The organism is Accumulibacter sp. (assembly GCF_023806565.1).
Classification (GTDB): Bacteria; Pseudomonadota; Gammaproteobacteria; order Burkholderiales; family Rhodocyclaceae; genus Accumulibacter.
On record NZ_JAMTDV010000086.1, the window covers coordinates 1 to 56,761 of the forward strand.

Consider the following 56,761-nt stretch of genomic DNA (forward strand, 5'->3'; position numbering starts at 1 on the left):
GGAAGCAGTCGCCAGCAAGGCCGTGAAGGACGCGCAGAAGGCACTCGATGCCAAGGCCGCCCAATACGCCAAGCTCACCGAGGCCGAGATCAAGACCTTGGTGGTGGAAGACAAATGGCTGACCGCGCTGGCTACCAGCGTAGAGGGCGAACTGGATCGCGTCAGTCAGGCGCTTACCGGCCGCATCCGGCAATTGGCCGAACGCTACGCCACCCCGCTGCCGCGCTTGGCCGAAGAAGTGGAGACGCTCGCTGCACGTGTCGATGAGCACCTGAAGAAGATGGGGTTCGTATGGCAGTGAGGCACGTCAACGCCGTACCGCTGGCACGGATTTTCTGGGGGAGTGCGCTGCGATGAGCGCGATTCCGGCGGGCTTCAAGCAGACCGAGGTTGGGGTAATACCGCAGGATTGGGAGGTGAAGCTGTTGCCCGATGTGTGCCGCTTCCGTGGGGGAAAAGCTCATGAGCAGCACATCTCGGATACTGGCAAATATGTTTGTGTGAACTCAAAATTCATTTCGACGGATGGCAAAATCCGCAAGTATTCCAGCGCGAACTTCTGTGGAGCGAAGCGAAACGACGTCCTCATGGTGATGAGCGACCTTCCAAACGGGCGTGCGCTCGCGAAAGCTTATCTGGTCGAGCAGGACGATCTATATGCCGTTAACCAACGGGTCTGTGCGCTGACTGCGTACCGCGACTGCCCGCAGTATCTCTTCTACATCCTCAACAGAAACCCCTACTTTCTGGGATTCGATGACGGGGTCAGCCAAACCCATTTGCTAAATCACGTCTTCCAGAAGTGCCAGCTTTCGATGCCGCCCTCGATGGGCGAACAACGCGCCATCGCCGCCGCGCTGTCGGATGTGGATACCCTGCTCGCCAAGCTCGACCAATTCATCGCCAAGAAGCGCGACCTCACACAGGCCGCCATGCAGCAACTCCTCACCGGCCAAATTCGCCTGCCGGGGTTTAGCGGGGAGTGGGAGGTGAAAAGGCTGGAAGAGATCGCAGATTGTCTAGACAACCTTCGCGTACCCTTGAATGAGGCGCAGCGAGGCGAAATGCGTGGGGATTATCCCTATTGCGGCGCAAATGGGGTACTCGACTTCGTCAACGATTACGTGCTTGATGATGACATTATCTTGATTGCGGAGGACGGTGGGTATTTTGATGAATACGCATATCGTCCGATTGCATATCGGATGATAGGCAAGTGCTGGGTTAACAATCACGCTCACATATTGAAAGCCAAGGTTGGACATGACCAAGGTTTCCTTTTCTTTTCCCTCGTTCACAAAAATGTCCTCAGCTATTTAGCAAGTGGTACAAGGGCGAAACTCAACAAATCAGAAATGTGGAAGATTGAGGTGAACATGCCATTTGAACCCACAGAGCAAACCGCCATCGCCACCGTCCTCTCCGACATGGACGCCGAACTTGCCGCCCTCGAAGCTCGCCGCGACAAGACCCGCGCCCTCAAGCAGGGGATGATGCAGGAGCTGCTCACCGGGAGGATTCGGCTGGTATGAGCCGCCAGCCACAGGCATCCATGTTCTATGTCGGCTGGGATGTCGGTGGCTGGAACTGCGACAAGAACGGCAAGAGCCGCGACGCGCTGGTTATTCTCGATACTGGCCTGAACATCGTCGGCACGCCGTGGCGGGGCAACCTGCGCGCCGCCATCAACGAAGCCACTGACAGCGCCGAATGGATCGGGCGCCTGTTCGCGCTATGCAATGCCGCCGCGCCCGGTGACGCTCTCATCACCCTTGCCATCGACACGCCGCTGGGGTTTTCCGAGGCATTTGTCCGGCTGGTGACGAAGCTGGGCACTGCGTGCGAGATCGGAAACTCGGACACCAATCCCTACCTGTTCCGGCAAACCGAGCACTTTCTCTTCGAGCATGGCTTGAAGCCGCTGTCGGCCATCAAGGACATGATCGGCAGTCAGGCCACCAAGGGCATGCACGTCCTCGCCAAGTTCGTACCGCATACGCTGCGTTGCGGGGTCTGGTCGGATGGGATGCGGCTCACCGCCATCGAAGCCTATCCGTCCGCTTGCAAGGACTCTGCGACGATTAGAGGCTTGCAGCAGCCCTTCGGCAAGCTTGCCCATGACGACCTCGACGATGCGCTGACCTGCGCCTTGCTAGGCTGCCTGTTTGATACGCATCCCGATAAGCTCATCTCGCCGGGGGCGTCAGTGCCAGCCTCTGAAGGGTGGATTTGGGTGCCGAAGGATGGTTTGCCGCTCAACGAACGAACTACGGAATCAACATGAAGAACTACTACCGCGTGATGCTTGGCAAGCAAAGTGTCCATGCTGCGACCTGTTTCGCCAACGGCTACATCGGTATCGACAATGACCTTCAGCGGGACATCGGGCCATACCTGACCGATGACTGGCGGCATTTCAATGCCAAGATGGTGCCCGAGTACCTCAAGCTCTATCCGGAGAAGTCGAAGATTGCAGCGGGTTTGGCCTGTGGCGTCGCATGGACAGTCTGTAAGGGCATCCTGAAAGGCGATATCGTTTTGTGCCCGGATGGCAAAGGCACTTACCGAGTCGGCGAGATCATCGGCGACTATGATTACCTGCCGGGCGAAGACTTGCCGCTGCGACGAGCGGTTCACTGGTTTGAGGTTTCAATCGAACGGGCGAGCATGAGCGACGCCCTGAAACGGTCGACCGGGTCGATTGGCACGGTAGCCAACGTTTCAGGCTATCGCGAAGAACTTGAGGCGTTTATTGGTGGAAAGGTGGCTCCCAAGCTGATTTCTACCGACGAAACGGTCGAGGACGCTTCGGCCTTCGCCTTGGAAAAACACCTCGAAGATTTTCTTGTGCAGAATTGGGCGCACACCGACCTCGGCAAGGACTACGACATCTACGAGGAAGAGGGCGAGAAGGTCGGGCAGCAGTACCCGACCGATACGGGGCCGATGGATATTCTGGCGATCAAGAAGGACAAGTCGGAGCTGCTAGTCGTCGAGCTTAAAAAAGGCCGGGCGAGCGACGTGGTCATCGGCCAGACGCTGCGTTATATGGGCTTTGCCGCGCAGGAGTTGGCCGAGCCGAACCAGAAGGTGCGCGGCGTGATCATTGCACTGGAAGACGATCAGCGGATTCGACGGGCATTGGCTGTTGCGCCCAATATCGACTTCTTCCGCTACCAAATCAGCTTCAAGCTCGTCAAGGTGTGACATGACCACCGTCGGCCAGATCGAAAAGCGCACCCAGGCCCGCGTCGTCGCGCTGTTCCGGGAACGGCTCTGCTACGACTACCTCGGCGACAAGACCGACCTCGACAACCGCAACATCGAGGAAACGCTGCTGCGAAGTTGGCTGACCAGGCAGGGCGTGAGCGACACACTGATCAACCGGGCGCTGCACGAACTGAACAAGGTGGCGACCGACACCAGCAAGAGCCTCTACGACCGCAACAAGGAGGTCTACGATCTATTGCGCTACGGCGTGAAGGTGCAGCCCGGCGCCGGCGAGAACAGGGTCACGGTCTGGCTGATCGACTGGCAGCATCCGGAAAACAACCACTTCGCTGTGGCCGAGGAAGTGACGGTGAAGAGTGCCGATCTGGCCAATGCCGCCAAGGCCGGCACCAAGCGCCCGGACGTGGTGATCTACATCAACGGCATCGCACTGGGCGTGCTGGAACTGAAGCGCTCCACCGTATCGGTGGCCGAGGGCATCCGCCAGAATCTGGACAACCAGAAGAAGGAATTCATCCAGCCCTTTTTCTCGACCATGCAGTGGGTGATGGCCGGCAACGACAGCGAGGGGTTGCGCTACGCGACCATCGAGACGCCGGAGAAGTATTACCTGCGCTGGGTCGAGGACACCGGCCCCTATGCCCGCGAGCCGAACCTGCTCGATCGCCACCTGCTACAGGTGTGCCGCAAGGCGCGACTGCTGGAACTGATCCACGACTTCGTCGTCTTCGATGCCGGCACCAAGAAGCTCTGCCGGCAGAACCAGTATTTCGGGGTGAAGGCCGCGCAGGGCTTCATCAAGCGCCGAGAGGGCGGCATCATCTGGCACACCCAGGGCAGCGGCAAGTCGCTGACCATGGTCTGGCTGGCCAGGTGGATACGCGAGAACCGCGAAGGTTCGCGGGTACTGATCATCACCGACCGCACCGAGCTGGACGAGCAGATCGAGAAGGTCTTCAAGGGCGTCCGTGAGCAGATCTGCCGCACCAGGAGTGGCGCTGACCTGATCGAGAAGCTGAACCGCACCGAGGAATCCCTGCTCTGCTCGCTGGTCCATAAATTCGGCGGCAAGGGTGGCGAGGAGGGCGACGAAGGTACCAAGGCGTTCATCGACTCTATCCAGAACCTCCCCCCGGATTTCAAGGCCAAGGGCGATCTGCACGTCTTCGTCGATGAGTGCCACCGCACCCAGAGCGGCGACCTGCACAGAGCGATGAAGGCGATGCTGCCCAATGCGATCTTTATCGGCTTCACCGGCACGCCGCTGCTGAAGGCGGACAAGGCCAGGAGCATCGAGGTCTTCGGGCGCTATATCCACACCTACAAGTTCGACCAGGCGGTGCGCGAAGGGGTGGTGCTGGACTTGCGCTACGAGGCGCGGGACATCGACCAGTCCATCACCTCGCAGAAGAAAATCGACGAATGGTTTGACGCCAACACCAAGGGGCTGAACGACGTTGCCAAGGCGCAACTCAAGCAGAAATGGGGAACGATGCAGACGGTGCTGTCCAGTCAGGACAGGCTGTCGAAAATCGTTGCCGACATCCTCATGGACATGGTTACCAAGCCGCGGCTGATGGACGGCCACGGCAACGCCATTGTGGTCGCCGGCAGCATCTACGAGGCGTGCAAGTTCCATGAGTTGTTCGCCAAGACGGCACTCAAAGGCAAGTGCGCCATCGTCACCAGCTATGCCCCCAGTATTGCCGACACCAAGGGCGAGACAACGGGAGCGGGCGATACCGACAATCTGCTGAAGTACGGGATTTACGCCCAGATGCTGGCTGACTGGTTCGGTGAACCAGCCGACAAGGCCATCGGCAAGGCCGAGAAGTTCGAGCAGGCGGTGAAGCAGAAATTCATCGACGAACCGGGCCAGATGAAGCTGCTGATCGTCGTGGACAAGCTGCTGACCGGATTCGATGCGCCGTCGGCCACCTATCTCTACATCGACAAGGAGATGCGCGATCACGGCCTGTTCCAGGCGATCTGCCGGGTGAACCGGCTCGATGGCGAGAGCAAGGACTACGGCTACATCATCGACCACAAGGACTTGTTCAAGAGTCTGGAAGGTGCGGTTGCCGACTACACCAGCGGGGCGCTGGACGGCTATGACAAGGACGACGTGAAGGGTCTGCTGGAGAACCGGCTGGTCAAGGCGCGGGAGGACTTGGAAGACGCCCGCGAAGCGGTCAGGGCGCTTTGCGAGCCTGTTGCAGCGCCAAGGGAGTCGGTGGATTACTTCCACTATTTCTGTGCCATCGAGTCCGGCAACGCCGGGCAGCTCAAGGACAATGAGCCGAAACGGCTGAAGCTGTACAAGTTTGTCGCCACGCTGATTCGTGCCTATGCCGGCATCGCGAATGAACTGGCCGAGGCCGGCTACACGCCAGACGAGATCGAGAAGATCAAGGCCGAGGTGGATCACTACAGCAAGGTGCGCGACGAAGTGCGGATTGGCAGCGAGGACTACATCGACCTCAAGGGGTATGAGCCATTCATGCGCCACCTGATCGACACCTACATCCGCGCCGAGGAGAGCGAGAAGATTTCGGGCTTCGATGACATGAGTTTGATTCAGTTGATCGTCGAGCGCGGGCCGGATGCGGTCAACGCGCTGCCCAAGGGCATCAAGGACAAGCACGAGGCGGTCGCCGAAACCATCGAGAACAACGTCCGCAAGCTGATCATCAACGAGTCGCCCGTCGATCCGGCCTACTACGACAAGATGTCGAAACTGCTCGATGCGTTGATCGAACTGCGGCGCAAGGGTGTGGTGAGCTACAAGGAGTATCTGGAGAAGATCGCCAAGCTGACCAAGGAGGCGACGATGCCGGGCGGCGGACCGGGGGGCTATCCGGCCAGCGTCGCGACGGCGGCACAGCGGGCGCTCTATAACAACCTGGGCAAGGACGAGCCGCTGGCGCTGGCGGTGGATGCGGCGATTCAGTCGGCTCGCATGGATGGCTGGCGGAGCAACACCATGAAAACCCGGCGGGTGCGGATCGCCATCAGGGCAACCTTGGCGAAAGCAGCAGCTCAGCCCATCGCGGTCAATGCCGCCAATCAGGACACGGCTCAGGGCGATTACCCGGTGGAGGTTCTGGCCGACCGGATTCTGGAACTGGCGAAGCACCAGAATGACTACTGAGGTTCGCGACCTTACCGTCAGCGGGATCAAGGTGGAGGTGGTTCGCAAGGACATCAAGAACCTGCATCTCGGTGTGTATCCGCCCCATGGGCGGGTACGCGTAGCGGCACCGTTGGTCATCAGCGACGACGCGGTGCGGCTGGCGGTGATCGACAAGCTGGGCTGGATCAGACGGCAGAAAGCCAGCTTCGCCGCGCAGCCACGCCAGTCGCAGCGCGAGATGGTGAATGGCGAGAGCCACTACTTTCTCGGGCAGCGTTACCGCTTGCGTGTGCATGAGCGGGATGCCCCAGCTCGCGTTGCCGTCCGCGGTATCGCCAGCCTCGACCTGTTCGTGCGCTCCGGCACCACTGCCGACCAGCGGGAAGCCGTGCTGCTGCGCTGGCATCGCGAGCAACTCAGGGCGTTGATTCCGCCCTTGCTGGAAAAGTGGCAGCCGATGCTTGGCGTGCAGGTCGCCGACTGGGGCATCAGGAAGATGAAAACCAAGTGGGGAAGCTGCAATCCCGCCTCACGGCGTGTCTGGTTCAATCTGGAGCTGGCCAAGAAGCCGGTGCAGTGCCTTGAGTACATCGTGGTGCATGAACTGGTGCATCTGTTGGAGCGGCACCACAACGACCGCTTCGCTGGGCTGATCGAAGCTCACCTGCCACAGTGGCGGCAGTACCGCGAGATGTTGAAGAAGGCACCGCTGGGACATGAGGAATGGCAATACTGAAGATGGCGGCGGTTCAGGCCGCCCGACGGGTTAGAAGGGACGGCGGTAGGGAGAGATGGCGCCGATGGCGAAGCCTTCGGCATGCTTCGGTCAGTGATACGGTAGCGAAGGCGCGGGGCTTGCATCGCGAAAAACATGTTCGACGAAAAGACGGAGACCACGATGACTCAGGACGAAATGAAGAAAGCAGTCGCGCGCGCGGCGATCACCTACGTTGTCGAAGGAGAACTCGTCGGCGTCGGGACGGGGTCGACGGCCAACTGCTTCATCGACGAACTTGCTCTAATCAGACACCGGGTTCGCGGTACGGTAGCCAGTTCCGAAGCGTCGAAGCGGCGACTGGAGGGCCACGGGCTGCCCGTCCTGGAGCTCAACGATGTGGAGCGCCTCCCGATCTACGTGGATGGTGCGGACGAGATCAATGCCGCGATGCAGATGATCAAGGGCGGAGGCGGCGCCTTGACGCGAGAGAAGATCGTCGCCGCCGTAGCCGATATGTTTGTCTGTATCGCCGATCAGTCGAAGCGGGTAGACGTGCTCGGCCGCTTCCCGCTACCCGTCGAGGTCATCCCCATGGCATTACGGCACGTCCTCCGCCAGTTGGCCGCAATCGGCGGGACGCCGGTGTTGCGTGAAGGTTTCGTGACCGACAACGGCAACCTGATCGTCGACGTTGCCGGCCTGGAAATCGTCGATGCCGTCGGCCTGGAAACGCGGATCAATCAGATCGTCGGGGTGGTAACAAACGGCCTGTTTGCCTCCCGCCCGGCGGATGTCTGTCTGCTGGGAACGGCTGCCGGCGTGCAGACGCTGACCGCCGCGTGAGCGGACAGGCGGTGCCCTCCGCTCGTCGTGCGTGTGCTTTCGCTGCCAGTCATGCGCCGGGCGGAACGTAGCCCTGCACCTTGTCGGCACCACCGCCGAAGAAGTGCCTTTCCATCTGTTCCGCAAGGTACTTGCGATGGGCCGCATCGGCAAGATTGAGACGGTTCTCGTTGATGATCATCGTCTGCATGCGCACCCACTGCTGCCAGGCTTCCTTGGATACCCTTTCATAGATGCGCTTGCCCAGTTCCCCCGGATAGGGGGGAAAGTCCAGTCCTTCGGCTTCGCGACCAAGCTTGATACAGGTGACGGTTCTCGTCATACATTCCACTCCTTGATATTTGTGGTTTCTTGTCGTGCACGCAGTTTCCTGCGGGCGGCGGCGGGTTTATTGCCGGCAAGTCCTCAGAGCTCTTTCATCAACACGATCGAGCGCCGTTGCAGGTTGTAGACCAGACGCTTTTCGGTAGGCAAGTCGGCGATCTGGCGGACGCTGAAACCGCGCTCCTTGAACCACTGCGAGGTAACCGTGGTGAGCACGAACAGACGCTTGATTCCCGACGCCCGCGCCTGCGCCTCGATCTGTTTCATCAGCAGGGCGCCGTAACCCCAACGCCGATAGTGGGGGTGTACCGCCAGGCAGGCGAGCTCGGCCTGCTCGTCGCCGTATGGATAGAGTGCGGCGCAGCCAACAATTATTCCATCGTGTTCGACCACGGAGAAGCGCGAGATTTCGCGTTCGAGCAGTTCGCGCGAGCGGCGAACCAGCGTGCCGTCGGCTTCGAGTGGTTCGATCAGCGCCACCAGGCCGCCGATGTCGTCGGGGCGTGCCTCATGCAACTGCTCCAGCGACTCGCGAGTGATTACCGTCCCCACGCCGTCGTGGGTGAACAGTTCGCGCAGCAGGGTGCCGTCCTCGTCGTAACCGATCAGGTGTACGCGCCCCACTCCGGCGCGGCTTGCGCGAACGGCGCAGGGCAGATAACGCCTGAGGTCGGTCGACAGCCAGTCACCGAGACTGATCAGGCGCTCGGCAGCTTCGACCGTCAATTCATCGAGCAGAGCGCCGTCGATATCGGTGGCCCCCCGGCTGTCGGTCAGGAAAATCAGCTTGTCCGCGAGCAGCGAGGTGGCTACCGCTTCTGCCACTTCCTCCATCGCCAGGTTGAAGATTTCCCCGGTTGGACTCGATCCGATGCACGACAGCAGAACGATGTTGCCCAGACTCAACTGCGCACGAATGCCCTCGGCGTCGACCTTGCGCACCTGGCCGGAATATTGCAGGTCGACCCCGTTGACCACGCCCACCGGTTTGGCAGTGATGAAATTGCCACCAACGACCCGTATTGTGCTGTTGGCCATTGGAGTGTCGGCGAGGCCCTGTGAAAGCAGGGCCTCGATTTCGACGTAAATGCTGCCGACTGCATCGATCACGCAATGGATGGCCTTCGCATCGGTAACGCGATAGTTTCCGTGGTAAACCGACTGCAGCCCCCTCTCGCGCAGCAGAGCCTCGATCTGCGGCCGTGCGCCATGCACCAGAACGAGCCGCACGCCGAGCGCGGCCAGCAGGTTGACGTCGTAGGCCAGGGTCCGCGCCAGAGGCCCGGCGATCGCCTTGCCACCAAACGCGACAAGAAAGGTCTTGCCGCGAAACAGGTTGACATAGGGCGCGACCGACCGGAACCAGGCGACGAAAGGGACGGAGATCAGATCGTTGGCCATTTCATGCCGTTGGCCTGGCTTTCTCGCCGTTCTCCGCAGCCTTGGCTGCCTTTGCCTCCTTGGCTGCCGTTGCCTTCTCGCGGGCTTCGGAGGCCGCGAGTTCCTTCGCCTGCTTTGCGGCTCGCGCCTTTTCCGCTCGCAGTTCCTTGGCGCGTTCGGCCTTGGTTTTCGGCGCTTGTTTGGCAGGCGCCGGTTGCCCATCCTTGCCGGCCTCGTCCGTTGCTCCGCGCGTGATCACCATCCTCGGTTCCTTCGCCAGGTCGATCTTGAGTTCCTTTTCCAGCCGCTCGCAGATCGTTCGCAGCACCTTGACCCGGGCAAAGTACTTGTCATTCGACTCGACGATCGTCCATGGTGCAGTACCCGTACTGGTGCGGTCGACCATGTCGCATACGGCCTCGTGATAGGCTCCGGCCTTTTCGCGATTGCGCCAGTCCTCTTCGGTAATCTTGTAGCGCTTGTGCTCGACCTTGGCGCGCTCCTCGAAGCGCCTGAGCTGCTCCTCATCACTGATCTGCAGCCAGAACTTGACGACGATGCCGCCAGCACGCCAGAGGTCGTGTTCAAAGTCGTTGATCTCCGAATAGGCGCGCAACCAGTCCGCCTGACTGCAGAAACCCTCGACTCGTTCGACGAGCACGCGGCCGTACCAGGTACGGTCGAAGATGGTCACCCGCCCGAGGCGGGGCATGTGCCGCCAGAATCGCCACAGGTAGGGGCGTGCGCGCTCCTCTTCATTCGGCGCAGCGATCGGGATGATCTGATACTGGCGTGCATCCATCGCCGACATGACGCGTCGGATGGCGCCGCCCTTGCCGGCCGCATCGGAACCTTCGAAGGCAAGGATCAAGGCGCGCTTCTTGAATTCGGGATGACGCATCATCTCGGACAGACGCCCCTGCCAGGTGGCAAGCTCGGTCTCGTACACCTTCTTCGCGAGGCTTTGCGTCATGTCCAGCGCACTCAGCACGTCGAGACGGTCGATCCGCGGCGAGAAGGGCGGCGCCACCGGCGAAGTCTGTTCGCGCTTGTCGGCAAGGCGTTTATGCAGCGATTCGAGGATGGTCTTGCCGACGGTGAGTGAGCGGTAGCGGTCATCGGTTCCTTCGACGATGATCCACGGGGCCCACGGCGTGTTCGTCGTGCGCAGCAGATGTCCCGCGACCTCCTGCAGCTTGTCGTAGGTCTTCAGCCGATCCCAGCTCGCCTTGGTCACCCGCCAGCGGGTCAGCGGATTCGCTTCGATCGACTGCAGACGTTCGCGTTGTGCGGTCTTGGAGAGGTGTATCCAGAACTTCAGGACCAGTGCGCCCTCATTGACCAGCATCTCCTCGAAGCGGTTGAGCTCGTCCATGCGCTGGTCAAAATCCGCGCGTGAAAGGTCGCCGGCAATCCGTTCGGCGATCGGCCACGAATACCACGAGCCGGCGGCAATCCCGATTCGCCCCTTCTTCGGCAGCGCCCGCCAGAAGCGCCACATCGACGGGCGCTCGCGTTCCTCCTGCGTCGGAGCCGAGAAGGTGCGCGTGGACAGGTAACGCGGGTCCATCCATTCGTATAGCGTGTTGATCGTTTCGCCCTTGCCCGAGCCATCGACGCCGCTGATCAGAACGATTACCGGAAAGCTGCCGTTCTCGCGCAGCTGGTCCTGTGCTTCGAGCAGCGCTGCGCGCAGCTTGGGCTCTTCCACCTTGTACGTGTCCTTGTCGATCTTGTGTCCCAGTTCTGCCGATTCAAACATTCGTCGTCTCCTCCTTGAAGTCACCCCACAAGAGCTGGATCGCTGCGAGCGCAGCCAGGCCAGCAGTTTCGGTCCGCAGGATGCGCGGCCCCAGGCGCACCGGCAAGAAACCGGTCAATTCCGCCAACTCCCGTTCCTCGGCCGCCAGACCGCCCTCGGCGCCGATCAACAATTCGACCTCTCTACCGGATGCTGCTCCCGGCAGGGTGGCAAGGCAGCGTTCGGCGTTCGGCGCCAGCATCAGGCGGACGACCCCCGCTTCCGGAGGCCGCGCCAGCCAGCATTCGAGACTTTCCGGAGCATCGATTTCCGGCAGCCGATTGCGCCCACACTGTTCGCAGGCGGCAGCGATTACGCCGCGCCAATGTTGCAGCCGTCGCACGGCGCGTTCTCCGTCCAGGCGCAGCACGCTACGCCGCGAGAATACTGGAACGATACGACGGACACCCAGTTCGACCGCCTTCTGTATCGTCGAGTCCATTTTCTCACCGGCCTGCAGTGCCTGCACCAGGGTGACCGCGAGCGGTGATTCACGCTCGCAGTCCTGCCACTGCAGAATTTCGGCGCTGACTCGAGTGCGTTCGATGTCGATGATTCGCGCAGTATATTCCCCGCCGTCGCCATTGAAGAGTATCAGAGGATCGCCGCTGCGCAGGCGAAGTACCCTGCCTGCATGATGTGCGACGCTTTCCGGCAGATCGACGACCCGAGCCGCCGCGAGCGACATCGAGCAATGAAAGCGGGGAGTGTTCACCATGGTATTATAAAGTCTTAACTGTTCGATGGACGTTGTTTGGAGGCGGCTCGGCGATGGCGCTCAACACCCCGGTTTGTGACTTTGGTCGGCCTGCCGACGACTTCGAACTGCCGGACACCGACGGTGCGCGGCACAGCCTGGCCACGCTGCGTGGCCCGAATGGGCTTCTGCTGATGTTCATCTGCAACCATTGCCCGTATGTCAAGGCGGTCATCGATCGCATTTGCCGCGACGCACGCGAGCTGCCGACGATCGGCATTGGCGTTGCGGCGATCATGAGCAACGATCCCGTCGAGTACCCGGAAGACTCCTTCGCCAATATGCAGCGGGTGGCGAGAGAGCTGGAATTCCCGTTTCCCTACCTTTATGACGAGACGCAGGCGGTGGCACGCGCCTATGGTGCCGTATGCACACCGGATTTCTTCGGTTTCAACCGGCAATTGCAGTTGCAGTACCGTGGGCGGCTCGATGCCAGCGGGCGCCAGCCGGCACCGCCTGACGCGCGACGTGAATTGGTCGAAGCAATGCGCATGATTGCCGAGACCGGCCACGGCCCGAGCGAGCAGGTAGCCAGCATCGGCTGCTCGATCAAGTGGCGCGCCTGATTCGGCATGCACCAGGGAGACCGCGCGAGCGAGGCGGCGCTCATCGACAGCGACCTCAAACGCATGCTCGACGCCAGCGTCGCGCTGGTGCGCGAGGTGGCGCAGCGCGAAATCATTCCCCGCTTCCTGCGGGTCAGTCATGGTCAGCGAAAGGATGACGGATCACTGTGCTCGGAGGCCGACCTCGCGGCGCAGCAGTTTCTCCTTGGCCGACTAAGCGAGATCCACGCTTGCCCGATCATTGGCGAGGAAATGTCGCAGACGGCGCAGCGCGCCCGTTGGCAGGACGCCAGCAGCGACGAACGCGGTCTGTGGTGTATTGACCCGATCGATGGGACGACGAATTTCATCAATGGCCTGCCGTGCTTTGCCGTTTCGATCGCCTGGATGCGTGGGCGGCGAACTCGCCTGGCGGTTACCTACAATCCGATCACCGACGAAATGTTCTACGCGCGTGAAGGCAATGGCGCATATGTGAACGGGCGTCGTCTGCCTCTGCGCCAGGTGACCGGCGACATCCGCCGGGCAGTCGGCGGTGTAGACTTCAAGCGAATTCCGAAGCTGCTCGCCGATCAGATTGCCGTGAATCCGCCGTTTTTCTCGCAGCGCAATTTCGGCAGCTCGACTCTCGACTGGTGCAATCTCGCCGCTGGCCGCCTCGACCTCTACCTGCACGGCGGTCAAATGCTCTGGGACTACGCTGCCGGCAGTCTGATCCTGGCCGAGGCGGGCGGGCAGATGTGCACCTTGGCGCACGACGAGTATGCCGCCGACGACGTCTGGCGTCGCCCGGTGATTGCCGCTTTGCACCCGGCAGTCTTCGCCACCTGGCGGGACTGGGTGCGGCAGCACGGCGGACAAGGGGATTCCTGAGCGCGCTGCCGGATCCTCGAAGGGAACTTTCCTGGCAAGAGGTCGCATGCATCGGCGCCATTCTCGACTATACTGTACAAAATTACTCGGATATCCATCACAGGAGTGTTGAACAATGGCTGTAAGCACGGAAGCCGTAAGAGCGGCGCTCGCCAATCTGGCCGACCCGAATACCGGCAAGGATTACGTATCGACACGTTGCGTGAAGAACATCCGGATCGACGGCTCGGACCTTTCGCTCGACATCGAACTGGGCTATCCGGCGAGAACACAGTTCGATGAAATCCGCCGTGCGGTGATCGCGCAACTCAGAAGCATTCCCGCCATCGGCAACATCAGCGTCAACGTCATCACGAACATCGTCGCCCACACCGTGCAACGCGGCCTGAAACCATTGCCAGGCGTCAAGAACATCATCGCTGTCGCGTCCGGCAAAGGGGGCGTCGGCAAGAGCACGACGGCGGTCAATCTCGCTCTCGCGCTGGCCCAGGAAGGGGCGACGGTGGGTCTGCTCGACGCCGACATCTATGGCCCTTCGCAACCACAGATGCTGGGCCTGCTCGGGCAGAAGCCGGAATCGTCCGACGGCGTGTCGATGGATCCCCTGCACGCCCATGGTCTGCAGGCGATGTCGATCGGTTTCATGATCGACATCGATTCGCCGATGGTCTGGCGCGGACCAATGGTGACGCAGGCGCTAGAACAACTGCTCAAGCAGACCAACTGGCAGGACGTCGATTATCTGGTGGTCGACATGCCTCCGGGAACCGGCGACACGCAACTGACGCTGGCACAGAAGGTGCCGGTGACGGGTGCGGTGATCGTCACCACGCCGCAGGACATCGCCCTGATCGACGCGCGCAAGGGTCTCAAGATGTTCGAGAAGGTCGGCATTCCGATTCTCGGTCTGGTCGAGAACATGAGCATCCATATCTGCCCGCAGTGCGGGCACGAGGAACACCTGTTCGGCCGCGGCGGTGGCGAGCAGATGTGTCGCGACTACGGTACCGACTTGCTTGGCGCCCTGCCTTTGGAAATGTCGATTCGCGAACTGACCGACGCCGGTCAACCGACCGTGGTCGGCGCTCCCCAGTCGCGCGCTGCCGGCATATATCGGGCGATCGCCCGTCGGCTGGCGGTGAAGATTGCCGAGCGGGCCCGCGACATGAGTGCCAAATTCCCCAGCATCGTCGTCCAGAACACCTGAACTGCCGAGCTGGAGCGGTGCCTGCCAGCGCACGGGGCAGTTTCTTCCGTCGCCCGGACACCGTAGAATGGGCACATTTCCCGCATCAACGGTGTTCGCGTGACCAGCAATGTCAATCAAGTCGGATAGGTGGATCCGCCGCATGGTGGCGGAGTACGGCATGATCGATCCCTTCGAGCCGAACCAGGTGCGCGAGATCGATGGCCGGCGCATCGTTTCGTACGGAACTTCCAGTTACGGCTACGATATTCGCTGCTCGAACGAATTCAAGCTGTTCACCAACCTCAACTCGACGATCGTCGATCCGAAGAACTTCGACCCGAACTCCTTCGTCGAGGTCAAGAGCGATTTCTGCATCATTCCGCCGAATTCCTTCGCGCTGGCGCGCACCGTCGAATATTTCCGCATTCCGCGCAGCGTGCTGACGGTCTGCCTGGGCAAGAGTACCTATGCGCGTTGCGGCATCATCGTCAACGTGACGCCCTTCGAGCCGGAATGGGAAGGCCATGTGACGCTGGAGTTCTCGAACACGACGCCATTGCCCGCCAAGATTTACGCGAACGAAGGCATCGCGCAGGTTCTCTTCTTCGAATCCGACGAGGAATGCGAAACTTCGTACAAGGATCGCGGCGGGAAATACCAGGGCCAGCGGGGCGTGACCTTGCCGAAGATCTGACCTGCACGCCGGGCGACCGACGACAGCCGCGCCGCCGTCCTTCCATTCCTGATTCGGTACTGGATTCGCCATGCATTTCAACTTCCCGGTAATCGTCATCGACAAGGACTACCGCTCGGAAAACACGGGCGGTCACGGCATCCGGGCGCTGGCCAAGGCAATCGAGAAGAAGGGCTTCGAGGTCTTCGGGGTAACCAGCTACGGTGACCTCACTTCGTTCGCCCAGCAGCAGAGCCGCGCCTCGGCGTTCATTCTCTCGATCGACGACGAAGATTTCCGGCACGGCAGGGCGGACCAGACCGTCGCCAGCCTGCGCGCTTTCGTCAAAGAGATCCGCTGTCGCAACGAGGATATTCCAATCTTCCTGTACGGCGAGACGCGCACCTCCCGCCACATTCCGAACGACGTGCTGCGCGAGTTGCACGGTTTCATCCACATGTTCGAGGATACGGCCGAGTTCATCGGCCGTTACGTGATACGTGAGGCCAAGGCCTACCTGGAAAGCCTGGCACCACCGTTCTTCCGCGCGCTGACTCATTACGCGGAAGATGGATCCTACTCGTGGCACTGTCCGGGTCACTCGGGCGGCGTCGCCTTTCTGAAGAGTCCAGTGGGCCGCATGTTCCACCAGTTCTTCGGCGAAAACATGCTGCGTGCTGACGTCTGCAATGCGGTCGAGGAACTCGGTCAACTGCTCGATCATACCGGTCCAGTCGTCGCTTCCGAGCGCAATGCGGCCCGCATCTTCAACGCCGATCATCTCTTCTTCGTCACCAACGGCACTTCGACCTCGAACAAGATCGTCTGGCATTCGACCGTCGCACCGGGTGATGTCGTCGTCGTCGATCGCAACTGCCACAAGTCGGTGTTGCACTCGATCATCATGACCGGTGCCATTCCCGTCTTCCTGATGCCGACCCGTAACCATTACGGGATCATCGGACCCATTCCGAAGGAAGAATTCCTCTGGGAAAACATCCGGCAGAAAATCGCGGCGCATCCCTTTGCGCGCACGGTCGCAGCCAAGCCGCGCGTGTTGACGATCACCCAGAGCACCTACGACGGCATCCTCTACAACGTCGAGGAAATCAAGGCAATGCTCGATGGCGTCATCGACACCCTGCACTTCGACGAGGCCTGGCTGCCACACGCGGCCTTCCACGACTTCTACGGGGATTACCATGCGATCGGTGCCGACCGTGCGCGCTGCAAGGACGCGATGATTTTTTCGACGCAATCGACGCACAAGCTGCTGGCCGGACTCTCGCAGGCGTCGCAGATTCTCGTGCAGGATTCCGAAGGACGCAAACTCGATCGGGACGTTTTCAACGAGGCCTACCTGATGCATACCTCGACCTCGCCGCAGTACGCGATCATTGCGTCGTGCGATGTCGCCGCAGCGATGATGGAAGCACCGGGGGGAAGCGCGCTGGTCGAGGAGTCGATCGCGGAAGCGCTCAACTTCCGCAGCACGATGCGCAAGGTCGAAGAAGAGTGGGGCTCCGACTGGTGGTTCAAGGTCTGGGGGCCCGACGATCGTCCGCGCGAGGGGCTCGCCGATCGCTCGGCGTGGATCCTGCGGCCCGGCGAGCGCTGGCACGGATTCGGCATGCTCGCTGAAGGTTTCAACATGCTCGACCCGATCAAGGCCACGATCATCACGCCTGGGCTGGATGTCGACGGAGATTTTGCCGAATCGGGGATTCCTGCCGCGATCGTCACCAAGTACCTTGCCGAACATGGAATCATCGTCGAGAAATGCGGCCTGTATTCCTTCTTCATCATGTTCACCATCGGCATCACCAAGGGTCGCTGGAACACGCTGGTGACCGAACTGCAGCAATTCAAGGACGGCTATGACCAGAACATGCCGTTGTGGAAGGTGATGCCGGAATTTCTCGCCAAGAATCCGCGCTACGATAAGCACGGCCTGAAGGATCTCTGTCACCAGATCCACGGGATATACGCGGCCAACGACGTCGCCCATCTGACTACCCGCATGTATCTTTCGAACATGGAGCCGGCGATGAAGCCGACCGATGCGTTTGCCCGAATGGCGCACCGCGAGATCGATCGCGTCCCGATCGACGACCTCGAAGGGCGGATCACCAGCACGCTGCTCACTCCCTACCCGCCGGGAATTCCGCTGCTGATCCCGGGTGAGCGCTTCAATGCCACGATCGTTCGCTACCTGCAGTTCGCGCGCGATTTCAACGAGCGCTTTCCCGGTTTCGAAACCGACGTACACGGCCTGGTCAAGGCGATCGTAGACGGCAAGCCGGTGTATTCGGTCGACTGCGTTCGCTGAGGTGCGGCGACAGGCTAGTCTTTTGGCTCGCTGGGCGCGTTGTCGGCGGCTGATGAGTCTTCGACCAGGCGAGTGACGCCATCGGCTCCGACTGCCGTGTCTTCGAACTTCAGCAACGTGATCCGGTGGTTGTCCATTTCCAGCACCGTCAGTCGTCCGCCATCGAGATCGACGGTATCGCCGACGTGCGGTACGCTGCCGAGCTTCTTGTAGACCAGTCCGGCGAGTGTCACATAGTCGTCGTCGGTCGGGAAAGGGAAATCGAGCAAAGCGTCGAGATCCGAAACCCGCATCGACGCGTCGATTTCGTACTGACTGCCGACCAGTTTCCTGACTCGCCTCGCCTGCCGTGTGAATTCGTCCTCGTAGTCGCCGACGATTTCCTCGAGGATGTCTTCGAGCGTGATGATTCCTTCGGTGCCGCCGTATTCGTCGATCACCACGGCCAATTGCTGGTGCGTGCGCTTGAAGTCCTTGAGCAGGTCGCTCAGCAGCTTGCTGTTGGGAACGATGTACGGCGCCTGCGCGAACTCGCTGACGGGCATCTTGCTCACCTCGGCGAGCGCATCGCCGGTACTTTCGGCCATCACCGTCAGCAGCTCCTTGATCGCGACCACGCCGGTAATCCGGTCAAGGCTCTTGTCGTATACCGGAAAGCGCGCATGCGGAACATCGCGGAAAACGTGCAGCGCGTCGGCGAGCGTATCTTCCTGAGCCAGTGCCCGGATGCGGGTGCGCGGAACCATTGCTTCGCGCACCGTGTGCTCGTCGAGCTTGAAGACGCCACGAATCATTTCCGTTTCTTCCGGCGCCAGTGTCCCCTCCTTTTCGCTCGCCGAAAGAATCATCCTGATTTCCTCGACCGACATGGTGAAGTGACTATGACCGTCGCCCTCGACGTTCCGCTGTCCGAACAGCCGCAGGAGCCCGTCCGAAGCCATTTTCATGATGTAGATCAGTGGCTTGAGGATCAGGTAGAGAAAATTGATGACGCCCCCGACAGCCATGCTCATCTGTTCTGCCTTGTGGAAGGCAAGCACCTTGGGCGCGAGTTCGCCAGCCACCACGTGCAGGAACGAAATGACAATGAAGGCGAAGACATACGACACCGTATGCGCCGCCTTGTTCACCGCTTCGCTATTGCCAAAAATGGTGAACAGCGCAACAAAGGTTGAATCGGTCAGCGTGCTGATCGTCTCCATGCCGACCGCGCCGAGGCCGAGGGAGACCAGCGTGATTCCCACCTGGGTTACCGAGTAAAAGCGCTCGGGCTCGTTATGCAGCATTTCGACTCTTGTTGCGCGCCTGTCTCCCTCCTCGGACAATTGCCTGATCCGGCTGCGACGGGCAGAAGAGATCGCGATCTCCGAACCGACGAAAAAGGCGTTGCCGGCGACAAAGACCAGAATCAAGACGAGATTTACGTAAAGATGCATTTGCTCCATGTGCCTGTCTCCCCCAATGTGTGGCCGCGTCCGCACGCCCGGACCGCGCCCGCATGCCCCGCTCGATGCCCGGTTCTGCGCCGGTGCCACGGTGCCTGCGCATATGGCATAACCCTTGCAATTGTGCGTGAACTGAGGACGCTTACGCCGCGGAGCCCGAATAATACGCGATTTATGCCTGAGTTCCAGTCATTGCCACGCCGCCGGCGGTGACCGCGGGCCAAGGTGTGGCCGACAGCGGGCGCCGTGCCTACTTTCGGGATGGGCGGCGCGGCCTCGGCGGCTACGGTAGAATAGGCCCTTTGGCGTGCAGGAACAGACAGTGAACGGGATCACCATCGCCCTCTCGAAGGGCCGGATTTTCGACGAGACACTGCCGCTCCTGGCGGCTGCCGGGATCGAACCGCTGGAAAATCCCGAAAGCTCTCGCCGCCTGATCATCCCCAGCAGTCGGGCCGAGGTGAGGGTCGTCGTCGTGCGCGCCACCGATACCCCGACCTACGTGCAGTACGGTGCGGCCGACCTCGGTGTCGCTGGCAAGGACGTTCTTCTTGAGCATGGCAGCGAGGGACTCTACCAGCCGATCGATCTGAAGATCGCCAAGTGCCGGATGATGGTCGCCGCCCCGGCAGGTTTCGACTATGCGCATGCCGTGCGACAGGGAGCGCGTCTCAAGGTGGCGACGAAGTACGTCAACATCGCGCGCGAGCACTTTGCGGCCAAGGGTGTACATGTCGACCTGATCAAGCTGTATGGCTCGATGGAACTGGCGCCATTGGCGGGTCTCGCCGATGCGATCGTCGATCTCGTGTCTACCGGCAGCACGCTGAAAGCCAACAACCTGCTCGCGGTGGAGCACATCATGGATATTTCGTCACGGCTGATCGTCAATCAGGCGGCGCTCAAGCTCAAGCGCGAACTGCTGACCCCGATTCTCGACGCCATTTCTGCGGCGGTCGAGCAATGATCGGGATCAAACGCCTGGCAAGCACCGATGCCGACTTCGAGGAACGGCTAAGGGCGCTGCTGGCCTTTGAAGCAACCCAGGACGACGCGGTGGAGCGGACCGTGGCCGCCATTCTGGCCGACGTCAAGGCGCGCGGCGACACCGCCGTAATCGACTATACGCAGCGCTTCGATCGCCTCGACGCCGCCACGATGGCCGATCTGGAAATCCCGCAAGAGGAACTGCGGCGAGCCCTCGCCGATCTGCCGATGGCGCAGCGGCAGGCGCTCGAAGCGGCGGCCGGGCGCATCCGCCGCTATCACCAGAGACAGTTGCTGCAGAGCTGGCGCTATGACGATGAGAGCGAAGAGGGATTCGGCACGATGCTCGGCCAGCAGATCACGCCGCTCGACCGGGTTGGCCTCTACGTTCCCGGCGGCAAGGCCTCGTACCCGTCGTCGGTACTGATGAACGCGATTCCGGCACGCGTCGCCGGCGTTGGCGAACTGATCATGGTCGTGCCGACACCGGCTGGCGAGCAGAACCCGCTGGTGCTCGCGGCGGCGGCGCTGGCCGGGGTCGATCGCGTGTTCACCATCGGTGGTGCGCAGGCGGTCGCCGCCCTGGCCTACGGTACGGAAACCGTGCCCCAGGTCGACAAGATCGTCGGCCCTGGCAATGCTTACGTCGCCGCCGCCAAGCGCCGCGTCTTCGGCGTCGTCGGCATCGACATGGTCGCCGGCCCGTCGGAGATCCTGGTCATTTGCGATGGCCGGACCGACGCCGAGTGGGTGGCCATGGATCTTTTCTCGCAAGCCGAACACGACGAACTGGCGCAGTCGATCCTGCTCTGTCCGGATGCCGCCTACATCGAGCGCGTTGCCGCCGCTCTCGACGAACTGCTGCCGACCATGCCGCGGCAGGCGGTGATTCGTGCGGCACTGGAAAATCGTGGTGCGCTGATCCAAGTACGCGACCTCGACGAGGCCTGTCGCATCGCCAACCGCGTTGCTCCGGAGCACCTCGAACTGTCGCTGGCTGACGCCGACGAGTGGGTCGGCAGGATTCGTCACGCCGGCGCGATCTTCATCGGCCGCTACACCTCGGAGTCACTCGGTGACTATTGTGCCGGTCCCAACCATGTCCTGCCCACCTCCGGCAGCGCCCGCTTCTCGTCGCCATTGGGAGTGTACGACTTCCAGAAGCGCAGCAGCCTGATCCGGGTTTCGCAGGCGGGAGCGAGAGCGCTCGGTCGCATCGCCGCAACGCTCGCCGAGGGCGAAGGCTTGCCGGCGCACGCAAGATCGGCGGAGTATCGCGTCGACAGTTGACGTCCAAATCGTGTCCGGTGCCACCTCGTGGCGCGAAGACGCGATTGACGTCAGCGTCGACAGCCAAGATACTGGGATGGGCAAGGGGCAGGGGCGCTCCCTGCGCAGTTTGTCACCATTTTTTCGATCTCGACCGAGGAGGGAACGGATGCGCACTATCAATATGTGGAACGCGTTGCTGGCCGGACTGCTGATTGTTGGTTCTGGCGGGGCGGTTGCGGCGCATAAGGGCACGGCGGACCAGCAAAGGGAGATCCCCGTATGTGGCAAGGACACCAAGGTTGCCAAGCCGAACGACGACATGATCTACACTCTAAAGGAAAAGAAGCGGCGGGGATGCGTCATCGACATCAAGGCGTTGCATCCGACCCAGTCAGCGGTCGGCATGCTGGCCGCGGCGTGCAAATCGGCCAAGGTTTCGGCCCGTGCTGCTGCCGGGGAACTGAACGACTACCTGCTGGCCGACAACCGCTGGGTTCCCGTCGTGCGGGGTCCAGGCGGCGTGTTCTATCTCACCGATCACCATCACCTGACCGTCGCCGTCTGGAATGCCGCGATCGACGACAAGGACAAGAAGGTCTATGCCTATCTGCTCGACGACTGGTCACGTCTGCCGGAGAACGCATTCTGGGAGCGGATGGAAAGAATGCACCGTACCTGGCTGAAGGATCCGGCCGGCAAGCCGATAGTGCCCAGCCAGTTGCCGAGCGAGATTGGTAAGCTGCAGGACGATCCACTGCGTACCTTGTCGGCCTGGGTGCGGGAAAACTGCGGCTACGTCAAGTGCGATCCTCCCGGCACGGCCAAGGGCGACGACGAGCAGAGCTGCGCCGATCGCACCTGCGAGGAGAAGTTCGGCAGCAAGAAGGTACCTTGCGCGAATGCCTATTTCATCGAATTTGCGTGGGGCGCTTATCAGGGCGAAGTGCCGGAGGTCAAGGCAGCTCTCGGTGACGACGCCGCGTGTTCGCAACAGAGTCCGATGAATCAGACCTGTCTCGACCGGCAGTACGACCGGTTGCTCAAGGCACTGCCTGCGGCGATGAAGGCGACCGCCACGATCGAGGCGAAGACGGCGGTCGAGAAGCTGGCCCGGGGCAAGGACACTGGCGGGGAAGCCGGCAAGAACGTCAGCGTCGGACACAATCCGGAAGTCCAGACACCTCTGCTACCGCCCAGGTGTGTGCTCGGCGACGGTCGGTAGCCGCGTTCCGACGCCAGCGGACTCGCTCTTCCTCGATGCAGGGGGAGGCGAGCCCGCAGGCCCCCGCGAATGGAACTTTGCCTGGCGATCAGTCGAGAATCTCGCGGAGGGCGGCAAGTAGCGCCTCGCATTGTGCGCTGTTGCCGACCGTGATGCGCAGGTGCTGGTCGACTCTCGGCAATTTGAAATGGCGAACAATGATGCCGCGCTGGCGCAGCGCCGCCGCAAGCTCTGCCGCATCGCGCTGCGGGTGACGGGCGAAGAGGAAATTGGCGGCCGACGGCAGTACGGCAAAACCCAAGGTCTGCAGCGAGCCGCTCAGCTCGTCTCGACTGCGGATGACCGCTTGTCGCGTACGCTCGAAGTGCTCCCGGTCGTCGATCGCGGCGACCGCGCCAGCGATCGCCAGGCGGTCGAGCGGGTAGGAATTGAAGCTGTTCTTGACTCTTTCGAGCGCCTCGATCAAATGTTTCTGGCCGACCGCGTAGCCAACTCGCAAGCCAGCGAGCGAACGTGACTTGGACAGGGTGTGCACTACCAGCAGATTCGCATGACGACCGACCAGGGCAATCGCCGATTCGCCGCCGAAGTCGATGTAGGCTTCGTCGACGACCAGCACCGACTGTCGATGGAGCTGTAACAGGCGCTCGATCGCGACCAGCGACAACAGGCAGCCGGTCGGCGCATTGGGGTTGGGGAAGATGATGCCGCCATTGGCCGCTGCGTAGTCTTCGATGCGGATTGCAAAATTCGCATCGAGCGGCACGGTGACGTGGTCAATTTCGTACAGACCGCAATATACGGGGTAGAAGCTATAGGTGATGTCCGGGAAGAGGATCGGCAGATCATGCTTGAGGAGTGCCAGGAAAACGTGCGCCAGCACTTCGTCGGAACCGTTGCCGACGAAAACCTGTTGCGGTTCGATGCGATGAACGGCGTGAAAGCGGGCAACCGCCTCCTTGACGCGATCTGCGTTGGGGTCCGGATAAAGGCGCAAGGACTCGCCGCCCGCGCGTAGTTCTGCGGCGATTGCCGCGGCTACGCGCGGCGATGGCGGATAGGGGTTTTCGTTGGTGTTCAGCTTGACCAGGTTCGCCAGCCGCGGCTGTTCGCCCGGAACGTAGGGCGTAAGGCGGTGGACGAGGGAACTCCAGTAGCGGCTCATGAAAGGCTGCTTTCGGATGCATGACAAGCGTGAAATGGTATCATGCGCGTCTGCTGCCCGACGCCGGCGATGGCCGGCAGCGCCTGGCAGCAGCAGATCGAATCTTTGTCGAACCCTTTCTCGAACCTTTTCCGGACGCGAAATGCCGCTTGGCAATGGTATCCCGATGCGCCAGACCGAAGTTTCCAGGAATACGCTCGAAACCCGGATTACCGTCCGCCTGAACCTCGACGGCAGTGGTCAGGGCAATATTGCCAGCGGCGTGCCGTTTCTCGACCACATGCTCGAACAGATTGCGCGGCACGGGCTGATCGATCTGGAAGTGCAGGCCACGGGCGACCTGCACATCGATGCGCATCACACGGTCGAGGACGTTGGCATTACGGTCGGCCAGGCGCTGGCCCGGGCACTTGGCGACAAGACAGGGCTGCGCCGCTATGGATACGCGTATGTACCGCTCGACGAGGCGCTGTCACGGGTGGTGATCGACCTTTCCGGACGGCCCGGCCTCGAGTTTCACGTCGAATTTCGGCGGGCAGTGATCGGTGCCTTCGACGTCGATCTGATCCACGAGTTCTTCCAGGGACTGGTCAATCATGCTCTCGTGACCCTGCATATCGACAACCTGCGCGGTGACAATGCCCACCATCAGGCGGAAACGGTGTTCAAGGCATTCGGTCGCGCGCTGCGTATGGCGGTCGAACAAGATCCGCGTGCCGGCGGCAGCATCCCCTCGACCAAAGGATCGCTGTGATGGCGGACAAGGCGCCGCGCGGAGCGATCGTCGTAGTTGATTACGGCATGGGCAATCTGCGGTCAGTGTGGCAGGCCCTGGTGCGCGTTGCGCCAGGTCGTGAAGTGGTCGTTTCGGCGGATCCGGCAGTAGTGGCCGCAGCCGAGCGGGTGGTCTTCCCGGGCCAGGGCGCGATGCCCGACTGCATGCGCGAGATCGACGCGCGCGGCCTGCGCGCCGCGGTGCTCGATGCTGCCAGAAACAAACCCTTTCTCGGCATCTGCATCGGTCAGCAGATGCTCTTCGAGCACAGCGAGGAAGGGGATGTTGCAGGACTCGGCGTCATCGCGGGCAGAGTCCGCCGATTTCCGGCCGAGCGGATGCTGGACGGTACCGGCAGCCGACTGAAGGTGCCGCACATGGGCTGGAACGAAGTGCGGCAGGCACGAGAGCACGGCTTGTGGAGGGGAATCGCCGACGGCACGCGTTTCTACTTCGTCCATAGCTACTTCGTTGCCCCATCGGACCCGGACTGTGTCGTCGGCACCACTGATTACGGTGTCCTCTTTACCAGCGCGGTGGCACAGGATAATATTTTCGCGATACAGTGCCATCCAGAGAAAAGCGCAACGGCGGGGCTTGCCATGCTGGCCAATTTCGTCGCCTGGAAGCCCTGACCGACGGCTGCAGATTCGATCCTCCTGCCGCCGTTCGTCATAACACTTCTTTTTCTGTTTGCAATATGCTGATCATTCCTGCAATTGACCTGAAACAGGGACAGTGCGTCCGCCTCAAGCAGGGCCTGATGGACCAGGTGACCGTATTCTCCAACTCACCCGGCGAGCAGGCTCGCCACTGGTTGGCGCAGGGGGCCAGACGGCTGCACGTGGTCGACCTGGACGGGGCTTTTGCCGGCAAGCCGAAGAACGAGAAGGCGATTAAGGAAATCGTCGAGGCGGTAGGAGACGACATCCCGATACAACTGGGTGGCGGCATCCGCGACCTCGACACCATCGAGCGCTGCCTAGACGACGGCGTCAGCTACGTGATCATCGGTACCGCGGCTGTGAAGAATCCGGGTTTCCTGCATGACGCCTGTGGCGCATTTCCCGGCCACATCATCGTTGGCCTGGACGCGAGGGATGGCAAGGTCGCCGTCGATGGCTGGTCGAAGATGACTGGCCACGATGTCATCGACCTGGCGAGGAAATACGAGGATTACGGCGTCGAAGCGATCATCTACACCGACATCGGTCGTGACGGCATGCTCTCCGGCATCAACATCGAGGCGACGGTGAAGCTCGCGCAGGCGCTGCTGATCCCGGTGATCGCCAGCGGCGGCCTCTCCAGCATCGATGACATCCATGAGCTTTGTGCGGTCGAACAGGAAGGAATCAGTGCGGCGATCGCCGGCCGCGCCATCTACGATGGCTCGCTCGACTTTGCCGTGGCGCAGGCTGCGGCAGACCGCGCTGGGACGCAATGATCATCGTCTGCCGTCAAGCTGCGGGCGGTAGCTGACCTTGGGCCTGGCCAAGCGCATCATTCCCTGCCTCGACGTGACTGCCGGTCGCGTGGTGAAGGGAACCAACTTCGTAGACCTGCGCGATGCAGGCGATCCGGTCGAGATTGCACGCCGTTACGACGAGCAGGGTGCCGACGAAGTCGCTTTCCTGGACATCACTGCGTCCTCGGATCAGCGTGAAATCATTTTGCATGTCGTCGAATCCTGTGCGGCGCAGGTATTCATCCCATTGACGGTCGGCGGTGGCGTGCGTTCGATATCCGACGTCCGTCGCCTGCTTAATGCCGGCGCCGACAAGGTGAGCATCAACACCGCCGCCGTCGAGAACCCGGAACTGGTCGCCGAGGCGGCAGCCAAGGTGGGGAATCAGTGCATCGTCGTCGCCATCGACGCGAAGCAGTCGGCACCTGGCGCCTGGCAGGTATACACGCATGGTGGCCGGAGGAACACCGGAATCGATGCGCTTGCCTGGGCGCGCCGCGTTCAGGAACTCGGTGCGGGCGAAATCCTGCTCACCAGCATGGACCGAGACGGCACTCGCAACGGCTTTGACCTGGCGCTGACCCGTGCCGTTTCCGACGCAGTCGAGGTGCCGGTGATTGCCAGTGGCGGCGTCGGAAACCTGCAACATCTTGCCGATGGCGTTACGGAAGGGCGTGCCGATGCCGTCCTAGCCGCGAGCATCTTTCACTTTGGCGAATACACCGTTCGTCAGGCCAAGGAATACCTGCGCGAGCGAGGGATCGAGGTGCGCCTGTGAGCGATCTCGATCCCGGCCGGCAATGGCTGGATGCCCTCCAGTGGGACGAGCAGGGTATGATTCCGGCCATCGCACAGGATGCGGACAGCGGTCGCGTGCTGATGTTCGCCTTCATGAACCGGCAGTCACTGCAGGAGACGGTTGACACCGGTAGCGCGGTATACTGGTCGCGTTCGCGTCGGCGCCTGTGGCGCAAGGGCGAGGAATCCGGCCATACACAGCGAGTACGGGCGATCCGCACGGACTGCGACGGTGATGTGCTCCTGCTGTCGATCGACCAAGAGGGCGGTATTGCGTGCCATACCGGCCGCGAAAGCTGCTTTTATTTTCAATTGCAGGGGGATTCCTGGGTTGCGGTCGACCCCGTGCTCAAGGACCCCGGGAAAATCTACGGCAAATGAACATGGACATGCTGCACCGGATCTCGGAAACGCTGCTCGCGCGCCGCAAGGCAGATCCCGAAACTTCCTACACGGCGCAGTTGCTGGCCAAGGGGCCGGACGCGATTCTCAAGAAGATCGGCGAGGAAACCGCCGAGCTGATCATGGCAGGCAAGGAGGGCAACCGGCTGCACGTGGTCTGGGAATCGGCCGACGTGCTGTATCACACCATGGTGCTGCTCGCTTTTTACGGTCTGACGATCGAAGACGTGTTGCAGGAAATGCGGCGGCGCGAAGGCATCTCGGGAATCGACGAGAAGAAGTCACGGAAGAGCTGAACAATGGAAAATTGCCTGTTCTGCAAGATCGCGAGAGGTCATCTTCCGTCGCGGAAGGTCTTCGAAGACGACGAGATTTTCGCTTTTCACGACATCAATCCGGCGCGTCCCGTACATCTGCTGGTCATTCCCAAACGACACATCACTTCGCTGGCGACCGTCACCGACGCTGACGCACCGGTGCTCGGCAAAATGCTGGCGATCGCCGGCCGTCTGGCAAGCGAACAGGGCAGCCCGGACGGTTTTCGCCTGATCATCAATTCCGGACGTATCGGTCACCAGGAAGTACAGCACCTGCACGCGCACATCGTGGGTGGGCCGGATCCGGTCGGACCGATGCTCAAGCGAGTCTGAGCGCGCTTCGCCGGAAGCGGACGCAGTGCGACGCGCAAGTGCAGCAATATTGGAGGTCTGACATGGGTTCTTTCAGCATCTGGCATTGGTTGATCGTGCTGATCATTGTCCTGTTGATTTTCGGGACCAAGAAGTTGCGCAACCTTGGCGCCGATCTCGGTGGCGCAGTCAAGGGCTTCAAGGACGGAATCAAGGATGCGACCGCCGACGACAAAGTCGCTGAAACACCACCGCCCGCCGCAGCAGCACCGCCGCAGGTGACTTCTGGCCAGACGATCGAAGGCGAGATCCGCGACAAGACCAGGAGCTGAGCCAGGTGATGGTAGCCTGGCAGCAAGCGGTCAAGCGGGAACCGGCGCCGGGCGCTGGCGTGCCTTGTCGCCATGATCGGAGCTCATCGCCTGTTTCCCGCGAACGGAATACCGCTCATGTTTGACGTCGGCTTCTCCGAGATGATCGTCATTGCCATCGTCGCCCTGGTCGTCATCGGTCCTGAGCGACTGCCAAAGGTCGCGCGCACCGCCGGCCACCTGCTGGGTCGTCTGCAACGTTACGTGAGCAACGTGAAGGCGGACATCCACCGCGAAATGCAGTTGGAAGAACTGCGGAAATTGCAAAGCGAGATCCAGGAATCCGCGCGCAGCGTCGAGCAGAGTCTGACGACGGAAATCGAGGCCGCGAGGCAGGCGGTGCAGCAGACCGCGCAGGCGGTCGGTGATGGGCTGCCGCCGGACCTGGCGCAAGAATGGCCGAACGCGCCGCAACTGCCGGTGACTCCGGCCGCGGCTCCGGCGGCGGCTGCAGCAGATGAAGCGACTGTCGTCGACCAGCCAACTCGGCCGACTTGAGCGGGCGATGAATCCACCCGAAGACTCCTTTCTTTCGCACTTGGTCGAGTTGCGCGATCGCCTGATTCGTGCGTTGGTGGCCATCGGCATCGTTTTCGTCTGCCTTTTCCCGTGGGCGAAGGAACTCTACGCGCTCCTGGCGCAGCCCTTGCTGGCAACGCTGCCGCAAGGTGGCCAGATGATCGCCACCGACGTGATCGGTGTCTTCCTGGTGCCGATGAAAGTGGCGCTGATGGTGGCTTTCCTGATCGCGCTGCCATACGTGCTCTATCAGATTTGGGCTTTCGTCGCGCCTGGCCTTTACGCGCACGAAAAACGCCTGGCACTGCCCCTGGTCGCGGCGAGCGTGCTGTTGTTCTTCGTCGGCATGGCCTTCGCCTATTTCCTGGTTTTTCCCACCGTTTTTGGATTCATGTCGAAGGTGGCTCCGGAGGGAGTCGCCTGGATGACCGACATCGAGAAATACCTCTCCTTCGTGCTGACCACCTTCATCGCCTTTGGCGTCACCTTCGAGGTACCAGTGCTGGTAGTCGTCACGGTTTACGCTGGATTCGTCGATGTCGACAAGCTGAGGGAATGGCGCCCGTATGTCATCGTCGGCGCTTTCGTCGTGGGCGCCGTGTTCACTCCGCCAGACGTGATTTCGCAATTGATGATGGCCATTCCGCTGTGCCTGCTTTTTGAGCTGGGCCTCTTTCTCGCCCGCTTCGCCAGCCGCCGGCGTGCGGCACAAATGACGGCTGGCGAGCCAGCGGCGCCACCGCCGGGCCCTCCGGCAGCCACGTGGGCGCCGTTGTCCACCGAGGAAATCGATACAGCCGTCAAGGAATTCGGCCACCCCACGGAGATCGATCGCAAACCCGATGCCTGATTGCAGGCGACGATCATTTCGTCCGTGGCATCACCGGTGATCCGACGCTGTTCCGTGCGCCGAGCCTCAGGCAGGCACCTTTTCCGGCCCGGCGACGGTGAGCCGATGCTCGACTGGTGCTCCGTCCTCGAACAGCCAGAGGCTGCCGTTCGGCATGGTGGTCCATTGCTCGTTGTCGGTCAACGGCACGGTGGCGATCACCGCGACGCGATCGCTCGGCGTTGTGACATCGCTGAAATCTACGGTCAGGTCCTGATCGCGCAGGTGTGCAATGGTAAAGGGCGCTTGCCGGATGATGTAGCTGAGCTGGGTCGAGCAGTGGGCGAACAGGCAGTCGCCGTTCGACAGCAGGTAGTTGAATGCGCCACTTCGCCCGAGATCAATGGTCAATGGGTGCAGCGCGTCGAACAGACTGCCTCGCTCCGGCCGCCGATCGCCGAAGCGCTGGCGCAGACTCTGCAATATCCAGCAGAAAGCGCGTTCGCTGTCGGTATCTCCGACGGGAGTGAAGCTGCCGTCGAGTTCCGGCGAGAAATCCGGAAGATTGCCATTATGGGCAAAAATCCAGTAACGTCCCCACAGTTCCCGCAGGAAAGGATGCGTATTTTCGAGCGCGACGCTTCCCTGGGTCGCCTTGCGGATGTGCGCGATCACATTCTTCGAATGGATCGGATAGCTGCGCACCAGTTCGGCGACCGGCGAAACGCACGAAGGTTGCGGATCGAGAAACATCCGTGTACCGCGACCCTCGAAAAAAGCGATTCCCCAGCCATCGGTATGGACGTCGGTGGCGCCGCCACGTGCCTGGAATCCGGCAAAGGAAAAGCAGATGTCGGTCGGCACGTTGCAGTTCATCGCCAGCAACTGACACATCGGTCGCTTACTCGCGTTCGCGGCGTTGCGGCGCCCGCCGGCCGACCCGGATCGTTGTATCGAGCATGGCGTCATGCCGGCGCAACCTGAACGCGACGCTTTCGCCGGGCTTCTGACTGGCGATCAGGTCGAGCATGCCCTGCGGATCCTTGACCGGCCGGCCGGCGACGGCAAGCAGAATGTCGCCAGGTTTGATCCCTCCGGCATCCGCCGGGCTGCCGCGCAAGACTCCGGCAATCAGGGCGCCGTTGGTATCGGGCAGACCAAAGGATTCCGCCAGGTCGACAGTGATTTCCTGCGCCTCGACGCCAATCCAGCCACGAGTCACGCTGCCGGTCTGGATGATCTGTTCCATGACGTTCCTGGCAAGCGAGATCGGGATGGCGAAACCGATTCCCAGCGAACCGCCAGAGCGCGAGTAGATGGCCGTGTTGATGCCGATCAGGTTGCCTTGGCTATCCACCAACGCCCCGCCCGAGTTGCCCGGGTTGATCGCCGCGTCGGTCTGGATGAAGTTCTCGAACGTATTGATTCCCAGGTGCGAGCGGCCCAGCGCAGAGACGATCCCCATGGTCACCGTCTGGCCGACGCCAAAGGGGTTGCCGATAGCCAGTGCGACGTCGCCAATCATGACGTTCTCCATCTGGCCCAGTGTGATGGCCGGCAGATTCAGCTCCTTCCCGCTCGCTGGACTGATCTGCAGCACTGCGAGGTCCGACTCGGGGTCACTGCCGACGATGCGGGCGTCCAGAGTACGGCCGTCACTGAGCGCGATCTCGATCTGGTCGGCCGCTTCGACGACGTGAAAGTTCGTGAGAACATAGCCCTTTGGGCTGACAATCACTCCGGAACCGAGACCCGAGGGTTTCGGCGCGTTACCCTCGGGGTTGTCCCCGAAAAAGTGGCGGAAAACCGGATCGTCGAACAGGGGATTGCGGCGCTGTTTGATCTTCTGGGAAGTGAAGATATGTACGACCGATGGCAGTGCCTTCTTGGCCGCATCCCGAAACGAAGTGGTGGGAATCGCCGGCGCTGTGGCCAAGGGCGATTCCTGCAGCGAAACGACGCTGGTGCTGGCGCCCCCCTGTTTGCCCAGCCATTCCGGCTTGAGCGTGCTGACCACGAAAAGAACGGCGACACCAAGCGTCACCGTTTGTGCAAAAATCAGCCAGAGCCTGCGCATGAAAGGAGCCGGTGAATGAAACGCGAAGAATTGACGCGCTACCTGGACAAGGTGCTAGAAACAGGGCGCTTTCGCGATTATTGCCCAAACGGCCTGCAAGTGGAAGGACGCCCGGAAGTGGAGCGTGTGGTTGCCGGAGTGACGGCGACGCAGGCGCTGCTCGATGCCGCCGTGGCACGCCGTGCCGATGCCATCCTGGTCCATCACGGCTGGTTCTGGCGCGGCGAAGATGGCCGTGTCACCGGATTGCGAAAAGCACGCCTGCAGAAGCTCCTGGCAAACGACCTTAACCTGATCGCCTACCATTTGCCGCTAGACAGCCATGCCGAGTTGGGCAACAACGCACAGTTGGCGAAGCGCTTCGGCTGGATTGCCGAAGACCGTTTCGGCGAGCAGGATGTCGGCTGGTTGGGCTGCTGCGAACAGCCGGACCCGGTGGCGGCGATCGCCGAGCGTGTCGGCCACGCACTGCAGCGGAGGCCGCTGCTGATCGGCGACGGCAACCGCCTGGTGCGACGCGTCGGCTGGTGTTCCGGCGCTGCGCAGGACCTGTTCGAGGAGGCCATAGCGCGCGGCGTCGATCTTTACCTGAGCGGCGAGATTTGCGAACAGACAGTGCATCTGGCGCGCGAGTCGGGCGTTGCCTACCTGGCCGCCGGGCACCATGCCAGCGAGCGCTATGGCGTGCAGGCGCTGGCTGCACATCTCGCCGAGCGCTTCGGCCTGAGTTGTGAATTCGTCGATATCGATAACCCCGTCTGAAATACCTGGGAGCGAGCATGAACTATGTATTTCCACCGCCGGTGCAGGTCGCCATTCCCATCGCTGGTAGCCAAAGGCTTTTCCCCGTTCGCCGCGTCTATTGTGTTGGCCGCAATTACGCCGATCACGCCGCGGAAATGGGGGCGGATACCCGCGAGCCGCCTTTCTTCTTCAGCAAGCCAGCCGACGCGCTGGTGCCTGGCGGCGGTGATGTGGCCTATCCTGCCGCCACCGACAATCTTCAGCACGAGGTCGAAATGGTCGTTGCATTGGCGAGTGGCGGTGCCGACATTCAGCCCGAGCAGGCACTCGACTGCGTCTATGGCTACTCCGTGGGCATCGATCTGACCCGGCGCGATCTGCAGCAGCGGGCCAAGGAGAAAGGGCATCCCTGGGACATGGGCAAGGGTTTCGACCAGAGTGCGCCGATCGCCGACATTCAGCCGCTGGCTGCCGTCGGTCATCCGGCGCATGGCTCGATCTGGCTGAAAGTCAACGGCCAATTGCGGCAGAACGGCGATCTCGAGCAGATGTCGTGGAAAGTCGCCGAAATCATTGCCAAACTGTCCGCGTATGTCGCCCTCGCACCCGGCGATCTGGTCTTTACCGGCACGCCCGCGGGAGTGTCTACGGTGCGTCGTGGTGACCTGCTCGAAGCCGGCATCGCCGGTGTCGGCGAGCTGAAGGTTCGGATCGTGTGAACATGGCGAAGCTTGCCGTCAGCTACTTCCCGGCTGTACGCCGGACGACGGCGAGGACTGGCCATTCAGTAGAACGGACCCTTACCGCAACGGAGATTGCCATGAGCGCCATTCGCATCGATTCAAGCTTTCCGCTGACGGCTGCCGCTCGCCTGCTGGCCGTCATGCTGGCGACTGCTGTACCGGCGACCGCGATCGCCGAGGGAAATCAGCCAGCGTCGAGGGGACAGACTGTTTACGTCCCAATCTACTCCGAGGTTCGCCACGGCAATGTCGGTTCATCGGGCCGGACCGACAATACTTTGCTGTCGGTCCTGGTGAGCGTTCGCAATACCGATCCCAGCACGCCGATCCGCGTCGTCGCTGCGCCCTACTACAACGGCGACGGCGTGCTGATTCGCAACTCGGTACCGACGCCGAAGGTCGTCCCACCGTTCGGCACCCTCGAACTGTTCGTCGAACATCGAGAGAACACCGGCGGATCCGGGGCCAACTATGCAATCAGATGGGAAGCGGCTGCCCCGGTTTCGCCGCCGATCATCGAGGCACTGCACAGCAAGTTCCAGGCCGGGTATTCGGTCGCATTCATTTCGCGCGGCAGAGCGATTTCCGAGCCTTGAGATAGCCCGACGGCCGCCCTTGCCCGAGCAGGAAATGCCCGATTCACCGCGGCTGATCCGGCTGGCGACGACGCCCGAGGACCACCGAATCGCGCAACTCGCGGCAGCGGCGATCGGCCTGTCGCTGATCGACGCCGCGATTCCGCTGCCGCTGCCGGGCATCAAGCCGGGCCTGGCCAACATCGTCACCCTGATCGTCCTGGCGCGCCATGGCTGGGCTGCTGCGGCCTGGGTCAGCGGACTGAGAGTTGTTGCCGGTAGCCTGCTGCTCGGTTACTTTCTCTCACCGGGCTTCTTCATGAGCCTGAGCGGCGCGCTATTCAGTCTGCTGACACTGGCCGGTGCGGTGCGCCTGCCGCGGCGCTTCTTCGGACCGGTGAGCTGGAGCATCCTGGCGGCCTTTGCACATATTGTCGGTCAGCTGCTGCTTGCCCGGCTCTGGCTCATACCGCACAATGGCCTGTTTCTGCTCGTCCCTTTCTTTGCCGTCGCCGCGCTGACCTTCGGCATCATCAACGGCCTGATTGCCGCGCGCCTGCTGGTCGACTTGTCGACGCGTGATTCCGAGGTGGAAGATGCCTGAAACGATCTGTCTGGCTTTCACCGGTGCTTCCGGCATCGTGTACGGCGTACGCCTGCTCGAATGCCTGTTGGTTGCCGGCTGCCGGGTTCAGCTCCTGTATTCGCAGGTGGCCCAGATCGTCGCCAAGCAGGAAATGGACCTCGAATTGCCGGCGCGCGCCGGCGACGCGCTCGCCAGTCTTCGTCAGCGTCACAGCGGTCTGCCCGGGCGACTCGAAGTGTACGGGCGCGAAGAGTGGTTTGCGCCCGTCGCCAGCGGTTCGAACCCGCCGGATGCGATGGTCGTCTGTCCGTGCTCGATGGGGACCTTGGCGGCGATTGCACAGGGTTTGGCAAGCAAACTGATCGAACGGGCGGCCGACGTGGTGCTCAAGGAAGGTCGCAAGCTGATTCTGGTGCCTCGGGAGACACCGCTTTCGGTCATCCACCTGGAAAACATGCTGCGCCTGGCACAGGCGGGGGCCGTGATCCTGCCCGCCAACCCGGGTTTCTATCATCGTCCGCCGCGAGTCGAACAACTGGTCGATTTTGTCGTCGCGCGCATTCTCGACCAACTGCGCGTGCCACACGAACTGATCGGGCGCTGGGGAGAAGTGACCGGCAGATGAGCGCCTCCGCCTTTGGCGAAGCGAGCGGCTGATGGCCGGCACTCGCTCGTCGGTGACCATGGTGCTCACCTTCTGTCTCGCCGAGATCTTGTCGATGGCCGGCTTCGCACTGGTGGCGTCGCTGCTGCCGCACTTCACGCGACTCTGGTCGCTGTCCGCGACCGCAGGTGGCTGGCTCGGCGGCATCTTTTTTCTCGGCTACATTCTGGCGGTGCCGGTACTGGTCAGCCTGACCGATCGCATCGACGCGCGGCGGATCTATCTGGCCGGCGCCAGCCTGAGCGGACTGGCGCTGGCCGGCTTTGCCGGCTGTGCCGATGGTCTGGCCGCGGGCCTAGTCTGGTGGTGGCTGGCAGGACTCGGTCTGGCTGGCACCTACATGCCGGGTCTGAAAGCGATGACCGACCGCTTGCCGGTTGCCACACAATCGCGCGGCACAGCCTTCTACACGGCGACCTTTGGAGTTGGCGCCGGCTTGTCGTATCTCTGGATCGAACTTTCGCAGGGACTGCTGTCATGGCGTCTGCAGTTCGCCGTCGCCGCCCTGTGTGCCCTACTCTCGGTGCTGCTCGTCTGGCGCGTGGTTCCCGCGGGAGGACCCTTGCGGCAGCGCAAGGGCAGCCGTGGCCATTGGCGCAGCGTGCTGCGCGACCGTCGCATTCTTGCCTTCTGTGGCGGCTACTTCGGTCACAACTGGGAGCTGTTCGGTTTCCGCGCCTGGCTGGTTGCCTACCTGAGCTGGACGCACGCGCGGTCGCCCGACGCGTGGACCGCGATGCCGGGGCTGATTGCCGCGCTGGCGACCTTTCTCGCAGTGCCTGCCAGCATCCTCGGCAACGAGGGCGCCCATCGCTGGGGCCGCCAGCGCTGGCTGCGAGGCGTGATGCCCTTGTCGTGTGTCCTGGCGCTTGTCGTCGGTCTTGCCGGCGGCGTGTCGAGTCGCCTGCTGGTCCCCCTTCTGCTGGTGTACGCGGCGAGCATGAATCTCGATTCGGCCGCCCTGACTGCCGGTCTGCTCACCGAAACGGTGAGCGAGATGCGCGGTACGGCGCTGGCTCTCTATTCTTCGATCGGCTTCGCCGGGGGATTCATCGGGCCGGTGGCGTTTGGCGTGGCGCTCGACGCTCTTGGTCGCAACAATCCTTCGGGCTGGTCGGCCGGCTTTGTGGCGCTGGCTTGCGGTGTCGGCATTGGGCGTTGGGCGATTGGCTGGACGGGCAGCGTGTCCACGACGGCGTCGTGAGGAAAAAGGCAACTCAGCGCAAGCGCTGAGCCGAGAGCAGCAACCTGCGGATTGGCGTCGGCAAGGCGGCGCTGGCGATGCGTTCCCGAGGCAACCATTCGCAGCCGCTCTCGCCGAGTTGACCACTGCTGCCGGCGACGTCGCAACGCAGCGCGTGGATGGTCAGACGGAAATGGGTGAATGCATGGCGGACCGGCGGCAGGGCCTGTGTGCCGAACACGCGACAGCCGTGGCGCTGAGCAAAGCGTTCGGGTGATTCGCCGATCGCCTCGGGCAAAGTCAGCAAGCCACCCCAGAGGCCGCTCGGCGGACGGCGTTCGAGCAGCACGCGCCGACCGTCGTCGAGCAGCAACACGTTGCTCGAACGTTCCGGCAGAGGCTTTCTTGCCGCGCCGCGAGGCAGTTCCGTTTGCCGGCCCTCGCGCCGGGCGACGCAAACTACATTCAGCGGACAGAGAGCACAGGCCGGCTGATGGCGATGGCAGACCGTCGCACCGAGGTCCATCAAACCCTGCGTGTAGGCTTCGAGGTGGCTCTCCGGGAGCAATGCCGTGGCGATTGTCCACAGCAAACGTTCGTCCTGCGCTGGCGAAATGCCGCCGTCGACCCCGAAGCAGCGCGCCAGCACGCGCTTTACGTTGCCATCGAGAATCGTCGCACGCCGCCCGAAAGCGAATACCTTGATCGCTGCAGCGGTGGAGCGTCCGATTCCTGGGAGGCGCACGTGATCATCGGCATCGATCGGAAACTTCCCGGCATGCTCGGCGACGACGACCTGCGCGCAACGATGAAGATTGCGCGCCCGAGCGTAGTAACCGAGGCCCGACCACGACTCGAGGACGCTGTCTAGACTTGCCGCAGCGAGCGCCTCGATTGTCGGAAAGCGATCGAGGAAGCGATGATAGTAGGGAATCACGGTCGCTACCCGAGTTTGCTGCAGCATGATCTCGGATAACCAGATGCGGTAGGCGTCACGTGTTTGCTGCCATGGGAGAGTGTGGCGGCCGTGGGCCTGTTGCCAGGCAATCACTCTCTGCGCAAAGTTGCTGGCGGCGGTTTGCTCGATCTCTGTCATACGCCAGCCGATCAGTGCCGACGATCGGCGGATGCTGCCGATTCTCGTCGGTGGGCGCGGCGCGGATTTGCGGGAGTGCGGCGAGCGGGCAGAATCGTCTCGACAGGCGACAGCGACGCGGTGATAATGGCGTCCCGGCTTCGCGTGCCGACGCCTGATTCATGGCGTCGAACGGCAACGCGGCCGGACGGCGCGCGAGACCTCGCGAAGGGTTTCTTGCCGGCGCCGAGGGTTCCGCTGGCATCGCGAAATGAGAAAGCTCTTTCCAAGATTATTTCACCGAATTTGGAGTGTAGCACGCTTGCCCGGCGACCTTCGGCCGTCTGACGGGTATGACGGTTCCCAGACACCTGCAAGGAAGACAGTCATGCCCGTTTCTCTTACTATCGGCCGATCTCACGCTTGCGCAGGAGGCTTGTATCGCGCGTCGCTTTCGCGGCCCTCACGTTGATGCAACTACCTCTCCCACCTTCCTGTTGTGTGGAGACGGCCGTCGCCACCGCGCATGCTCCCGGCCTTGACGAAAGCACACTGCCCGCGAGCGATCTGGTGAGTCGCGACTTTCGCGACGCGCTGGGAAGTTTTGCTACCGGTGTCACCGTACTTACTGCGCTAGCTCCAGACGGCGAACTGATTGGCTTGACCATCAGTTCGTTCAACTCGGTTTCACTGAATCCCCCGCTGATACTCTGGAGTCTTTCCCGCGATTCACCACGGTTGAAAGCGTTCCGTGGTGCCAGCCACTACGCGGTCAACGTGCTTGCGGCCGACCAGCAGGTCATATCCGACGCTTTCGCCAGTCGTGACGAGGATCGTTTTGGCAATGTGCGCGTTCGCCGTGGACTGGCCGATATACCACTGATCGAAGGCTGTGCGGCCTGGTTTGAATGCGCCAACGAGACGCAATACCCGGGCGGTGACCATCTGATATTCATTGGTCGCGTCGAGCGCTTCCAATGCGGCGCAACAGGAGATCCGCTGATTTTCCATGCCGGCCGTTATCGGCAATTGCGTGCTGATGCCGACGGCTAGGATCGAGCGGTTTTCGTGACCGTCAGCGCGCCGGTCGGCGCATTGGCGTTTTCTGCAGGCGATTCGAGCGGGACCTGCTGAATGCGTCGATCAGTCCTGGTCAATGCCCGAGACATTCCCGAAATCGCATTGTCGTAGATATCCGATGGAGTATTTGCCTCCTGCCGGCTACGGCTCTGCGCGAGAAGCGGGAATATCCGGTCAATCGACTTGACAAATGGCCGGGAGCCTGTTGGAATCAATAATTGTCCGTATGGGAAGCAATTTTCTCCAAGGAGGATTCTATGGCAAGTTATAAAGAGCTGCTCGCGCAGCGGGCGGTGCTGGAAAAAGAGATAGAAGAAGCTCGGCAGGCAGAACTGGCGGATGCGATCCGGCAGGCGAAGCAACTGATTGCCGAACACGGTCTGACCGCGGCGGACCTCGGATTCAAGCTGACCGGCGGATTAACTGGAGCAACTTCCGCAAAAATCCGGACACCGGTTGCCGTGAAATACCGTGGTCCGCACGGTGAAACCTGGTCGGGTCGCGGCAAAGCGCCCAACTGGCTCACCAGCCTGGAAGCACAGGGACGGCAACGCGTCGATTTCCTCGTTTCCTGACCGACAGCGATAGGTCGCGGCGCTGCGCCGTTTGTGATATTCCGCGGGCAGCTCCGAGACGGGTCGCGAGCCTGCTTCCGGCTGCCGCGTAACGTTCCCAGCGCGGCGATGCCTGCTGGCTGCCGGCAGGCAACCGAAATCATTCGCTTCATCCTGGAAACCACAGAATGCAGATCCTGGTCACCGGAGGTACCGGCTATATTGGTTCTCACGCTTGCGTAGCCCTGCTCGCGGCCGGCCACGACGTCACCGTAATTGACGACCTCTCGAACAGCCAGGTGGAAGTACTCGATCGTGTGGCGCGGATTGCTGGGCGACGACCAGTCTTTTTCAAAGGCGACGTCCGTGATCGTGATCTGCTCCGGAGTATCTTCGCGGCGACGCCGATCGGTGCGGTAATCCATTTTGCCGGCTTGAAAGCGGTGGGAGAGTCGGTTGCCCAGCCGCTGCGCTACTACGACTGCAATGTCGGTGGTGCGATTGCCCTGTGCCAGGAGATGGACGCGGCGGCAGTAAGGACGCTGATTTTCAGTTCCTCGGCGACTGTTTATGGGGATCCGGCGGCGGTGCCGATCCGGGAGGATTTTCCACGCTCGGCGACCAATCCCTATGGCGCCAGCAAACTGATCATCGAAGATATTCTGGCCGATCTCGCGCGTGCCGATTCCGGTTGGCGGATTGCCTGTCTGCGCTATTTCAATCCCGTTGGCGCCCACGAAAGTGGCCTGATCGGTGAGGCGCCGAATGGGGTTCCCAATAATCTGCTGCCCTACGTGGCGCAGGTCGCCGCCGGTCTGCGCCCACGGCTGAGTGTTTTTGGCAACGATTATCCGACGCCCGACGGCACCGGCGTTCGTGATTACATTCACGTAATGGATCTGGTCGAAGGTCACCTTGCGGCCTTGCATTATCTGCTGGACAAGGGTGGGTCGTTGACCGTCAACCTTGGTACTGGTTGCGGGTATTCAGTGCTGGACATGGTGCGAGCCTTTTCCGCCGCCAGTGGACGGCAGATCCCCTACGCAGTGGTGCCACGCCGACCGGGTGATGTCGCCGAATGCTACGCCGATCCGCAGCTGGCCGCCGATCTTCTCGGCTGGAGGGCCCAGCGCGGAATCGAGCAGATGTGTCGCGATGCCTGGCGCTGGCAGCAGGGATCGGCCTCGTAGTCGACGATGGCCACCTACGCGATCGGCGACATTCAGGGCTGCTTCGATTCGTTTCGGCGACTTCTCGAAAAATGCCGCTTCGACCCGGCATACGATCGGCTGTGGCTGGTCGGCGACCTGGTCAACCGTGGGCCGCGTTCGCTCGATACCCTGCGTTTCGTGCGCGAACTGGGCCCGGCTGCGGTCATCGTTCTCGGCAACCACGAGCTCTATCTGCTGATGGCTGCTGCCGGATTTGGCCGGCGGAGCAAGGGCGACACGCTCGACCAGATCTTCACCGCGCCGGACTGCGACATACTCCTCGACTGGCTTCGCCGGCAGCCGCTGTGCTACAGCGAAGGCGAATTCTGCCTGGTGCACGCGGGATTGCTGCCGCAGTGGACGGTTCCGAAGGCGCGCGCACTGGCTGCGGAAGTGGAAAGCGTGCTCGCCGGCCACGCGTACGGCGACTTTCTCGCCAACATGTGGGGCAGCGAGCCGGCAGCGTGGAGTGACGATCTCGAGGGTTGGCCTCGTTTGCGGGTAATCGTCAACGCGATGACCCGGATGCGCTTCTGCTCGCCCACCGGTGTCATGGAGTTCCGGACCAAGGGCGAAGCCTCCGCAGCTCCGCCCGGTCACTTGCCGTGGTTCGAAGTCCCGGGCCGCTTGAGCGCCGATCACGTGCTGGTCATCGGTCACTGGTCGGCACTCGGCCTGAGGATCGAAGCCGGACTGCTGGCGCTCGATTCGGGCTGCTATTGGGGGCGTCATCTCACGGCAGTTCGCCTGGAGGACCGCGCCGTGTTTCAGATCGACTGCGCGACGGGCTACGCACGCGCCTGAGATTTCCCTGGCATCGCGCCACGCTGCCGCGTTCCCGTCGCTCGTCGTCAACGCGCGCGTCCCGGCTCCCGCGTCGACGATCGACATCGACGTTTTTGTTGCGCCGGCGCTTTGTTGAGGCAGTCCGATGGCCGCTGGCGCAGAAGATCAAATCCCCAGCGGGCCAAGGTCGAGTTGCCGGTGGCGCATTGCCGGGCACCAGAAATACGCACCCGACTCGGGGCGGGTGAACCGGAACAGGCCATCGACGATACTGTCGTCGATTCCGAGCATTCGCCGCAACTGCGCTTCGAATGGATCGAGCGAGGCGGCGAAGGCGACGAACATCAGACCGCCGCGCCCGCCTTCGGTCCACGGCATGGAGCGGCGCAGGAGGAAGGCCGCCGGCGTGAAGCTCTCCTGCGCCGTGCGTTTGACGTGCGCCGAAGCCGGGGCATCGTCGATCTCGACGTTATCGACGCGGCGGCGTCCGATGCTGAGATCTTGTTCCGCGGCGGGCATGCTATCGAAACGATCGAAATCATGCTGCCAGCGTTGCACGGCGACGAAGCTGGAGCCGGCGAGAACGCGCGAATCGTTGCCGACCAGCGCGGTGCGCACTGCATCGTCGTCAGTCGGATTCTCGGTTCCGTCCTCGTAACCGGTGAGATCGCGGCCGCCATCGTGCAGGAAGGCGTCACGCCTGTCGTCCAAACGAAACGCAGGCAACAGCGCGCCTTCGATCCGCCTAGCACGATGCATGATTTCCCCACGCTCGTTGCCGCGCAGCCAGACCCACACCGCTGCCGGTGTCGCCGGCAGTTCCAGTCCGGCTCCGGCGAACGTTGGAAAACCGCGCAGCCCCGGGATATCGGCGCCCAGCGCCGAAACCAGAACGCGCCCGAAGCCGACCACCGTTCGTTCGCCGTCGGCGAGCTCGGCAAGCGCGCGCAGGCAGTCCTTCGGGTGCGTGGCGGGTTTGAGAGAGAAAGTCAGATAACGCGCGACCGGCGGTATCGGGAGAAGGATTCCGGCTTGTGGTGTGTTCATGTTCGGGACAATTCCTTGGTCAAGAATGGGCGGTGTCATGCCGGCCTGTCTGCCGGCTGTCCACACCGCAGGTTTTCAGCAAGTGGCAACTTGGCGGAAACCGGCGCTGCTTCCGATTTCCGCGGCGTTGCCCTCGCTGCACAGGATGCTGTCGACCCGCGCCATCGAAGGTCCGCGACGTGCCCAGAGGAGCAGCGCTTCAACTGCCTCCGGCGGACCCGACACCAGCGCTTCGACGCTGCCGTCGTGGCGGTTGCGCACCCAGCCGGACAGGGCGAGGCGCTGCGCTTCGGCGCAGAACGACCAGCGATAGCCGACGCCCTGGACGCGGCCCCGGATGCGCAGGGTGCGGCATACTGCTTGCTTCATTTTCGTCTCCCGAGTCGGGAATCCTGGACGGGATGCTGCGCCCGCCACCAATGCTGGCATAATCCCGGAAACCGCAGCTGGCCGCCACTCCTTCGCGGGCAAGACCGCGCGTGTCGCGCCGTGCGGTTTTGCCGTGCGCGAGAAGATGGCTCTGCCGGCTGGCGTTCGGTTACGGTTTCCAGGTTAATCGTCGTCGATGAGCAAGAGAATTTCAAGAGGATCCCCTCCGCTGCCTGCGCTTGCCGCACTGCAATGCTGAAGACATTGCTGCTGCTGCCGCTGCTTGGCGCCGCCCTGTTGGCGCTGTTACCGAGCCGCAGGTTCGATCTGCTGCGCCACGTGGCGAGCGTCGTCGCGGCGGCCACGCTGCTTTGTGCGGTGCTGTTGCTGGCCGATTTCGATGCGGCGAGCGCCGAGATACAGTTTTTTGAGACACGGCCGTGGAATCCACGCGTCGGATCGAGTTTCGCACTCGGCGTTGACGGCGTTTCGATGCCGATGCTGCTGCTGGCGACGGTCCTCAGCTTTGTCGCGGTTTTCTCCTCGCGGGGAATCCGCAGTGGCGCCAAACTTTATTTTTCCTTGCTGCTGGTTCTCGAGGCGTCATTGCTGATCGTGTTCACCGCCCGGGACTGGTCGCTCTTCTACGTCTGTTGGGAACTGACGCTGATCCCCCTGTTCTTCCTGATCGACCGCCTAGGAGGAGTCAACAGACACCGCGCTGCGCTCAATTTCGTCCTCTACACGCTGGGTGGTTCGGTCTTCTTGCTGATTGCACTGTTGTTGCTCTACGACGTCGCTCCGGGACACAGTTTCGCGATGGCCGACATGGCTGCCGGTGGCAGACAGTTGCCGGTTCGTACGCAAGTTCTCGTCTTTTTCGGCCTGTTGCTGGGTTTTGGCGTCAAGATGCCGATCGTGCCGCTGCATGGCTGGCTACCGCTGGCGCATGTCGAGGCGCCGAGTCCAATCTCGATCCTGCTCTCGGGAATCCTGCTGAAGATGGGCGCCTACGGCTTGATCCGTGCGGCCGCGACACTGCCGGCTGCGGCTCTCGCCCTGCAGGACTGGCTGGCGCTGCTCGCGCTGGCCAGTCTGGTCTATGGCGCCGTGCTGGCCTGGCGACAGACCGATCTGAAAGCGATGGTCGCGTATTCGTCGATTTCGCACATGGGCGTCGTCCTGCTCGGTGTCGCCGCGCTCAATCAGGCCGGTCTCAGCGGTGCGCTGACGCAAATGGTCGCGCACGGATTGACGGCCGGACTGCTGTTCCTGTTGATCGGGCTGCTCTACGAGCGCACGCATCGTCGCGACCTGGCGGCTTACGGTTCGCTCAATCGCATCGCGCCGCGTTTCGCCGTGTTCGTCGTGTTCGCTCTGCTCGCCTCGGTCGGTTTGCCGGGTAGCGCCGGTTTCGTCGCCGAGCTGCAGGTGCTGCTCGCTGCCTACGGTCGTTGGGGCAGCTGGCTGGTCCTTCTGTCGATCGGCGTTCTCATCTCTGCGGCCTACGCGTTGCGCGCCATCCGCTGCCTGTCGACCGGAGCGGAGCGCGGCATCCTGGCGCCGGGGGCGGGCGTGATGGCTCTTGCCGATCTGACGCGCAGCGAATGTGCGGCGGCCTGGCTATTGAGTATCGCGACGGTCGGAATCGGTTGCTATCCGTCGCCGCTGCTGCACGTAATGGCCGCCTCGCTGGTCAAGCTGACGAGACAGTTTGGAGTCTGAGTGATCGCACCGACGCACACGGCAGGAGCAGCAGTGGAGTCGCTCGATCGCCTGCAGCTCGTCCGCGTATGCGTCCAGCAGCTTGCCCATTATCTCCCGGCGCAAGCGCCGTTGCGCGACTTCATCCATCACAATACGCTGCACGCCTTCCAGCATCTACCTTTTGCCGCTGCCCTCGGCGAAGCGGCGCGCCTGACAGGCGCGCGCCCCTGGCTGCACGAAGACCGTTGCCGTGAGCTGTTCCGGCAGGGGCGGATCGATACTGACGATCTCGTGGCCGCCTTGCGGCAACTGCCGGATTGCCGCATCGATCAGGTCCTCGTTGCCGGTGCAGGCGGCGAGGTGCGCCGCGGTGAGGTACTGCTGGCAGCGCTGTTGTACCCGCCTGCCGCCGTGTCAGCAGTTCGCCTGCGCTGGCTAAGCGACGAGAGCGCCGCTTGCACGGGAGTGCCGAGCGATCTCGACCCGGCCATACGGCGGCGTTTGCTCGCGACTTCCGCGAGCACGAGCGAGGTGAAAGTGGTCGGCGACCTCTGGGCAGCCGCGCGTGAGTTGCAGGGATCGGTCGCGGCGCCCGCCACCGGTCTTGCCGGGCCGACAGCGGCGAAGGCGGCTGGCCAGTGGCAGGAAATGCTTTACCGTCTGGGTCGGGACTGCACCTTCGCCGAATTGCTGGCGCAACTGACCGGCGAAGATTTTCGACAGCCGCTGCAAGCGACCTTGATTCGTCACCTCTCGGCGCAGCTCGACCAGGGTCTGGCCGCCTGGCGGAATCCAGCGGCGGCGCAGGGATTTTATGCCGCCTGGCGATGCAGTGCCGCCGGCGATTGGGCTTGGGAGCTCGATGAATTCGCTGGCGCACGACACGACATCGGCGAGCTTCCAGACGACCCCCTGCAGTTGATCGCCGACGAGCTGAGTTCCCTCGGCGTCGATGAGTCGCACTTTTCCGCGTACCTGCGGCGCTTGCTGATGGAGCTGCCCGGCTGGGCCGGAATGGTGCACTGGCGGGAGTCGCGCGTCAGCGGCGAGGCTTTTCCGGTCAGCCTGATCGATTTCCTGGCGGTGCGCCTCGTGCTCGAACGTCTGTACGCCGAGCAGCTGGTGCGTCGCGTTTGGGACCTTCCCTTGCGGGAACTGGGCAATCATTTCGCGAATCACCCGGCCGAACTGTCGGTCAGGTATGCCGTCGGCAGTCGACCATGGCCAGATGAAGTCCTGGACCTGGTGCGACCGCACCTGTTGACCGCGCAGACAGAGAGCACCTGGCAGTCGCTCGCCGACCGCCTCGCCGATTCGGCGGCGAGCGATTCGCACGTCGCCGGCGAGGCGGCTGCCTGGCCGCTGTACATGCTGGCGCTGAGGTTGGGTCTGAGCGCTTCCGACCTGCGGGCAATGGGCGCAAGTGGCGCCGAGTCACTGCTCTCCTGCGCCGCTTCGCTGACCGATGACGAGCGTGGCCTGGTCTGGCTGCTGGCCTACGAACGTCACTATCGACAGCAGATTCTCGCCGCGCTGCGCGCCAACCATGGCCGTGCGACAACCCTCGCCGATCGGGCCACGGCGCAGCTCGTGTTCTGCATGGACGATCGTGAGGAGGGAACACGCCGTCATCTCGAAGAGGTCAATCCGGCGCTCGAAACGTTCGGTGCTGCCGGCTTCTTCGGCATGCCGATGCTCTGGCAAGGCCTCGACGATGAATCGCCAACCGCTCTCTGCCCGGTCGTCGTGCGCCCCGTGAATTTCTTGCGCGAGGAGGTGCCAGACGCGCTCGCCACCGTCTACCGCCAGCATCGGCGCCGTCGCGGCTGGCGTCTGGCGTGGCGCGAAAGACTGCATCAGGGCAGTCGGCGCGGCGGGCTGCAGGCCACACTGCTGATCGCTGCGACGGCACCGATGGCCTTGCTCGCACTGCTGCTGCGAACACTCGCCCCGGGGCCTCTAGGAAAACTGCTTGGCCGCTGCCGGGAGTCCATCGACAAGTCGGTCGTTGGCAGCTTAGAGGTCACCGCCAGGAGCGACGAAGCGAGTCGTGCTGCTGACGCCGATGCGCCACGCCGCGGTTTCAGCGAGGACGAACAGGTGGCGCGTGTTGACGGTTTCCTGCGCAGCATCGGTTTGACGAGCAACTTCGCACCCTTGGTGCTGATCGTCGGTCACGGTTCCGACAGCCGCAACAACCCCCACCTCGCTGCCTACGACTGTGGCGCCTGTTCCGGGCGGCACGGTGGCCCGAATGCGCGGGTGTTCGCGACGATTGCCAACCGGCCGGCGGTGCGCGAGCGACTCGCGGGCCAGGGAATCGTCATTCCCGATACGACGCTCTTCGTCAGCGCCGAGCACAATACCTGCGACGAGAGCTTCGTCTGGTACGATGATGCCCAAGTGCCGGCCAGCCACCGCGAGGCCCTTGCCGCGCTGCGTCGCGATTGCGCGACAGCTGCGCGCCGGCATGCCGTCGAGCGCTGCCGTCGCTTCGCCTCGGCGCCTCGCCACCCGTCGCCGCGGGAGGCGCAGCGGCATCTGCTGGACCGTCGCCACGACATCGCGCAGGCGCGCCCCGAACTCGGGCATGCGACGGTCGCTGCCGCTTTTGTCGGTCGCCGCGCGATGAGTCGCGGCGCCTTCTTCGATCGACGGGTTTTCCTGATTTCCTATGATCCGCTGCCCGATTGCGAAGGGCGAGTGCTCGAAGCGACGCTGCTGGCGGCGGCGCCGGTCGGCGCCGGAATCAGCCTCGAGTACTACTTTTCGACGGTCGATAATGACGGGTTTGGTTGTGGCAGCAAGATCATGCACAACCTGACCGGACTGTTCTCGGTGATGCAGGGAGCCGGATCCGACCTGCGCACCGGTCTGCCGCTGCAAATGGTCGAGATCCATGAGGCGATGCGCTTGCTGGTGGTCGTCGAACAGACCGTCGATGTGGTCACCGCCATCTATCAGCGGCAGCCACCACTGCAGGAACTGATCGGCAACGGCTGGATCGTCCTTGCTGCCCAACATCCGGAAACCGGCGAGATCGACCTATTCGATCCGGCTGAAGGCTGGCAGCCCTGGCAGGACGACCCGGTGAACAAAGGGGAATCGGCCTTGCCGATCGTCGAGTGTTCGTTCGACTGGTTTGCCGGGCGACGAGAACCCTTGCCGCCGGCCCTGCTGCGGCGCCCGGTAGCTGTCCCATGAGCGCGCCGGAGGCCCTGCTGGCCGTGATGCCGGCCGCCAGCCACGCGCTCTGGCTGGTGCCGCTGCTGCCCCTGCTGGCGGCCGCGCTGATTGCCATTCGCCTGCTCCTGCGTCCTGGCGGGGACGCGGCCGAGCCGTTGACCGCCGGGATCGCGACTGCTTCGCTGCTTGCGGCACTGCTGCTGCTGTTCACCCTGGACCTGTTGGCAATCGGCAGTGCGCTGCCGGTACGACAGGAGTTTGGCGACTGGCTGCGAATCGGCGCCGTTCCGGTTCGCCTGTCCTTCGTTGCCGACGCGTACAGCTTGCCGATGGCGACGCTGGTAACCTTGATCGGCTGGATTGCGCTGCGTTTTTCCGCGACGTATCTGCACCGCGAAATCGGATTCCACCGCTTTTTCTTCGGCATGACCTTGTTTCTTGGCGGCATGCTGCTGATCGTTCTTTCCCGCAACGCCGTACTGGCCTTTGTCGGCTGGGAACTGGCCGGCGTCAGTTCCTGGCTGCTCATCGCGTACGCCTGGGAGCGCCCCCTCGCGACGGGCAACGCACTGTTCGTTTTCTTGACCAACCGGGTGGGCGACGCCGGTTTCATGCTCGGCATCGGCCTCGCCGTGTGGTCGGTCGGGACCGTCGAGTGGTCCGGGTTGGGCGGTGACGGCGGCCTTGCCAGGGTCACTGCGCGCCTGTTGTCGATCGGCTTTGTGCTGGCCGCGCTGGTCAAGTCGGCGCAGCTTCCGTTCACCCCGTGGATCGGACGAGCGCTGGAGGGACCGACGCCGTCGTCGGCGATCTTTTACGGATCGCTGATGGTGCATGCCGGCATCTATCTGCTCTGTCGCCTGCAGGGTCTGCTGGCACAGGTGCCGGATCTGATGCTGCTGCTCGCGGTTGTCGGTCTGTTGACCGCTGCGTACGGCAGCCTCTGCGCCTTGGTACAGAGCGACGTCAAGTCGGCGCTGATTTTTTCGACCGTGACCCAGGTCGGTCTGATGTTTTTCTGCTGCGGCCTTGGACTGTTCTGGCTCGCGGCCTGCCATGCCGGCCTGCATGCCGCCTGGCGCGCCTATCAGTTTCTGTTGGCTCCGGCGTATATGCACCTGGTACGTCGGCCGGCAGCGCCAGCACCACGCTGGCTGAGCGCGCGACGCTGGTGGTACACTGCCGCGCTGCAGCGCTTCTGGATCGAGGCACTGGGCAACACCCTGCTGGCGCGCCCGACGCTGGCTCTCGGCCGGGACGTGCGCGCGCTCGACGAGCGCTTCATCGATCCGCTGGTCGGAGAACCGCTCGTCGAGCGTTCTGCAGAGGGCGACACGGCCGACGAGTTGATCCGTGGTCACGGCCTCGCCGGTCGCGCGCTCTTCCGCTTCGCGGATCGAATGCAGCGACTCGAGAGCTCTCTCCTGCTCAGCGGCGACGGCTCGATGAAGACTACGGTGGAGCGCGCCGCGCACTACGCCGATGCGGTGGAGTCGCTGCTCGAACAACCGCGCTATCTGATGCTGATGGTGATGGCAACCTTGGTGGTGATCCTGTGAGCGAAATCTCTTGGGCGACGCAGGCCGGCTACCCCTTGCTGGCGACCTTGCAGTGTCTGCCGCTCGCAGCCACGATGTTGCTGCTGATCATGCGCCAGCACGAGCAGGCGCTACGTCTCGGACGCCTGTTCGCCATCGCCGAACTGGCCGTGGCAATCGATCTCTACGGGCGCATCGATGTGGCGAACGGCAACCTGCAGTTCGCGGAGCGTCTTGACCTGTTTGCCTATCACGCGGCGGCCGACGGGATCAGCGTGCTTTTCATTCTGCTCACGGCGCTGCTCGGCGTGCTGCTGTCGTTCTATGGCATGGCGCGTCAGCAGATATCACCGGTACACCTGCTCGGCGTGCTGTTGGTCATCGAATCGTCGCAGATGACGATGCTCACGACGATGAACCTGCTGTGGTTTGCCGCTGCTTCCGCGCTGCAGCTCACGCTCGTCGGCTACCTGCTCTGGCGCTGGGCGTCGGCGCGTGAAGAGAATCTCGCTTTGTCGCGCTTCCTGCAGTATCAGCTTTTCGGCTGGTGCCTGTTTCTTGCCGGGGCGGTCGTCATCGTCTGGAGTCATGCCGATGTCGTCGGCGGGCGCTGGAGTTTCGACCTCCTCGATCTGCTGCACACGCCGCAGATCGACAAGTACCAGTCGGCGGCGTTCTATCTGCTCTTTTATGGCCTGGCGATTCGCACGCCACTTTTTCCGCTGCACGGTTGGTTACCCAACTCCGCCGGCTACGGCCTGATCGCCGTCGGTCCGGTGCTCCTGCTCGGCGTCAAGGTCGGTGTTTATGGCATGGCGCGCTTTCTCTTGCCGCTGACGGCGGAAGCGGTGCTGATCTGGCAGTCCTATGTGGTGGCTTTCGCCATGATTGGCGTCTTTTTCGCCGCCAGCATGGCTTTTCGCCAGGCCAATCTTCGCCGGCTGATGGCTTTCGCCGTGGTCAGTCATACGAGCCTGATCGTCATCGGCCTGTTCACGTTGCATCCGGCTGGTCTGCAAGGGGCGCTGCTGTTGGCGGTCAATTTCGGTCTGGCAATCACGGTGATGTTGCTGATGGTTGGCTATGTGTACCGCCGCACCGGAACCACGGCGCTCGACCGACTCGGCGGTCTTTTCGACCGCGTTCCGTTCATCGCTCTCGCTTTTCTGATCGGCGGCCTGGCGCTGCTCGGAATGCCGGGAACGCCGGGATTCGACGCCGTTCACCTGGTCCTCGAAGCGTCGATCGATACCTTCGGCGCGCTGCCGACGATCGCCACTGCGCTTGGCAACGTCGCCGCCGCCGGTTTCCTGCTGTGGGCCTTTCAGCGCGCTTTCCTGGCACCACGACCGCGCGATCTGCCGGCGGCAAGGATCGCCCGCACGGGCGCGATGGAATATTTCGTCGGCGGCGCGACGCTGATCGTCCTGCTGGCTGCCGGTTTCTACCCGGAGCCGTGGCTGCAACTGACCGACAGCGCGACGCAGGCTCTTGCCGCCTATTTCCAGCATGACTGAACTGGCCGCTTATCCGCTGCTCAGTACTCTGCTCGCGTTGCCCTTGCTCGGCGCGCTGTTGACGGCATGGGCCCGGCGTGCCGCATGGGTTCAGTGGATCGCGCTTGGCGCCACGGGTCTGACCTTGCTCTGCTCGATGCTGGTGGTCGCTGCATTCGATCGGGGCGACACCGGTTTCCAGTTACTGGATGCGGCCCCCTGGATAGCCGGAGTGAGTGTCCGGTATCTGGTCGGGGTCGATGGGATATCCCTGCTCTTCCTGCCGGCGACCAGCCTGCTCTTCTGCGCAACGGTCGTTGCCAGTTGGCGGATCAGGGCGGACGCGGCGCCGCGTGGGGTGTATTTCGCGCTGCTGCTTCTTTTCGAAGCAGCTACCCTTGGTGTCTTCTGTGCGCTGGACACGATTCTGTTCTTCGCCTGCTGGGAGTTCACGCTGCTGCCGTTGTACTTCCTGGTCAGCCTGTGGGGTGTCGGTGCCGGGCGACAGGCGGCAGCCGTCCATTACTTCCTGGTGATGCTGACCGCCGGCGTGCCGCTGCTGTTCGGCCTGTTGGCACTTGCCTTCGGGCATGGGGATGGGGCTACGCCGGTTTTTGACCTGCCAACACTGCTGGCGACGCCGCTGCCCGAGCGAAAGCAGTATCTGGTATTCCTGCTCCTGCTTGCCGGTTTCGGTGTGAAGGTACCGCTGGTGCCCGTGCACACCTGGCTTCCGTCGCTGGCGATGGCGGCGCCGGCGGCGGTCACTTCGCTACTGGTCGGGCTGAAGATCGGCGCCTATGGGCTGATCCGCGTCGCCATCCCTTTGGCGCCACTCGCCGCGCGCGAGTTGCACTGGCTGCTCGCCGGCTTCGGTACCGTCGCCATCCTCTATGGTGGCGTCGCCGCCCTGGTGCACGGCAATTTGCGTGGCGTACTGGCCTACTCCAGCCTGTCGCACGTCGGGCTGGTGCTTCTCGGCCTCGCTTCCTTCTCGGTCTCTGCTTTGCAGGGTGCGCTGTTGCAACTGCTGAACTTCAGCGTCGCTGCTGGCGGCGGCTTCTTGCTGCTGTCTTTCCTGCAGCGGCGCACGGCGTCCACCGACATCGCCCGGCTTGGCGGCGTGATGCATCGCATGCCGCTGCTCGCGGGTTTCTTCCTGCTGTTCGGTCTGGCGGGTATCGGCCTGCCCGGAACCAGTGGCTTTCCTGGTGAATTGCTGATCGTCGTCGCCACGCTGCATAGCCATACCGGTGCGGGTCTCGCGGCGTTGTTCGGCACGGTGCTCGCGGCGGCGAGTTTTCTGGGCCCATTCCGGCAGGCTTTTCTCGGGCCGCTGCGGAATCCGGACGTCTCTGCGGCCGACGATCTGCTCGCGCGTGAGCTAGTCTGCCTGTCGTTGCCGGCATTGCTGATCGTCGTCCTCGGCGTCTATCCGCTCCCGTTGCTCGAATTTCTGCGACCGACCGCCGAGGCGTGGGTGGCAGCGCTCGCCGGGTTGTAGCCGATGACGCGGGCGCAGGCAGCGCTGGGATGCGCCCAAGGAAACCCGATAGGGAATCGGCGAAAGCCGCGACAAAATTCCTTGCCAGTCCCGCCCAAAAGTAATATTTTTCTTTAATTCATGTAGTTCTGGAAGTTTTGAGGCCGCATGCGGGGACCGTTGTGCGCCGCCGGGTGGCCGCGGCGCCAGTTCGCGGCGGCGGCCGGCGGCGTTTGGCCACGACTCGATCTGGCCTCGCGCTTCGAGAGCCTCTGTCAGAGAAGAGGGCGACCATGGATGGGACCGTCGCAAGTCGGTGTGTCGCGGAAAGATTCAGGGACAGCGCATTGGATGCTGGTCGTGGCATCCTGATGTTGTTGGGCGTCGTTCTGCATACGTCGAACATCTATGCGGAGAATGACGAATGGCTGCTCAGCGACGACGCCAGTTCGCCTTTCTTTGATCTGTTGGTCAGTGCCATTCACTCTTTCCGAATGCCGGCTTTTTTCCTGATTGCTGGTTACTTTTGTGCGTTGGCACTGGCCAAACGGCCGTTTCGGGGTTTCCGGTCTTATCTCGCGGATCGCCTGCTGCGTCTCGGAGTACCGCTGCTCGTCGTCTGGCTGCTGCTTAGTCCCGTCCAGTACTGGGTACTCCATGACTCCTGGTGGCCGCTCGACGGACGGAGCGTACTGCCCCTTTATCACCTCTGGTTTCTGGTCGATCTGCTCGTCCTCAGCCCGTTTGTCCCCGCTTTCCAGTCTCTGGTGCGCGCGGCAATGGTCAGGCTCGAGGCGATCGAGTCGCTCGCATGGTGGGAAAGCGTCCTGCTGCTTGCACTGGGAACGATGGCCGTTTCGCTGCTCGTTCGTGCCACCCACGTCGCGTATGTTCCTGTTTTCGGTCTGACGTCGTTGTATCGACTGAGCATGGCGGCGCCGTTCTTCGTCTTCGGCATGCTCGTCTTCGAGGTGCCGAGGCTGAAAGAGGCCTTTCTTGCCACCCCATTCTGGACGGCTGTGCCGGCACTGGCGGTGAGCCTGACACTGACCGGCGTACCGTGGAAGGCCTCTTTCGCGTCCGAACTGTTGCTGGTGAGCTCGTGGCTGGCGACGGCGGCCTTGACGGCCGTAGTGATCCGCGCCTGCTACTGGCTGTTCCCCCGCCGGAGTTCCTTCACGCAGGTCGTTGCCGAATCGAGTTACTCGGTGTACCTGTTCCATCACGTCCTGGTGATCCTGTTTGGTGTGGCGATCCTGGACGAGGCAGTGTGGATTGGTGTCAAGTTCTTGTTCGTCGCCACGGCGACTTCGATCACCGGCATCGCGTTGCACTACTTGCTGATTTCGAGGTTTCGCCTGACCCGGATGTTGCTCAACGGCAAGGCGTAAGAGCTTCTGATGAAATCCTTGTGCGTCGGTCGAGGTGCTGGGCGGCGCGGAAAGGAGGCTGGCGGTTCCTCTTGGTCCTGCAGCCGACGGCGCGACATTTCGTTTCGATACGCGAGGGCGTAGGCGGAGTATCGCCGAGCCAGCTTCTGGCCGCCGCAGCCGTCCGGTGGTCCAATGCCTGCCTTGCGCTGCGAGTGCCGTGATACCGAGGCAGCGACGTGTCTGCCGTCGCCACCGGATTTCCACCCCTACTTGACGCGCATGCCTGGCTCCGCGCCGGCGTCGGCCGAGAGCAGGAAGATGCCCCCTGCCGGACCGTCGAGACCGGAGGCGGCCAGCACCATTCCCTCGGAAATGCCATATTTCATCTTGCGCGGGGCGAGGTTGGCAACCATTACCGTCAGCCTGCCGACGAGAGCTTCCGGAACGTAGGCTGCCTTGATTCCAGCAAATACCTGGCGCGCACCGAGTGGGCCGAGGTCGAGCACCAGGCGGAGCAGCTTGTCGGCGCCTTCGACAGGCGTAGCCTCGCTGATGCGAGCAACTCTCAGGTCGACGGTCATGAATTCGTCGATACTGATCTGCCGCGCCGGCGCCGCGAGCGCGATGCCCGCCACTGGCTCCTGCGCTCGCAACCCGGCCGCTGCCGCTGGCGGCGTGGCGCTCAGCGACTCGCGATTGGCGTCGAGCAAGGCGTCGACCTGCCGCTTGTCCACGCGCGTCAGCAGATGCTGGTAAGCGTTGATCGCGTGCCCGGGCGCGAGGACCGTGCGGCTGTCGTTCCAGACCAGAGGGGCGATGTTCAGGAAAGCCTCCGCCTTGACGCTGAGTGCCGGCAGCACCGGTTTCAGCAGGATCGAAAACAGGCGGAAAAGGTTCAGCGAATTGCTGCAGGCTGCGTGCAGTTCGCTTGCGCGAACGGGCTGGCGGGCCAGTTCCCACGGCTTGACGCTGTCGACGTATTGATTGGCGAGATCGACGAGCCCCATGATTTCGCGGATTGCCTTGCCGAATTCGCGCGTTTCGTAATGATCCGCGATCACCGTCTGCCGTTCGCGAATCGCCTGGAAAACCGGTAGCGATTCGTCGCAGGGGCACAACTGACCGGCGAATTGCCTGACGATGAAGCCGGCGCTTCGACTGGCGATGTTCACGAACTTGCCGACCAGGTCGGAATTGACCCGGGCGATGAAATCATCGAGATTGAGGTCGATATCTTCCATCGAACCCGAAAGTTTGGTGGCATAGTAATAACGCAGCCATTCGGGGTCGAGTCCTTGCGCCAGATAACTCTGGGCGGTGATGAAGGTGCCACGCGACTTGGACATCTTGGCTCCATCGACGGTCAGGAAGCCGTGTGCGAAGACCTTGCTGGGCGTTCGATAACCGGCGTGCGCCAGTTCCGCCGGCCAGAACAGCGCATGAAAGTAGAGGATGTCCTTGCCGATGAAGTGATAGAGCTCGGTACTCGAATGCGCGTGCCAGTACTCGTCGAAATCGATGCCTTCACGCGCGCAAAGATTGCGAAAAGCTCCCATGTAGCCGATCGGTGCGTCCAGCCAGACGTAGAAGTACTTGCCGGGTGCATTCGGGATCTCGAAGCCGAAATAGGGCGAATCGCGCGAGATGTCCCAGTCGGTGAGACGGCTTTCTCCGTCTTCTCCCAGCCACTCCTGCAGCTTGTTGGCCGCTTCGTTCTGCAGGCGCCCTTCGCTCTGCGTCCAGCGGCGCAGGAAGGCCTGGCAGCGCGGATCCGAGAGCCGGAAAAAGAAGTGCTCGGACTGGCGCAGCTCCGGGGTGGCGCCGGAAACCGCGGAATACGGATTCTTCAGCTCGTTGGCCGTATACGCCGAGCCGCAACTCTCGCAGTTGTCACCGTATTGGTCGTGCGCACCGCACTTCGGGCATTCGCCCTTGATAAAACGGTCGGGCAGGAACATCTGCTTGAGCGGATCGTAATACTGCTCGATGGTTCGCGCGTCGATCAAACCGGCCGCACACAGGCGAGCATAGATCTCGTTCGCGCAGGCACGTGTTTCTTCGGAATGGGTAGTGTAGTAATTGTCGAAACCAACATGAAAACCCGCAAAGTCTCGGGTGTGCTCGTCATGGACGCGGGCGATCAACTCCTCCGGTGTGATCCCCTCCTTTTCGGCGCGCAACATGACCGGCGTGCCATGCGTGTCGTCGGCGCAGACGTACCAGCACTGATGCCCTCGCATCTTCTGGAAACGCACCCAGATGTCAGTCTGGATGTATTCGACCAAATGGCCGAGGTGGATTGCGCCGTTGGCGTAGGGAAGGGCTGAGGTTACGAGAATCTTGCGGGTCATTGGCGTTGGCGCAGACAAATGCGCATTCTAGCAAAGCGACGGCGCGCTGCGCGGGTGCCTCCGTCAGCTGCGGCTTGTCTCAACTGACCAGCTGATCATGAAAGCGAGCGATGTCATAGTCGCAGCCACTCTCCTCGAATTCGGCAGGGGTCAGCAGGTATGCGCGGCCATCGAGGCTGAAATCCAGCGTCTCCCGGACATTGAAGCTGCCAAGCGGCAGCACGATACGTACGGTGCCGGACTCGCCAGCATCGCGCAACCAGATGCCGGGAAGAGCGACAGCCGCAGCGAAGCCGCTGCGGCGCGGGCGTAGCTCGATGCTCTGCGCCTGTTTCGAGATGAGCTGCACGCCCAGATTGGCCTGCACTCCGCCCAGCCGGTTGAAGCGCCGTGCGGTACCGAGCAGCCAGTTTTCGCCACCCTCCGGCTGCATGCAGAGCAGGGTTCCGAGCTTGATGCCGTTGCCCGCTGGATCGTCGAAACAGACACGAAAGCCGCCGAGACTGACGTTTTCGACTACCCAGCTGCGTGTTGCGGCCACGGATCCGTGTCTGCCCAGCGCTCCGGAAAAAACCTGGTAGGCGTGGTCAAAACCCGCAAGAACGGCCATTCGTGTCCTCACGGCATGGCGTTGGTGGCGCCGCTGCAGCGGCCGTACCGCCCAATAGGCGCGGAGATGACGAAGCACCGACAGCAATGCCTTCTGCGAATATTCGCCGCCAAGATTGAGCCGGGCAGGAATTTCGTCACGTTCGACCATGTGGATCAGTTCGTCGAGTCCCGACAACGCGGGTACGGGCGAGACGAAGCGCAGGCTCGGCGTGCTTGCCCCGGGATGGATCGCCAGACGTGCCGGTGGCGAGGCAGCCGCCGCATCGACCCAGTACACGCTGTCCGAATGACGTTCGGATGACCAGCTGACAATCGACAGAAAGTGCGCGATGACTCGATCGGCGAGCTCGATCTCCTGCGGACTCAAGCCATCCATCGACGAGGCGGAAAACAGAAGCGAATGCAAGTATTGTTGCGCAACGCTCGTTACGCCCATCCGGCCCGGGTAAAGCTGCACCAGTTTCTGTGCATGGCCGGCAGCTTCGGCCGCGAGGTAGCTTTGCCCCAGCTCCCGCCAGAGATCGCTGCCCGCTGGTTCGTAGCAATACGCCAGCCACTTGATGCAGCGGCGACGCGCCGCCTGCAGGCGCGTGTCCGCCAGGGGAAGCGAAGCGCGGAAGGCGTC

General features: G+C 62.4%; 53 protein-coding genes and 1 pseudogene (1 of these 54 cut by a window edge). 41 read left to right on the top strand and 13 right to left on the bottom strand.

The genetic code is table 11. The features are described 5' to 3' along the window. The 7 genes and pseudogenes from NFV80_RS09510 to rpiA form a co-directional block, all read left to right on the top strand. Window positions 1-301 (top strand): annotated as a pseudogene (locus tag NFV80_RS09510) (type I restriction endonuclease subunit M); the annotation flags it as partial. Between the two features lie 52 nt (window positions 302-353). Then, entirely contained in the window at window positions 354-1,532 is a 1,179-nt protein-coding gene (locus NFV80_RS09515; RefSeq protein ID WP_295329824.1) for a restriction endonuclease subunit S, read from the top strand. Further along, the gene (locus tag NFV80_RS09520) at window positions 1,529-2,284 is read left to right on the top strand and encodes a hypothetical protein (RefSeq protein WP_295329826.1); all 756 of its coding nucleotides are present in this window, start codon (window positions 1,529-1,531) and stop codon (window positions 2,282-2,284) included. Before NFV80_RS09515 ends, NFV80_RS09520 begins: the two co-directional genes overlap by 4 nt. Beyond that, on the top strand, window positions 2,281-3,207 hold the full coding sequence (locus NFV80_RS09525) for an endonuclease NucS domain-containing protein (protein WP_295329827.1): 927 nt from the start codon (window positions 2,281-2,283) through the stop codon (window positions 3,205-3,207). Before NFV80_RS09520 ends, NFV80_RS09525 begins: the two co-directional genes overlap by 4 nt. Window position 3,208: 1 nt before the next feature. Next, window positions 3,209-6,382 carry a type I restriction endonuclease subunit R gene (locus NFV80_RS09530; protein WP_295329829.1) on the top strand — a complete coding sequence of 1,058 codons (3,174 nt, stop codon included), beginning with the start codon at window positions 3,209-3,211 and terminating at the stop codon, window positions 6,380-6,382. Further along, window positions 6,372-7,100, top strand: a complete 729-nt coding sequence (locus tag NFV80_RS09535; protein ID WP_295329831.1) for a SprT family zinc-dependent metalloprotease — start codon at window positions 6,372-6,374, stop codon at window positions 7,098-7,100. The genes NFV80_RS09530 and NFV80_RS09535 overlap by 11 nt, the downstream gene beginning before the upstream one ends. A 162-nt stretch (window positions 7,101-7,262) precedes the next feature. After that, on the top strand, window positions 7,263-7,925 hold the full coding sequence (gene rpiA / locus NFV80_RS09540) for a ribose-5-phosphate isomerase RpiA (protein ID WP_295329833.1): 663 nt from the start codon (window positions 7,263-7,265) through the stop codon (window positions 7,923-7,925). A gap of 49 nt (window positions 7,926-7,974) precedes the next feature. Here the strand turns inward: rpiA and NFV80_RS09545 are convergent, their stop codons facing one another. The 4 genes from NFV80_RS09545 to NFV80_RS09560 all read right to left on the bottom strand — a co-directional run bounded on the left by NFV80_RS09545 (window position 7,975) and on the right by NFV80_RS09560 (window position 12,148). Next, on the bottom strand, window positions 7,975-8,247 hold the full coding sequence (locus tag NFV80_RS09545; protein ID WP_295329834.1) for an oxidative damage protection protein: 273 nt from the start codon (window positions 8,245-8,247) through the stop codon (window positions 7,975-7,977). Window positions 8,248-8,330: 83 nt separating this feature from the next. After that, window positions 8,331-9,650, bottom strand: a complete 1,320-nt coding sequence (gene argA, locus NFV80_RS09550; protein WP_295329836.1) for an amino-acid N-acetyltransferase — start codon at window positions 9,648-9,650, stop codon at window positions 8,331-8,333. Between the two features lies 1 nt (window position 9,651). Next, window positions 9,652-11,391, bottom strand: coding sequence for a polyphosphate:AMP phosphotransferase (pap, locus tag NFV80_RS09555; protein ID WP_295329838.1), 1,740 nt, complete (start codon window positions 11,389-11,391; stop codon window positions 9,652-9,654). Further along, window positions 11,384-12,148 carry a 16S rRNA (uracil(1498)-N(3))-methyltransferase gene (locus NFV80_RS09560; protein ID WP_296758506.1) on the bottom strand — a complete coding sequence of 255 codons (765 nt, stop codon included), beginning with the start codon at window positions 12,146-12,148 and terminating at the stop codon, window positions 11,384-11,386. The genes pap and NFV80_RS09560 overlap by 8 nt, the downstream gene beginning before the upstream one ends. 53 nt (window positions 12,149-12,201) lie before the next feature. Between NFV80_RS09560 and NFV80_RS09565 the strand changes: the two genes are divergently transcribed. The 5 genes from NFV80_RS09565 to NFV80_RS09585 all read left to right on the top strand — a co-directional run bounded on the left by NFV80_RS09565 (window position 12,202) and on the right by NFV80_RS09585 (window position 17,817). Further along, a complete protein-coding gene (locus NFV80_RS09565) occupies window positions 12,202-12,753 on the top strand; it encodes a thioredoxin family protein (protein ID WP_295329842.1) in 552 nt (183 codons plus the stop codon). A gap of 63 nt (window positions 12,754-12,816) precedes the next feature. Then, a complete protein-coding gene (locus tag NFV80_RS09570) occupies window positions 12,817-13,626 on the top strand; it encodes an inositol monophosphatase family protein (RefSeq protein ID WP_295329952.1) in 810 nt (269 codons plus the stop codon). 115 nt (window positions 13,627-13,741) lie between these two features. Continuing rightward, the gene (gene apbC, locus NFV80_RS09575; RefSeq protein WP_295329844.1) at window positions 13,742-14,833 is read left to right on the top strand and encodes an iron-sulfur cluster carrier protein ApbC; all 1,092 of its coding nucleotides are present in this window, start codon (window positions 13,742-13,744) and stop codon (window positions 14,831-14,833) included. A 109-nt stretch (window positions 14,834-14,942) separates the two neighbouring features. Beyond that, a complete protein-coding gene (dcd, locus tag NFV80_RS09580; protein WP_295329846.1) occupies window positions 14,943-15,509 on the top strand; it encodes a dCTP deaminase in 567 nt (188 codons plus the stop codon). 70 nt (window positions 15,510-15,579) lie between these two features. Beyond that, on the top strand, window positions 15,580-17,817 hold the full coding sequence (locus tag NFV80_RS09585) for an arginine/lysine/ornithine decarboxylase (RefSeq protein WP_295329847.1): 2,238 nt from the start codon (window positions 15,580-15,582) through the stop codon (window positions 17,815-17,817). Window positions 17,818-17,831: 14 nt separating this feature from the next. On the opposite strand, the gene NFV80_RS09590 is transcribed toward NFV80_RS09585, so the two are convergent. Next, the gene (locus NFV80_RS09590; RefSeq protein ID WP_295329848.1) at window positions 17,832-19,253 is read right to left on the bottom strand and encodes a hemolysin family protein; all 1,422 of its coding nucleotides are present in this window, start codon (window positions 19,251-19,253) and stop codon (window positions 17,832-17,834) included. A gap of 331 nt (window positions 19,254-19,584) precedes the next feature. On the opposite strand from NFV80_RS09590, the gene hisG reads away from it, so the two are divergent. The 3 genes from hisG (at window position 19,585) to NFV80_RS09605 (ending at window position 22,743) form a co-directional block, all read left to right on the top strand. Then, window positions 19,585-20,229 carry an ATP phosphoribosyltransferase gene (gene hisG, locus NFV80_RS09595; RefSeq protein ID WP_295329850.1) on the top strand — a complete coding sequence of 215 codons (645 nt, stop codon included), beginning with the start codon at window positions 19,585-19,587 and terminating at the stop codon, window positions 20,227-20,229. Then, window positions 20,226-21,539, top strand: a complete 1,314-nt coding sequence (hisD, locus tag NFV80_RS09600) for a histidinol dehydrogenase (protein WP_295329852.1) — start codon at window positions 20,226-20,228, stop codon at window positions 21,537-21,539. The genes hisG and hisD overlap by 4 nt, the downstream gene beginning before the upstream one ends. A gap of 148 nt (window positions 21,540-21,687) precedes the next feature. Next, window positions 21,688-22,743 (top strand): ParB/Srx family N-terminal domain-containing protein, encoded by a 1,056-nt coding sequence (locus tag NFV80_RS09605; protein WP_295329854.1) that lies wholly within the window; start codon window positions 21,688-21,690, stop codon window positions 22,741-22,743. Window positions 22,744-22,831: 88 nt separating this feature from the next. On the opposite strand, the gene hisC is transcribed toward NFV80_RS09605, so the two are convergent. Continuing rightward, entirely contained in the window at window positions 22,832-23,908 is a 1,077-nt protein-coding gene (hisC, locus tag NFV80_RS09610; RefSeq protein WP_295329856.1) for a histidinol-phosphate transaminase, read from the bottom strand. Window positions 23,909-24,074: 166 nt separating this feature from the next. Here hisC and hisB point away from each other — a divergent pair, with 166 nt between their 5' ends. The 10 genes from hisB (at window position 24,075) to tatC (ending at window position 29,717) form a co-directional block, all read left to right on the top strand. Then, entirely contained in the window at window positions 24,075-24,662 is a 588-nt protein-coding gene (gene hisB / locus NFV80_RS09615) for an imidazoleglycerol-phosphate dehydratase HisB (protein ID WP_295329857.1), read from the top strand. Next, a complete protein-coding gene (gene hisH, locus NFV80_RS09620) occupies window positions 24,662-25,318 on the top strand; it encodes an imidazole glycerol phosphate synthase subunit HisH (protein ID WP_295329859.1) in 657 nt (218 codons plus the stop codon). The genes hisB and hisH overlap by 1 nt, the downstream gene beginning before the upstream one ends. Before the next feature lie 65 nt (window positions 25,319-25,383). Further along, window positions 25,384-26,127, top strand: a complete 744-nt coding sequence (hisA, locus tag NFV80_RS09625; RefSeq protein ID WP_295329861.1) for a 1-(5-phosphoribosyl)-5-[(5-phosphoribosylamino)methylideneamino]imidazole-4-carboxamide isomerase — start codon at window positions 25,384-25,386, stop codon at window positions 26,125-26,127. Between the two features lie 37 nt (window positions 26,128-26,164). Beyond that, window positions 26,165-26,926 (top strand): imidazole glycerol phosphate synthase subunit HisF, encoded by a 762-nt coding sequence (gene hisF / locus NFV80_RS09630; protein WP_295329862.1) that lies wholly within the window; start codon window positions 26,165-26,167, stop codon window positions 26,924-26,926. After that, entirely contained in the window at window positions 26,923-27,327 is a 405-nt protein-coding gene (gene hisI / locus NFV80_RS09635) for a phosphoribosyl-AMP cyclohydrolase (RefSeq protein ID WP_295329864.1), read from the top strand. Before hisF ends, hisI begins: the two co-directional genes overlap by 4 nt. Beyond that, on the top strand, window positions 27,324-27,644 hold the full coding sequence (locus NFV80_RS09640; protein ID WP_295329866.1) for a phosphoribosyl-ATP diphosphatase: 321 nt from the start codon (window positions 27,324-27,326) through the stop codon (window positions 27,642-27,644). Before hisI ends, NFV80_RS09640 begins: the two co-directional genes overlap by 4 nt. Before the next feature lie 3 nt (window positions 27,645-27,647). Beyond that, window positions 27,648-27,998: a histidine triad nucleotide-binding protein gene (locus NFV80_RS09645; RefSeq protein WP_295329868.1), complete on the top strand. Its 351-nt coding sequence runs from the start codon at window positions 27,648-27,650 to the stop codon at window positions 27,996-27,998. A gap of 62 nt (window positions 27,999-28,060) precedes the next feature. Further along, entirely contained in the window at window positions 28,061-28,309 is a 249-nt protein-coding gene (gene tatA, locus NFV80_RS09650) for a Sec-independent protein translocase subunit TatA (RefSeq protein WP_295329870.1), read from the top strand. Between the two features lie 117 nt (window positions 28,310-28,426). Further along, on the top strand, window positions 28,427-28,846 hold the full coding sequence (gene tatB / locus NFV80_RS09655) for a Sec-independent protein translocase protein TatB (protein ID WP_295329872.1): 420 nt from the start codon (window positions 28,427-28,429) through the stop codon (window positions 28,844-28,846). 7 nt (window positions 28,847-28,853) lie between these two features. Beyond that, entirely contained in the window at window positions 28,854-29,717 is an 864-nt protein-coding gene (gene tatC / locus NFV80_RS09660) for a twin-arginine translocase subunit TatC (protein WP_295329873.1), read from the top strand. A 66-nt stretch (window positions 29,718-29,783) separates the two neighbouring features. Here the strand turns inward: tatC and NFV80_RS09665 are convergent, their stop codons facing one another. Both NFV80_RS09665 and NFV80_RS09670 read right to left on the bottom strand, forming a co-directional pair. Beyond that, window positions 29,784-30,590, bottom strand: coding sequence for a class II glutamine amidotransferase (locus NFV80_RS09665; RefSeq protein WP_295329874.1), 807 nt, complete (start codon window positions 30,588-30,590; stop codon window positions 29,784-29,786). A 7-nt stretch (window positions 30,591-30,597) separates the two neighbouring features. Continuing rightward, on the bottom strand, window positions 30,598-31,773 hold the full coding sequence (locus NFV80_RS09670; RefSeq protein WP_295329876.1) for a Do family serine endopeptidase: 1,176 nt from the start codon (window positions 31,771-31,773) through the stop codon (window positions 30,598-30,600). Between the two features lie 15 nt (window positions 31,774-31,788). On the opposite strand from NFV80_RS09670, the gene NFV80_RS09675 reads away from it, so the two are divergent. The 6 genes from NFV80_RS09675 (at window position 31,789) to NFV80_RS09700 (ending at window position 36,289) form a co-directional block, all read left to right on the top strand. Continuing rightward, complete coding sequence (locus NFV80_RS09675; protein ID WP_295329878.1) at window positions 31,789-32,535, top strand: Nif3-like dinuclear metal center hexameric protein; 747 nt, start codon at window positions 31,789-31,791, stop codon at window positions 32,533-32,535. Between the two features lie 17 nt (window positions 32,536-32,552). Beyond that, complete coding sequence (locus NFV80_RS09680) at window positions 32,553-33,236, top strand: fumarylacetoacetate hydrolase family protein (RefSeq protein ID WP_295329880.1); 684 nt, start codon at window positions 32,553-32,555, stop codon at window positions 33,234-33,236. A gap of 101 nt (window positions 33,237-33,337) precedes the next feature. After that, window positions 33,338-33,856, top strand: a complete 519-nt coding sequence (locus NFV80_RS09685; RefSeq protein WP_295329881.1) for a DUF3124 domain-containing protein — start codon at window positions 33,338-33,340, stop codon at window positions 33,854-33,856. Window positions 33,857-33,890: 34 nt separating this feature from the next. Then, window positions 33,891-34,439 (top strand): Gx transporter family protein, encoded by a 549-nt coding sequence (locus NFV80_RS09690; protein ID WP_295329882.1) that lies wholly within the window; start codon window positions 33,891-33,893, stop codon window positions 34,437-34,439. Continuing rightward, window positions 34,432-35,046: a flavin prenyltransferase UbiX gene (locus NFV80_RS09695; protein WP_295329883.1), complete on the top strand. Its 615-nt coding sequence runs from the start codon at window positions 34,432-34,434 to the stop codon at window positions 35,044-35,046. Before NFV80_RS09690 ends, NFV80_RS09695 begins: the two co-directional genes overlap by 8 nt. A 31-nt stretch (window positions 35,047-35,077) precedes the next feature. Further along, on the top strand, window positions 35,078-36,289 hold the full coding sequence (locus NFV80_RS09700; RefSeq protein ID WP_295329884.1) for an MFS transporter: 1,212 nt from the start codon (window positions 35,078-35,080) through the stop codon (window positions 36,287-36,289). 13 nt (window positions 36,290-36,302) lie between these two features. On the opposite strand, the gene mutY is transcribed toward NFV80_RS09700, so the two are convergent. Further along, complete coding sequence (gene mutY / locus NFV80_RS09705) at window positions 36,303-37,364, bottom strand: A/G-specific adenine glycosylase (protein WP_295329885.1); 1,062 nt, start codon at window positions 37,362-37,364, stop codon at window positions 36,303-36,305. 549 nt (window positions 37,365-37,913) lie between these two features. Here mutY and NFV80_RS09710 point away from each other — a divergent pair. The 4 genes from NFV80_RS09710 (at window position 37,914) to NFV80_RS09725 (ending at window position 40,992) form a co-directional block, all read left to right on the top strand. After that, a complete protein-coding gene (locus tag NFV80_RS09710; protein ID WP_296758518.1) occupies window positions 37,914-38,396 on the top strand; it encodes a flavin reductase family protein in 483 nt (160 codons plus the stop codon). Window positions 38,397-38,680: 284 nt separating this feature from the next. Beyond that, window positions 38,681-38,998, top strand: coding sequence for an H-NS histone family protein (locus tag NFV80_RS09715; RefSeq protein WP_295329954.1), 318 nt, complete (start codon window positions 38,681-38,683; stop codon window positions 38,996-38,998). A gap of 167 nt (window positions 38,999-39,165) precedes the next feature. Further along, entirely contained in the window at window positions 39,166-40,167 is a 1,002-nt protein-coding gene (gene galE / locus NFV80_RS09720) for a UDP-glucose 4-epimerase GalE (RefSeq protein ID WP_295329890.1), read from the top strand. 6 nt (window positions 40,168-40,173) lie between these two features. Beyond that, window positions 40,174-40,992 (top strand): symmetrical bis(5'-nucleosyl)-tetraphosphatase, encoded by an 819-nt coding sequence (locus NFV80_RS09725; RefSeq protein WP_295329892.1) that lies wholly within the window; start codon window positions 40,174-40,176, stop codon window positions 40,990-40,992. 147 nt (window positions 40,993-41,139) lie between these two features. Here NFV80_RS09725 and NFV80_RS09730 read toward each other — a convergent pair whose 3' ends face one another. Together NFV80_RS09730 and NFV80_RS09735 are read right to left on the bottom strand one after the other, a co-directional pair. Further along, on the bottom strand, window positions 41,140-42,021 hold the full coding sequence (locus NFV80_RS09730) for a Dyp-type peroxidase (RefSeq protein ID WP_295329895.1): 882 nt from the start codon (window positions 42,019-42,021) through the stop codon (window positions 41,140-41,142). A gap of 75 nt (window positions 42,022-42,096) precedes the next feature. Continuing rightward, window positions 42,097-42,390: an acylphosphatase gene (locus NFV80_RS09735; RefSeq protein ID WP_295329897.1), complete on the bottom strand. Its 294-nt coding sequence runs from the start codon at window positions 42,388-42,390 to the stop codon at window positions 42,097-42,099. A gap of 252 nt (window positions 42,391-42,642) precedes the next feature. On the opposite strand from NFV80_RS09735, the gene NFV80_RS09740 reads away from it, so the two are divergent. From NFV80_RS09740 to NFV80_RS09765, 6 genes are all read left to right on the top strand, one after another. Continuing rightward, window positions 42,643-44,115 carry an NADH-quinone oxidoreductase subunit M gene (locus NFV80_RS09740; protein ID WP_295329899.1) on the top strand — a complete coding sequence of 491 codons (1,473 nt, stop codon included), beginning with the start codon at window positions 42,643-42,645 and terminating at the stop codon, window positions 44,113-44,115. Then, a complete protein-coding gene (locus tag NFV80_RS09745; RefSeq protein WP_295329901.1) occupies window positions 44,116-47,301 on the top strand; it encodes a DUF2309 domain-containing protein in 3,186 nt (1,061 codons plus the stop codon). It abuts the gene before it with no gap. Continuing rightward, window positions 47,298-48,842, top strand: a complete 1,545-nt coding sequence (locus NFV80_RS09750; protein ID WP_295329904.1) for a proton-conducting transporter membrane subunit — start codon at window positions 47,298-47,300, stop codon at window positions 48,840-48,842. The genes NFV80_RS09745 and NFV80_RS09750 overlap by 4 nt, the downstream gene beginning before the upstream one ends. Further along, on the top strand, window positions 48,839-50,338 hold the full coding sequence (locus tag NFV80_RS09755) for an NADH-quinone oxidoreductase subunit M (protein ID WP_295329907.1): 1,500 nt from the start codon (window positions 48,839-48,841) through the stop codon (window positions 50,336-50,338). Before NFV80_RS09750 ends, NFV80_RS09755 begins: the two co-directional genes overlap by 4 nt. Continuing rightward, complete coding sequence (locus NFV80_RS09760) at window positions 50,331-51,821, top strand: NADH-quinone oxidoreductase subunit M (RefSeq protein ID WP_295329909.1); 1,491 nt, start codon at window positions 50,331-50,333, stop codon at window positions 51,819-51,821. Before NFV80_RS09755 ends, NFV80_RS09760 begins: the two co-directional genes overlap by 8 nt. A gap of 326 nt (window positions 51,822-52,147) precedes the next feature. After that, a complete protein-coding gene (locus NFV80_RS09765) occupies window positions 52,148-53,191 on the top strand; it encodes an acyltransferase family protein (RefSeq protein ID WP_295329911.1) in 1,044 nt (347 codons plus the stop codon). A 248-nt stretch (window positions 53,192-53,439) separates the two neighbouring features. On the opposite strand, the gene metG is transcribed toward NFV80_RS09765, so the two are convergent. Then, complete coding sequence (metG, locus tag NFV80_RS09770; protein WP_295329912.1) at window positions 53,440-55,524, bottom strand: methionine--tRNA ligase; 2,085 nt, start codon at window positions 55,522-55,524, stop codon at window positions 53,440-53,442. A gap of 79 nt (window positions 55,525-55,603) precedes the next feature. Further along, window positions 55,604-56,761, bottom strand: the 3' portion of a protein-coding gene (locus NFV80_RS09775) for a hypothetical protein (protein WP_295329913.1). The gene runs 372 nt beyond the window's last position; only the last 1,158 of its 1,530 coding nucleotides appear in the window; the start codon falls outside the window, past its right edge; it ends in the stop codon at window positions 55,604-55,606.

Bases quoted from the DNA above. Each gene is read 5' to 3' on its own strand.
- NFV80_RS09515 (WP_295329824.1), top strand. From the start codon at position 354: ATGAGCGCGATTCCGGCGGGCTTCAAGCAGACCGAGGTTGGGGTAATA.
- NFV80_RS09520 (WP_295329826.1), top strand. From the start codon at position 1,529: ATGAGCCGCCAGCCACAGGCATCCATGTTCTATGTCGGCTGGGATGTC.
- NFV80_RS09525 (WP_295329827.1), top strand. From the start codon at position 2,281: ATGAAGAACTACTACCGCGTGATGCTTGGCAAGCAAAGTGTCCATGCT.
- NFV80_RS09530 (WP_295329829.1), top strand. From the start codon at position 3,209: ATGACCACCGTCGGCCAGATCGAAAAGCGCACCCAGGCCCGCGTCGTC.
- NFV80_RS09535 (WP_295329831.1), top strand. From the start codon at position 6,372: ATGACTACTGAGGTTCGCGACCTTACCGTCAGCGGGATCAAGGTGGAG.
- rpiA (WP_295329833.1), top strand. From the start codon at position 7,263: ATGACTCAGGACGAAATGAAGAAAGCAGTCGCGCGCGCGGCGATCACC.
- NFV80_RS09545 (WP_295329834.1), bottom strand. From the start codon at position 8,247: ATGACGAGAACCGTCACCTGTATCAAGCTTGGTCGCGAAGCCGAAGGA.
- argA (WP_295329836.1), bottom strand. From the start codon at position 9,650: ATGGCCAACGATCTGATCTCCGTCCCTTTCGTCGCCTGGTTCCGGTCG.
- pap (WP_295329838.1), bottom strand. From the start codon at position 11,391: ATGTTTGAATCGGCAGAACTGGGACACAAGATCGACAAGGACACGTAC.
- NFV80_RS09560 (WP_296758506.1), bottom strand. From the start codon at position 12,148: ATGGTGAACACTCCCCGCTTTCATTGCTCGATGTCGCTCGCGGCGGCT.
- NFV80_RS09565 (WP_295329842.1), top strand. From the start codon at position 12,202: ATGGCGCTCAACACCCCGGTTTGTGACTTTGGTCGGCCTGCCGACGAC.
- NFV80_RS09570 (WP_295329952.1), top strand. From the start codon at position 12,817: ATGCTCGACGCCAGCGTCGCGCTGGTGCGCGAGGTGGCGCAGCGCGAA.
- apbC (WP_295329844.1), top strand. From the start codon at position 13,742: ATGGCTGTAAGCACGGAAGCCGTAAGAGCGGCGCTCGCCAATCTGGCC.
- dcd (WP_295329846.1), top strand. From the start codon at position 14,943: ATGTCAATCAAGTCGGATAGGTGGATCCGCCGCATGGTGGCGGAGTAC.
- NFV80_RS09585 (WP_295329847.1), top strand. From the start codon at position 15,580: ATGCATTTCAACTTCCCGGTAATCGTCATCGACAAGGACTACCGCTCG.
- NFV80_RS09590 (WP_295329848.1), bottom strand. From the start codon at position 19,253: ATGCATCTTTACGTAAATCTCGTCTTGATTCTGGTCTTTGTCGCCGGC.
- hisD (WP_295329852.1), top strand. From the start codon at position 20,226: ATGATCGGGATCAAACGCCTGGCAAGCACCGATGCCGACTTCGAGGAA.
- NFV80_RS09605 (WP_295329854.1), top strand. From the start codon at position 21,688: ATGCGCACTATCAATATGTGGAACGCGTTGCTGGCCGGACTGCTGATT.
- hisC (WP_295329856.1), bottom strand. From the start codon at position 23,908: ATGAGCCGCTACTGGAGTTCCCTCGTCCACCGCCTTACGCCCTACGTT.
- hisB (WP_295329857.1), top strand. From the start codon at position 24,075: ATGCGCCAGACCGAAGTTTCCAGGAATACGCTCGAAACCCGGATTACC.
- hisH (WP_295329859.1), top strand. From the start codon at position 24,662: ATGGCGGACAAGGCGCCGCGCGGAGCGATCGTCGTAGTTGATTACGGC.
- hisA (WP_295329861.1), top strand. From the start codon at position 25,384: ATGCTGATCATTCCTGCAATTGACCTGAAACAGGGACAGTGCGTCCGC.
- NFV80_RS09640 (WP_295329866.1), top strand. From the start codon at position 27,324: ATGAACATGGACATGCTGCACCGGATCTCGGAAACGCTGCTCGCGCGC.
- NFV80_RS09645 (WP_295329868.1), top strand. From the start codon at position 27,648: ATGGAAAATTGCCTGTTCTGCAAGATCGCGAGAGGTCATCTTCCGTCG.
- tatA (WP_295329870.1), top strand. From the start codon at position 28,061: ATGGGTTCTTTCAGCATCTGGCATTGGTTGATCGTGCTGATCATTGTC.
- tatB (WP_295329872.1), top strand. From the start codon at position 28,427: ATGTTTGACGTCGGCTTCTCCGAGATGATCGTCATTGCCATCGTCGCC.
- tatC (WP_295329873.1), top strand. From the start codon at position 28,854: ATGAATCCACCCGAAGACTCCTTTCTTTCGCACTTGGTCGAGTTGCGC.
- NFV80_RS09665 (WP_295329874.1), bottom strand. From the start codon at position 30,590: ATGTGTCAGTTGCTGGCGATGAACTGCAACGTGCCGACCGACATCTGC.
- NFV80_RS09670 (WP_295329876.1), bottom strand. From the start codon at position 31,773: ATGCGCAGGCTCTGGCTGATTTTTGCACAAACGGTGACGCTTGGTGTC.
- NFV80_RS09675 (WP_295329878.1), top strand. From the start codon at position 31,789: ATGAAACGCGAAGAATTGACGCGCTACCTGGACAAGGTGCTAGAAACA.
- NFV80_RS09680 (WP_295329880.1), top strand. From the start codon at position 32,553: ATGAACTATGTATTTCCACCGCCGGTGCAGGTCGCCATTCCCATCGCT.
- NFV80_RS09685 (WP_295329881.1), top strand. From the start codon at position 33,338: ATGAGCGCCATTCGCATCGATTCAAGCTTTCCGCTGACGGCTGCCGCT.
- NFV80_RS09690 (WP_295329882.1), top strand. From the start codon at position 33,891: ATGCCCGATTCACCGCGGCTGATCCGGCTGGCGACGACGCCCGAGGAC.
- NFV80_RS09695 (WP_295329883.1), top strand. From the start codon at position 34,432: ATGCCTGAAACGATCTGTCTGGCTTTCACCGGTGCTTCCGGCATCGTG.
- NFV80_RS09700 (WP_295329884.1), top strand. From the start codon at position 35,078: ATGGCCGGCACTCGCTCGTCGGTGACCATGGTGCTCACCTTCTGTCTC.
- mutY (WP_295329885.1), bottom strand. From the start codon at position 37,364: ATGACAGAGATCGAGCAAACCGCCGCCAGCAACTTTGCGCAGAGAGTG.
- NFV80_RS09715 (WP_295329954.1), top strand. From the start codon at position 38,681: ATGGCAAGTTATAAAGAGCTGCTCGCGCAGCGGGCGGTGCTGGAAAAA.
- galE (WP_295329890.1), top strand. From the start codon at position 39,166: ATGCAGATCCTGGTCACCGGAGGTACCGGCTATATTGGTTCTCACGCT.
- NFV80_RS09725 (WP_295329892.1), top strand. From the start codon at position 40,174: ATGGCCACCTACGCGATCGGCGACATTCAGGGCTGCTTCGATTCGTTT.
- NFV80_RS09730 (WP_295329895.1), bottom strand. From the start codon at position 42,021: ATGAACACACCACAAGCCGGAATCCTTCTCCCGATACCGCCGGTCGCG.
- NFV80_RS09735 (WP_295329897.1), bottom strand. From the start codon at position 42,390: ATGAAGCAAGCAGTATGCCGCACCCTGCGCATCCGGGGCCGCGTCCAG.
- NFV80_RS09740 (WP_295329899.1), top strand. From the start codon at position 42,643: ATGCTGAAGACATTGCTGCTGCTGCCGCTGCTTGGCGCCGCCCTGTTG.
- NFV80_RS09750 (WP_295329904.1), top strand. From the start codon at position 47,298: ATGAGCGCGCCGGAGGCCCTGCTGGCCGTGATGCCGGCCGCCAGCCAC.
- NFV80_RS09760 (WP_295329909.1), top strand. From the start codon at position 50,331: ATGACTGAACTGGCCGCTTATCCGCTGCTCAGTACTCTGCTCGCGTTG.
- metG (WP_295329912.1), bottom strand. From the start codon at position 55,524: ATGACCCGCAAGATTCTCGTAACCTCAGCCCTTCCCTACGCCAACGGC.